This window comes from Kocuria sp. KH4 (genome assembly GCF_053711175.1).
The window spans coordinates 54,653-105,384 of the sequence record NZ_JBSJYX010000013.1; the positions used below are offsets into that span (position 1 = coordinate 54,653).

The 50,732-nt window shown below is 74.1% G+C and carries 49 protein-coding genes (1 of these 49 cut by a window edge); 38 read left to right on the forward strand and 11 right to left on the reverse strand.

Annotated features, from left to right (window positions below):
• From ureC to ACWCOM_RS10965, 6 genes are all read left to right on the forward strand, one after another.
• Nucleotides 1–117, forward strand: the final stretch of a protein-coding gene (gene ureC, locus ACWCOM_RS10940) for an urease subunit alpha (protein WP_454548775.1). The gene continues 1,596 nt to the left of window position 1, outside the view; the window shows 117 of its 1,713 coding nt (coding positions 1,597–1,713); its start codon lies beyond the left edge, outside the window; the stop codon is at nucleotides 115–117.
• Nucleotides 118–215: 98 nt separating this feature from the next.
• The gene (locus tag ACWCOM_RS10945; RefSeq protein WP_454548776.1) at nucleotides 216–704 is read left to right on the forward strand and encodes an urease accessory protein UreE; all 489 of its coding nucleotides are present in this window, start codon (nucleotides 216–218) and stop codon (nucleotides 702–704) included.
• Nucleotides 685–1,401: an urease accessory protein UreF gene (locus ACWCOM_RS10950; protein WP_454548777.1), complete on the forward strand. Its 717-nt coding sequence runs from the start codon at nucleotides 685–687 to the stop codon at nucleotides 1,399–1,401. Before ACWCOM_RS10945 ends, ACWCOM_RS10950 begins: the two co-directional genes overlap by 20 nt.
• A 64-nt stretch (nucleotides 1,402–1,465) precedes the next feature.
• Nucleotides 1,466–2,119, forward strand: a complete 654-nt coding sequence (ureG, locus tag ACWCOM_RS10955) for an urease accessory protein UreG (protein ID WP_454548778.1) — start codon at nucleotides 1,466–1,468, stop codon at nucleotides 2,117–2,119.
• Complete coding sequence (locus ACWCOM_RS10960; protein WP_454548779.1) at nucleotides 2,116–3,006, forward strand: urease accessory protein UreD; 891 nt, start codon at nucleotides 2,116–2,118, stop codon at nucleotides 3,004–3,006. Before ureG ends, ACWCOM_RS10960 begins: the two co-directional genes overlap by 4 nt.
• A 114-nt stretch (nucleotides 3,007–3,120) precedes the next feature.
• Entirely contained in the window at nucleotides 3,121–3,354 is a 234-nt protein-coding gene (locus tag ACWCOM_RS10965; protein ID WP_454548780.1) for a hypothetical protein, read from the forward strand.
• Between the two features lie 47 nt (nucleotides 3,355–3,401).
• Here the strand turns inward: ACWCOM_RS10965 and ACWCOM_RS10970 are convergent, their stop codons facing one another.
• Entirely contained in the window at nucleotides 3,402–3,989 is a 588-nt protein-coding gene (locus tag ACWCOM_RS10970) for a DUF1990 family protein (protein ID WP_454548781.1), read from the reverse strand.
• Nucleotides 3,990–4,126: 137 nt separating this feature from the next.
• Between ACWCOM_RS10970 and ACWCOM_RS10975 the strand changes: the two genes are divergently transcribed.
• The 4 genes from ACWCOM_RS10975 (at nucleotide 4,127) to ACWCOM_RS10990 (ending at nucleotide 8,678) form a co-directional block, all read left to right on the forward strand.
• Nucleotides 4,127–5,530 (forward strand): histidine kinase, encoded by a 1,404-nt coding sequence (locus tag ACWCOM_RS10975; protein ID WP_454548782.1) that lies wholly within the window; start codon nucleotides 4,127–4,129, stop codon nucleotides 5,528–5,530.
• On the forward strand, nucleotides 5,530–6,234 hold the full coding sequence (locus ACWCOM_RS10980) for a response regulator transcription factor (RefSeq protein WP_454548783.1): 705 nt from the start codon (nucleotides 5,530–5,532) through the stop codon (nucleotides 6,232–6,234). The genes ACWCOM_RS10975 and ACWCOM_RS10980 overlap by 1 nt, the downstream gene beginning before the upstream one ends.
• The gene (locus ACWCOM_RS10985; RefSeq protein ID WP_454548784.1) at nucleotides 6,231–7,169 is read left to right on the forward strand and encodes a hypothetical protein; all 939 of its coding nucleotides are present in this window, start codon (nucleotides 6,231–6,233) and stop codon (nucleotides 7,167–7,169) included. Before ACWCOM_RS10980 ends, ACWCOM_RS10985 begins: the two co-directional genes overlap by 4 nt.
• A 69-nt stretch (nucleotides 7,170–7,238) precedes the next feature.
• Nucleotides 7,239–8,678 carry an MFS transporter gene (locus ACWCOM_RS10990; protein WP_454548785.1) on the forward strand — a complete coding sequence of 480 codons (1,440 nt, stop codon included), beginning with the start codon at nucleotides 7,239–7,241 and terminating at the stop codon, nucleotides 8,676–8,678.
• A gap of 109 nt (nucleotides 8,679–8,787) precedes the next feature.
• On the opposite strand, the gene ACWCOM_RS10995 is transcribed toward ACWCOM_RS10990, so the two are convergent.
• Together ACWCOM_RS10995 and ACWCOM_RS11000 are read right to left on the reverse strand one after the other, a co-directional pair.
• Nucleotides 8,788–9,819 carry an NAD-dependent epimerase/dehydratase family protein gene (locus tag ACWCOM_RS10995; protein WP_454548786.1) on the reverse strand — a complete coding sequence of 344 codons (1,032 nt, stop codon included), beginning with the start codon at nucleotides 9,817–9,819 and terminating at the stop codon, nucleotides 8,788–8,790.
• Between the two features lie 24 nt (nucleotides 9,820–9,843).
• On the reverse strand, nucleotides 9,844–10,107 hold the full coding sequence (locus ACWCOM_RS11000; protein WP_454548787.1) for a DUF3072 domain-containing protein: 264 nt from the start codon (nucleotides 10,105–10,107) through the stop codon (nucleotides 9,844–9,846).
• A gap of 252 nt (nucleotides 10,108–10,359) precedes the next feature.
• On the opposite strand from ACWCOM_RS11000, the gene ACWCOM_RS11005 reads away from it, so the two are divergent.
• From ACWCOM_RS11005 to ACWCOM_RS11020, 4 genes are all read left to right on the forward strand, one after another.
• Nucleotides 10,360–10,893 carry a hypothetical protein gene (locus tag ACWCOM_RS11005; RefSeq protein WP_454548788.1) on the forward strand — a complete coding sequence of 178 codons (534 nt, stop codon included), beginning with the start codon at nucleotides 10,360–10,362 and terminating at the stop codon, nucleotides 10,891–10,893.
• Nucleotides 10,894–10,897: 4 nt separating this feature from the next.
• Nucleotides 10,898–11,659, forward strand: a complete 762-nt coding sequence (locus ACWCOM_RS11010; RefSeq protein WP_454548789.1) for a RibD family protein — start codon at nucleotides 10,898–10,900, stop codon at nucleotides 11,657–11,659.
• 153 nt (nucleotides 11,660–11,812) lie between these two features.
• On the forward strand, nucleotides 11,813–11,995 hold the full coding sequence (locus ACWCOM_RS11015; RefSeq protein WP_454548790.1) for a hypothetical protein: 183 nt from the start codon (nucleotides 11,813–11,815) through the stop codon (nucleotides 11,993–11,995).
• Nucleotides 11,996–12,047: 52 nt separating this feature from the next.
• Nucleotides 12,048–12,515: a peroxiredoxin gene (locus ACWCOM_RS11020; RefSeq protein ID WP_454548791.1), complete on the forward strand. Its 468-nt coding sequence runs from the start codon at nucleotides 12,048–12,050 to the stop codon at nucleotides 12,513–12,515.
• A gap of 31 nt (nucleotides 12,516–12,546) precedes the next feature.
• On the opposite strand, the gene ACWCOM_RS11025 is transcribed toward ACWCOM_RS11020, so the two are convergent.
• Nucleotides 12,547–13,335 carry an SDR family oxidoreductase gene (locus ACWCOM_RS11025; RefSeq protein WP_454548792.1) on the reverse strand — a complete coding sequence of 263 codons (789 nt, stop codon included), beginning with the start codon at nucleotides 13,333–13,335 and terminating at the stop codon, nucleotides 12,547–12,549.
• A gap of 195 nt (nucleotides 13,336–13,530) precedes the next feature.
• Between ACWCOM_RS11025 and uraD the strand changes: the two genes are divergently transcribed.
• From uraD to aceE, 5 genes are all read left to right on the forward strand, one after another.
• Nucleotides 13,531–14,028, forward strand: coding sequence for a 2-oxo-4-hydroxy-4-carboxy-5-ureidoimidazoline decarboxylase (uraD, locus tag ACWCOM_RS11030; protein WP_454548821.1), 498 nt, complete (start codon nucleotides 13,531–13,533; stop codon nucleotides 14,026–14,028).
• On the forward strand, nucleotides 14,025–14,351 hold the full coding sequence (gene uraH, locus ACWCOM_RS11035) for a hydroxyisourate hydrolase (protein WP_454548793.1): 327 nt from the start codon (nucleotides 14,025–14,027) through the stop codon (nucleotides 14,349–14,351). Before uraD ends, uraH begins: the two co-directional genes overlap by 4 nt.
• A 72-nt stretch (nucleotides 14,352–14,423) precedes the next feature.
• On the forward strand, nucleotides 14,424–15,335 hold the full coding sequence (gene pucL / locus ACWCOM_RS11040) for a factor-independent urate hydroxylase (RefSeq protein WP_454548794.1): 912 nt from the start codon (nucleotides 14,424–14,426) through the stop codon (nucleotides 15,333–15,335).
• A gap of 229 nt (nucleotides 15,336–15,564) precedes the next feature.
• Complete coding sequence (locus ACWCOM_RS11045; RefSeq protein ID WP_454548795.1) at nucleotides 15,565–17,124, forward strand: nucleobase:cation symporter-2 family protein; 1,560 nt, start codon at nucleotides 15,565–15,567, stop codon at nucleotides 17,122–17,124.
• Nucleotides 17,125–17,283: 159 nt separating this feature from the next.
• The gene (gene aceE, locus ACWCOM_RS11050) at nucleotides 17,284–20,004 is read left to right on the forward strand and encodes a pyruvate dehydrogenase (acetyl-transferring), homodimeric type (protein ID WP_454548822.1); all 2,721 of its coding nucleotides are present in this window, start codon (nucleotides 17,284–17,286) and stop codon (nucleotides 20,002–20,004) included.
• A gap of 30 nt (nucleotides 20,005–20,034) precedes the next feature.
• Here the strand turns inward: aceE and ACWCOM_RS11055 are convergent, their stop codons facing one another.
• Entirely contained in the window at nucleotides 20,035–20,799 is a 765-nt protein-coding gene (locus ACWCOM_RS11055; RefSeq protein WP_454548796.1) for an IclR family transcriptional regulator, read from the reverse strand.
• A 187-nt stretch (nucleotides 20,800–20,986) separates the two neighbouring features.
• Here ACWCOM_RS11055 and ACWCOM_RS11060 point away from each other — a divergent pair, with 187 nt between their 5' ends.
• The 15 genes from ACWCOM_RS11060 (at nucleotide 20,987) to ACWCOM_RS11130 (ending at nucleotide 37,162) form a co-directional block, all read left to right on the forward strand.
• The gene (locus ACWCOM_RS11060; protein ID WP_454548797.1) at nucleotides 20,987–22,411 is read left to right on the forward strand and encodes a malic enzyme-like NAD(P)-binding protein; all 1,425 of its coding nucleotides are present in this window, start codon (nucleotides 20,987–20,989) and stop codon (nucleotides 22,409–22,411) included.
• 48 nt (nucleotides 22,412–22,459) lie between these two features.
• Nucleotides 22,460–24,076 (forward strand): malate synthase A, encoded by a 1,617-nt coding sequence (gene aceB, locus ACWCOM_RS11065; protein ID WP_454548798.1) that lies wholly within the window; start codon nucleotides 22,460–22,462, stop codon nucleotides 24,074–24,076.
• On the forward strand, nucleotides 24,073–25,425 hold the full coding sequence (locus ACWCOM_RS11070; RefSeq protein WP_454548799.1) for a DUF6986 family protein: 1,353 nt from the start codon (nucleotides 24,073–24,075) through the stop codon (nucleotides 25,423–25,425). Before aceB ends, ACWCOM_RS11070 begins: the two co-directional genes overlap by 4 nt.
• Nucleotide 25,426: 1 nt before the next feature.
• Nucleotides 25,427–26,248, forward strand: a complete 822-nt coding sequence (locus ACWCOM_RS11075; RefSeq protein ID WP_454548800.1) for a bifunctional allantoicase/(S)-ureidoglycine aminohydrolase — start codon at nucleotides 25,427–25,429, stop codon at nucleotides 26,246–26,248.
• Between the two features lie 241 nt (nucleotides 26,249–26,489).
• Entirely contained in the window at nucleotides 26,490–27,296 is an 807-nt protein-coding gene (locus ACWCOM_RS11080; RefSeq protein WP_454548801.1) for a hydroxypyruvate isomerase family protein, read from the forward strand.
• Between the two features lie 43 nt (nucleotides 27,297–27,339).
• A complete protein-coding gene (locus ACWCOM_RS11085; protein ID WP_454548802.1) occupies nucleotides 27,340–28,275 on the forward strand; it encodes a 2-hydroxy-3-oxopropionate reductase in 936 nt (311 codons plus the stop codon).
• 58 nt (nucleotides 28,276–28,333) lie between these two features.
• Nucleotides 28,334–30,109, forward strand: coding sequence for a glyoxylate carboligase (gene gcl / locus ACWCOM_RS11090; protein WP_454548803.1), 1,776 nt, complete (start codon nucleotides 28,334–28,336; stop codon nucleotides 30,107–30,109).
• Nucleotides 30,110–30,152: 43 nt separating this feature from the next.
• Nucleotides 30,153–31,319 (forward strand): glycerate kinase, encoded by a 1,167-nt coding sequence (locus ACWCOM_RS11095; protein ID WP_454548804.1) that lies wholly within the window; start codon nucleotides 30,153–30,155, stop codon nucleotides 31,317–31,319.
• A gap of 454 nt (nucleotides 31,320–31,773) precedes the next feature.
• Nucleotides 31,774–33,093, forward strand: a complete 1,320-nt coding sequence (gene allB, locus ACWCOM_RS11100) for an allantoinase AllB (RefSeq protein ID WP_454548823.1) — start codon at nucleotides 31,774–31,776, stop codon at nucleotides 33,091–33,093.
• A 257-nt stretch (nucleotides 33,094–33,350) separates the two neighbouring features.
• Nucleotides 33,351–34,931 (forward strand): NCS1 family nucleobase:cation symporter-1, encoded by a 1,581-nt coding sequence (locus tag ACWCOM_RS11105; RefSeq protein ID WP_454548805.1) that lies wholly within the window; start codon nucleotides 33,351–33,353, stop codon nucleotides 34,929–34,931.
• A gap of 54 nt (nucleotides 34,932–34,985) precedes the next feature.
• The gene (locus ACWCOM_RS11110) at nucleotides 34,986–35,717 is read left to right on the forward strand and encodes an aspartate/glutamate racemase family protein (RefSeq protein ID WP_454548806.1); all 732 of its coding nucleotides are present in this window, start codon (nucleotides 34,986–34,988) and stop codon (nucleotides 35,715–35,717) included.
• Between the two features lie 105 nt (nucleotides 35,718–35,822).
• A complete protein-coding gene (locus ACWCOM_RS11115) occupies nucleotides 35,823–36,302 on the forward strand; it encodes a DUF2975 domain-containing protein (RefSeq protein WP_454548807.1) in 480 nt (159 codons plus the stop codon).
• Complete coding sequence (locus ACWCOM_RS11120; RefSeq protein WP_454548808.1) at nucleotides 36,302–36,547, forward strand: helix-turn-helix domain-containing protein; 246 nt, start codon at nucleotides 36,302–36,304, stop codon at nucleotides 36,545–36,547. The genes ACWCOM_RS11115 and ACWCOM_RS11120 overlap by 1 nt, the downstream gene beginning before the upstream one ends.
• Nucleotides 36,544–36,711 carry a hypothetical protein gene (locus tag ACWCOM_RS11125; protein WP_454548809.1) on the forward strand — a complete coding sequence of 56 codons (168 nt, stop codon included), beginning with the start codon at nucleotides 36,544–36,546 and terminating at the stop codon, nucleotides 36,709–36,711. Before ACWCOM_RS11120 ends, ACWCOM_RS11125 begins: the two co-directional genes overlap by 4 nt.
• A 214-nt stretch (nucleotides 36,712–36,925) precedes the next feature.
• Nucleotides 36,926–37,162: a hypothetical protein gene (locus ACWCOM_RS11130; protein WP_454548810.1), complete on the forward strand. Its 237-nt coding sequence runs from the start codon at nucleotides 36,926–36,928 to the stop codon at nucleotides 37,160–37,162.
• A 15-nt stretch (nucleotides 37,163–37,177) separates the two neighbouring features.
• On the opposite strand, the gene ACWCOM_RS11135 is transcribed toward ACWCOM_RS11130, so the two are convergent.
• The 4 genes from ACWCOM_RS11135 to ACWCOM_RS11150 all read right to left on the reverse strand — a co-directional run bounded on the left by ACWCOM_RS11135 (nucleotide 37,178) and on the right by ACWCOM_RS11150 (nucleotide 40,960).
• Nucleotides 37,178–37,645: a MarR family winged helix-turn-helix transcriptional regulator gene (locus tag ACWCOM_RS11135; RefSeq protein WP_454548811.1), complete on the reverse strand. Its 468-nt coding sequence runs from the start codon at nucleotides 37,643–37,645 to the stop codon at nucleotides 37,178–37,180.
• Complete coding sequence (locus ACWCOM_RS11140; protein ID WP_454548812.1) at nucleotides 37,642–38,328, reverse strand: CE1759 family FMN reductase; 687 nt, start codon at nucleotides 38,326–38,328, stop codon at nucleotides 37,642–37,644. Before ACWCOM_RS11140 ends, ACWCOM_RS11135 begins: the two co-directional genes overlap by 4 nt.
• The gene (locus ACWCOM_RS11145; protein ID WP_454548813.1) at nucleotides 38,325–39,515 is read right to left on the reverse strand and encodes an LLM class flavin-dependent oxidoreductase; all 1,191 of its coding nucleotides are present in this window, start codon (nucleotides 39,513–39,515) and stop codon (nucleotides 38,325–38,327) included. The genes ACWCOM_RS11140 and ACWCOM_RS11145 overlap by 4 nt, the downstream gene beginning before the upstream one ends.
• Before the next feature lie 233 nt (nucleotides 39,516–39,748).
• Entirely contained in the window at nucleotides 39,749–40,960 is a 1,212-nt protein-coding gene (locus ACWCOM_RS11150; protein ID WP_454548814.1) for a hypothetical protein, read from the reverse strand.
• A 358-nt stretch (nucleotides 40,961–41,318) separates the two neighbouring features.
• On the opposite strand from ACWCOM_RS11150, the gene ACWCOM_RS11155 reads away from it, so the two are divergent.
• On the forward strand, nucleotides 41,319–42,704 hold the full coding sequence (locus ACWCOM_RS11155; RefSeq protein WP_454548815.1) for an 8-oxoguanine deaminase: 1,386 nt from the start codon (nucleotides 41,319–41,321) through the stop codon (nucleotides 42,702–42,704).
• 183 nt (nucleotides 42,705–42,887) lie between these two features.
• Here the strand turns inward: ACWCOM_RS11155 and ACWCOM_RS11160 are convergent, their stop codons facing one another.
• On the reverse strand, nucleotides 42,888–44,489 hold the full coding sequence (locus ACWCOM_RS11160; protein ID WP_454548816.1) for a nucleobase:cation symporter-2 family protein: 1,602 nt from the start codon (nucleotides 44,487–44,489) through the stop codon (nucleotides 42,888–42,890).
• Nucleotides 44,490–44,647: 158 nt separating this feature from the next.
• A complete protein-coding gene (locus ACWCOM_RS11165) occupies nucleotides 44,648–45,145 on the reverse strand; it encodes a nucleoside deaminase (protein WP_454548817.1) in 498 nt (165 codons plus the stop codon).
• A gap of 750 nt (nucleotides 45,146–45,895) precedes the next feature.
• On the opposite strand from ACWCOM_RS11165, the gene ACWCOM_RS11170 reads away from it, so the two are divergent.
• The 3 genes from ACWCOM_RS11170 to xdhC are packed head-to-tail and all read left to right on the forward strand — an operon-like array spanning nucleotide 45,896 to nucleotide 50,638.
• Complete coding sequence (locus ACWCOM_RS11170; protein WP_454548818.1) at nucleotides 45,896–47,407, forward strand: xanthine dehydrogenase small subunit; 1,512 nt, start codon at nucleotides 45,896–45,898, stop codon at nucleotides 47,405–47,407.
• On the forward strand, nucleotides 47,404–49,785 hold the full coding sequence (gene xdhB, locus ACWCOM_RS11175) for a xanthine dehydrogenase molybdopterin binding subunit (protein ID WP_454548819.1): 2,382 nt from the start codon (nucleotides 47,404–47,406) through the stop codon (nucleotides 49,783–49,785). The genes ACWCOM_RS11170 and xdhB overlap by 4 nt, the downstream gene beginning before the upstream one ends.
• A gap of 1 nt (nucleotide 49,786) precedes the next feature.
• Entirely contained in the window at nucleotides 49,787–50,638 is an 852-nt protein-coding gene (gene xdhC, locus ACWCOM_RS11180; protein ID WP_454548820.1) for a xanthine dehydrogenase accessory protein XdhC, read from the forward strand.
• The last annotated feature ends 94 nt before the right edge of the window (nucleotides 50,639–50,732 follow it).

The following is a 50,732-nucleotide window of genomic DNA, read 5'->3' on the forward strand; positions in this document are numbered from 1 at the left end:
GCCACCCCGCGGATCGAGGTGGACCCGCAGACCTACGAGGTCCGAGTCGACGGGGAGCTCGTCACCTGCGAGCCCGCCGAGGAGCTGGCCATGGCCCAGCGCTACTTCCTGTTCTGACCGGCCCGCCGGCCGCCCCCGCGCACCCCGACCGTCCCGGCCTCCCCGACCGTCCCGCCCTCCCCGACCGCCCGCACTCCCCGAGAGGACCCGCACCCGTGATCGTCGAAGCCGTCCTCGGCAACCTGGCCGAGCTCACCGAGCAGGAGCGCGCCGGCCTGCACCTGGAGCGGGTGGCCCTCTCCGGGCCCGAGCTGCGCAAGCGCGTCCAGCGGGTCGTGACCGACCACGGCACCGAGCTCGGCCTGCGCCTGGCCGAGCGCCGCGAGCTCAAGGACGGGGACATCCTGCACCGGGAGGGCTCCAACGCGGTGGTGGTCTCGACCCTGCCCACCGACGTCCTCGTCGTGGCGCCGGCGACGATCGAGCAGATGGGCCGCGTGGCGCACGCGCTGGGCAACCGGCACCTGCCCGCCCAGTTCCTCGGCCCCGGCGCCGAGGTCCCGGAGCTGCCGGGGCACGACGGCCTCATGCTGCTGCAGTACGACCACACGGCCGAGGCCTACCTGCAGGAGGCCGGGGTGCGCTTCGCGCGCGTCGAACGGCAGATGGAGGTCCCGTTCCGCCATGCCGAGCACACCCACTGACCCCGCGCCCGCCCTCCCCGCCCCGGCCGGGATGCTGGCCGTGCTGCAGCTGTGCGACTCCGCGCTGCCCACCGGCGCCTTCGCCCACTCCCTGGGCCTGGAGACCTACCTCGACGACGGCACCGTGGGCGACGAGCCCGGCTTCCTCGCCTGGGCGCGGCACTGCCTGCACCACCAGGTGGTGCCCGCCGAGGGCTGGGCCGTGCGGGCCGTCGCCACGGCGGCCGACGACGACGCCGTGTGGCGCGCCGACGAGCTGCTGACCGCCCAGGCCCTGCCCGTCCAGGTGCGGGACGCCGCGGCCGCGATGGGCCGGCGGATGACCGAGATCGGCGCGGAGAACTTCCCCTCCCCCCGGCTGCTGGCCTACGCGGACCGCCAGCGCGCCGGGACGAGCCGGGGCAGTCCCGCGGTGGCCTTCGCCCTCGTGGGCGCCGGGCTCGGCCTCGCCTGGGAGCAGCTGGCCGGCGCGTACCTCTTCTCGACCGCGACCTCCCTGACCCAGAACGCCGTGCGCGGGATCCCCCTCGGCCAGGCCGCGGGCCAGCGGGTCCTGCGCGCCCTGCACCAGGACGTGGTCCGCGGGGTCGAACGGATCCGGCACCTGCCCGAGGAGGAGGTCGGGGCGACCAGCCCCGGCCTGGAGATCGCCCAGATGCGCCACGCCTGGCAGCGGGCCCGCATGTTCATGTCCTGACCCGCCGGCCCGACCGGCACCCTCCGACACCGACCGCACCGACCGCACCGACCCAGGAGTTCTCATGACCACCGTTCCCTCCGCCCCCACCGCCCCGACCGGCCGCGGGCCCGTGCGCATCGGCGTGGGCGGGCCCGTGGGCGCCGGCAAGACGCAGCTCGTGGAGCGGGTCACCCGGGCGCTGATCGACGAGGTCTCGATGGCCGCGATCACCAACGACATCTACACGATCGAGGACGCCAAGATCCTGGCCCGCAACGGCGTGCTGCCCCTGGAGCGGATCGTGGGCATCGAGACCGGCGGCTGCCCGCACACGGCCATCCGCGAGGACACCTCGATGAACGAGGCCGCGATCGAGAAGCTGTGCGCCGAGCACCCGGACCTGCAGCTCGTGTTCGTCGAGTCCGGCGGGGACAACCTCTCGGCCACGTTCAGCCCCGAGCTGGTCGACTTCTCGATCTACGTCATCGACGTGGCCCAGGGCGAGAAGATCCCGCGCAAGGCCGGGCAGGGCATGATCCGGTCGGACCTGTTCGTGATCAACAAGATCGACCTCGCTCCCCACGTCGGGGCCGACCTGGACGTCATGGCCGCGGACTCGGCGGTCTTCCGCGGGGACCGGCCGTTCTGCTTCACGAACCTGCGCACGGACGAGGGCCTCGAGCGGATCCTCGCGTGGATCCGGCACGACGTGCTGATGCTGGACATCGCCCGGTGACGGCGGCCGCGCCCGCGGCCGGCCCCGGACGCGCGCCGGGGCCCGGGCCGGAGGCTCCCGTCCCGACCGGGCGGCTCGAGCTGGTCCTCGCCCCCCGCGGGGAGCGCACCGTGGCCGTGCGGCAGTTCCACGCCGGGGCCCTGCGGGTGCTGCGGCCGCACCGTCTGGACGGGTCGGGGCAGCCGTGCTTCGTCGTCGTCAATCCCGGCGGCGGCTACCTCGGCGGGGACCGCTACGAGCTCGACGTCACGGTGGAGGCCGCCGGCACCGCCCTGGTCACCACCCAGTCGGCGACCAGGGTCTACCGCAGCCCCGCGGCCCCGGCCCGCCAGGACGTGCGGATCACGCTCGGCCCCGGCGCGGTGCTCGAGTACCTGCCGGACCAGCTGATCGCCTACGAGGACGCCGAGTACGTGCAGTCCACGACCGTGTCGATGGACCCCTCGGCGTGTCTCGTGGCGAGCGAGGTGGTCACCCCCGGGTGGGCGCCGGACGGGACGGTCTTCCGCTACCGCGGCGTGGCCCTGCGCACCGAGGTGGTGATGGGCGGGCGCACGGTGGTGCTCGACAACCTCCGCCTGCGCCCCGCCGAGGACGCCGTGGCCGGGCTCGGATTCCTGGAGGGACGCACGCACCTGGGCTCCCTGCTGGTGGTGGACCCGCGGGTGGACCGCGCCCTGGTCGACGAGGTCCACGAGCTGCTCGCCGCCGCCGAGCAGCGGATGCCGCGGCTGCGCTGCGGGGTCTCCGAGCTGCCGGTGCCGGGGCTCGTGGTCCGCGCCCTGGGACCGGGCTCCACGGAGCTGACGGAGCTGCTGCTGGACGTCTCCGCGCTGCTGCGGGCCCGGTGGACCGGGCAGGGGCGCGTGGCGCTGCGCAAGTACTGACCCCGGGCGCCGGCCGGGAAAGGACATCCGCTCTCAACCGCCCCGAAACGCCACGGCCACATCCGCGGGCGAGGATGGGAGCGTCCCGTCGCACGACCCGGAAGGGGGCCGCCCATGACCGCGCCCAGCACCGCGCCCGCCCGCTGGATCCTGGGCCTGTCCCGGGTCGCGCCCGGGGACCGGGTCGAGGTGTGGGAGCACCGGCGGCTGCACTGCACCGGCACCGTGAGCCAGGTGGCGCCCCACCTGGGGGTGCTCTGGCTGCTGGAGGACCGCACCGGGATCCCGCGCCTGGCCGCCCTCCGGGACCACCGCCTGCGCCGCGCCCCGCTGCGTCCCCCCGCCTGAGCCGGGCGTCCCGGGGCCCACGGCGCCCGGGGCGCGTCCGGCGCCCGTCAGGACAGCGCGCGCAGGTAGCGCCGGGTCACCCGTTCCTGCACGCGCCGGGCCGCCGGGGCCCCCGCCCGGACCCACCACGCGGCCGGACGGGAGAACGCGGTGATGCTCAGCACCACCGCGCCGTCCGGGCGCAGGTCCAGGCAGAACAGCTCCTCACCCCGCTCCGGGTGGCCCTCCAGCGTGCCGTAGGCGAAGCCCTGCCGCCGGGGCTCGTCGAGCACGCGCACGACCTCGCACGGCGCCTCCAGCCGCAGGGGCCCCCACCCCAGGCCCAGCACCACCCGGGTGCCGAGGGCGGCCCGCGCGGCCGTGGGCCGCACCTCCAGGCCCGCGGACCGGTGCAGGTCCCAGCCCATCAGCCGCTCGGCGGCCGCCCGGAACGCGGCCTCCCCGGCGCCGACGGTGCGGGAGCGCACCAGGTGGTCGTAGCCGGCCGGCAGCGCACCGGCGGTCGCCCCGACCTCGGGATAGCTGAGCCGGCGCCGCTCCAGCGGCACGTGCCGCCGGGGCCCGGGGCCGCGGCCGGGCGCGTTGTGGGCGCCGCCGTCGTGGGCGCCGTCGTGGGCGGGGCGTGCTGCGTCCATGCGCCCAGTCTCCCGGATGCCCCGGCGCCCCCGGTCCCGGCGCGGCGGCACGGTGCGGTGCGGTGCGGAAAACCCCACCCGTAACAGGTGGAGAACGTCGCAGTGCGGGAGCGCGGGCCGCCCGTAGCGTGAGAGCCATGAGCACATCGCACGAGACCCGGCCCCTGCCGCCCGCACCGTGGAGCGGCACCGGGCCCACCTCCGACCCCGGGACGGCCGCCGACGACGCCCCCCGCACCGCCTCCGGGTCCCGCCCCGCCGGCGGCACCGGCGCCCGCGAGTGGGGACCGTGGTCCGCCCGGACCCTCTTCTTCGGCGGCACCGACCTGGTGGTCGACGCCGCCCTGGGCACGCTGTGGCTCACCGCCCTCGTGTCCCTGGTCACCGCGGGCCTCGCCTCGCTCGCCGCCCTCGTGGGCGTGGTGCTGCTGGTGGCCACGGTCTACGCCGTCCGCGGCATCGAGTGGGTCGAGCGCCGCCGGACGCAGGCGGCGTTCGGGCTGCACCTGCCCGCCCCGCACCGGCGCCGCTCCCCACGCACCGACGGGTGGCGGATCCCGCACCAGTGGTGGCTGGACGTCCGGGACCCCGCGTTCTGGACCGGGCTGCTGCACCTGCTCCTGACCACGGTCCTGGGCTGGGTGGCGGTCGGCGCCCTCGCCGGCACCGGCGCCGCCGTGGCGCTGGCCCTGGCCCCGCTCTACGCCGCGGAGTCCAACCCGATCTGGCCCTCGGAGCTCGTCGGCACGTGGCCGGACTGGGCCGTGGTGCTGACCGGAACCACGCTCGCGCTGCTCGGGGTGCTCCTGCTCGTGCTGTGCGTGGCCGCCCACCGGGGCCTGTCACGGCTGCTGCTGCGCGTGGACGAGGCGGCGGAGCTGCGCCGCCGGGCCGCCGAGGCCGCGGCGGCCCGGGAGACCGCCGTCCGCGGGGCGCGGACCGAGCGCTCCCGGATCGAGCGGGACCTGCACGACGGCGTGCAGCCGCAGCTGGTGTCCGTGGCCATGAACCTGTCGATGGCCCAGCGGCGGATCGACCACGACCCCGCCGGGGCGAAGGACCTCATCGGCGAGGCGCACGCCACCACGAAGGCCGCGATCACCGAGCTGCGCCGCCTGGCCCGGGGCTTCCACCCGGCCGTGCTGGAGGACCGGGGGCTGGACGCGGCCCTGTCCGCCGTGGCCGCCCAGTCGCCCGTGCCGGTCGCCGTGGACGTGCGCGTGCCCCGCCTGGCCCCCGAGACCGAGGCCGCCGTGTACTTCGCGGTCTCCGAGGGCCTGGCCAACGTCGTCAAGCACTCCGGGGCGGGCGCCGCCTCGGTGCGCGTCGGGCTCGAGCCCGATCCGGCCGGGGGCACCCGGGTGCTCGCCCGGGTCGCCGACGACGGCCGCGGCGGCGCCGTGCTGGTCCCCGGCGGCGGGCTGTCCGGGATCGCGGACCGGATCCGCTCGGCGGGCGGGCACTTCTTCCTCGACTCGCCCGCGGGCGGGCCGACCGAGCTGACCGTCGAGCTGCCGGTCGCCCGGGGGGAGGGCTCCTGATGCGCATCGTCATCGCCGAGGACGCCGTCCTCCTGCGCGCGGGCCTGGTCCGGCTGCTCACCGAGGCCGGGCACGAGGTGGTCGCCGACGTGGACACCGCGGAGGGCCTGCTCAAGGCCGTCGAGCAGCACGAGCCGGACTTCGCCCTGGTGGACGTGCGGCTGCCCCCGACCTTCACGGACGAGGGGATCCGCGCGGCCGTCCTCGTCCGCTCGCAGCACCCGCGGATCGCGGTGCTCGTGCTCTCCCAGTACGTCGAGGAGCGCTACGCCTCCGAGCTGATCGCCTCCCGCCGGGACGGGCTGGGCTACCTGCTCAAGGACCGGGTGGCCGACGTCGACCAGTTCCTCGAGTCCGTGGGAACGGTCGGCGCCGGCGGCACCGTCCTGGACCCGGAGGTGGTCTCCCAGCTGCTGGTGCGCTCGCGGCACCGGCAGGACCTGGAGCTGCTCTCCCCGCGCGAGCACGAGGTGCTCGGGCTCATGGCCCAGGGCCTGTCCAACGCCTCGATCGCCGCGAACCTGTTCCTCACCGAGTCCTCGGTGGAGAAGCACATCCGGTCCGTGTTCACCAAGCTCGGCCTCGCCCACGAGGACGGCGGCAACCGCCGCGTCCGCGCGGTCCTGCGCTACCTCGGCTACCCCGACCCCGGGCCCGCCCACCCCACGTCCGCCCACCCGTCCCACCAGGAGTTCCGGCCATGAGCACCCACCCCGAGCACCCCGCCGCCCACGACGCCGGCCCCCGCCCCCGCACCGGCCCCCTCTCCGACCCCCTGTCCCGTCCCGCCCCGGACGCGGTCGGGCGGAACGAGCGCACCGCCTGGCTCGTCCCCACCGCGGTGCTCGGCGGCCTGGGCGCCCTGCTGCTGCTCGCCGGCGGCGGGGCGGCCATGGCCGCGTCCCTGTCCGTCGAGGAGCGGCGGGTGGACACGACCGTGACCGCGCCCGTGGACACCGTCGCCGTCGACGGCCACTCCGCCGCGGTCGAGGTCGTCACGGCCGACGTGCCCGATCTGCGGGTCGAGGCCGTGTACGCCGGCATCGGCCTGGACCGCGCGCCCGAGCCGCTGGTGCAGGACGGGCGGCTGACCGTGACGGCCCCCCGCACCGGCTCCTGGATCGGCGCCGGCGGCGGGATGCAGGTGCGGATCACGGTCCCGGCCGACGACGACCCCGTGGACCTGCGGCTCTCCGGCGACGCCGCCACCCTCTCCGCCCGCGGCGACTTCGGCGACGTCCGGCTCGACGCCGAGGCCGGCGAGGTGCAGATGGGCGGCAGCGCCCGGAGCCTGTGGGCCGCCTCGGAGGTGGGCACCGTCCTGGTCGACGGCGCCCGGGTGCGCGAGGACGTGGACGTGCACACGGAGGTGGGGACCGCCGAGGTGCGGATCCTCGGCGACGCCCCGCGGCGGGTCGCGATCACCACCGGCGCGGGCGCGATCGAGGCCTCCGTCCCGGACGCCCGGTGGTGGACCCCCGCGGTGGCCGGCGCCGACGAGCGCGAGCCCGACGAGCTGACGGCGGCGACGGTCTGCGCCACGGTCCCCGAGGACCGCCCGTGCCTGTACGTCTCCTCCGCGGTGGGCGCGGCGGAGGTCACCTCCGGCGGCCGTTCCCTGCGCCCCGCCGCCGGGTAGACTAGGCACGTTCGTCCGGGTCGGGCGCACCGGGAGGGGGGACGGTGCGCAGCGTCTTCGAGGACCCCCGTGAACCCCCTGAACCCCTCTCCCGCCCGCGCGGGCACGACCGCCGAGGCCCCCGCGAGCCACCCCGCCGCCCGCTACGCGACGGAATCCCGCACCGCGCGGCCCGCCCCCGCGCCGACCGCGGCGCCGCCGTCCGCCGCGGAACAGACCGCCGCGGAACAGGCTGCTTCGACAGAGGCCGCCGCGGAACAGACCACTCCGGCGCGCCGCGGCACCGGCCGCCGGGCGGGCCGGCGCCCCGGCGGCCGCTACGGGCGGCTCCTCGAGCTGGGCGGCCGCGGCTTCCTGCCGATCGCCTTCGTGGCCCGCCTGCCCCTGGCCATGATCACCGTCGGGGCGCTGACCCTCGCCACCGCCGTCACCGGCTCCTACGCCGTGGGCGGGGCGGCCGCCGGCGCCGTCGGGATCGGCTCCGCCCTGGGCGGGCCCCTGATGGGCCACCTCGCCGACCGGGTGGGCCAGCGGGCGGTGCTGCTGGTCTCGGCCCTCGCCCACACGGCGGCCATCGGCCTGCTGCTGCTCACCGCCCACGCCGGAGCGGTCCCGGGCGGGCCGGCCGTGCCGCTGCTCGTCGCGGCGGCGCTGCTGGTGGGCGCCACGTGCCCCCAGGTGGGCCCGCTCGCCCGGGTCCGCTGGCGCGGTCTGACCGGGGGCGACCGGCAGGAGCTGGACACCGCGCTGTCCTACGAGTCCACCGCCGACGAGCTGACCTTCGTGCTGGGCCCCGCCCTGGTGGGCCTGCTCGCGTCCCTGGTCGCCCCGTGGACCCCCTTCGTCCTGGCCGCCGCGCTGACCCTCACCATGGTCTCGTGCTTCGCCGTGCACCCCACGCACCGCGCGGCGCCGGCCGCTGCCCGGTCCCGGGAGGCGGCGCCGCCCGGTCCCGGCCGGGACCGGCTCTCCGTCCTGCTCCCCGTGCTCGGGATGGTGGCCATGGGGGCGTTCTTCGGGGCCGTGCAGAACGCCCTGAGCGCCTTCGGCGGCGCGTTCGGGGCCCAGAGCGCGGCCGGGCTGCTCTACGCCGTGCTGGGCATCAGCTCCGCGGCCGCGGCCCTGTCCGTGGCCTGGTGGCCGCAGCGCTTCCGGCCTGCCGCGCGCTGGGTGGCCGGCGCGGGCGCCATGGCCGTGCTGAGCCTGCTGTTCCTCCTGCCCGGCGGCATCGTGCCGATGCTCGTGGTGCTGCTGCTCGTCGGCCTGCCCGTGGGTCCCACCATGGTCACGATCTACACGATCGGCGGGGACGTCGCCCGGCCGGAGCGGCTGGGCACGGTCATGACGGTGCTGGCGAGCGGGGTGGTCCTCGGCACGGCCGTGGGCGCGGCGCTGGCCGGGCTGCTGGCCGAGAGCGCCGGGCACCGGGGCGCCTTCGCCGCCGCGATCGGCGCGGCCTGCGCCATGGTGCTGGTCAGCGCTGCGGCGACCCTGCTCCGGCGCCGCTGACGGGCCGGGCCGCCTCCCGGCGGCACGGGAACGCCGGGGCGTCCGGTGGACCGGGCGGAGCAGGGCCCACCCGGCCGACACCGCACGGCGCCCGTGCGGACGGCGGGAGCTACACCAGCGGTGAGGTGGGGCGGTGCTCCCGGTTGCCGAGGCCCTCGCGGCCGTCGAGGTGGTCCACGAGCTGCCGGAGCGCCTCGAGCGAGCTCACGGTCTCGGACCATCCCGTCACCTCGCGGATCCGCGTGGTGTCCATGACGGGCACGGCGTCGGCGAGGTCGATCCAGCCGGGGTCGGTGGGCTGCAGCCGCAGCCGGTAGGTGATCGCCACCAGCGCCCGGACGAGGGCCGGCGGGACGGGCAACACGCGCCGGGCGCCGAGCACCTGGGCCACGCCGTCGGCGCCGAGCACGGGTTCGGCCGCGACGTTGAACGCCCCGCCGGCACGGTGCTGGATGACCCGCCAGAACGCGTCCGCGACGTCGTCGGTGTGCAGGGTCTGGAAGCGGAACTTCTCCGGGAACGGCAGCACCGGCAGGCGCAGCCGGGCGATCAGCCGCTTGGGCACGAGGGCGCCGAAGAAGTAGTCCCCGATCTCGGGGGCGGCGCCGGCCTGGAAGAGGAAGCCGGGCCGCAGCCGGGTCACCACGACGTCGGGGTGGGCCTCCTCGAACCGGTTGAGCAGCGCCTCCGTCTCGGCCTTCTGGACGTTGTAGTGGGAGGTGTCCACCCCGCCCACGGGCCAGGACTCGTCCACGCGGCGGTCCTTGGGGCCGCGGCTGTAGGCGCCGAGGGAGGACGGGTAGACGACCTGGGGCACGCCGGCGAGGACGACGGCGTCGAGCACGTGCACCAGCCCGTCGACGTTGGTGCGGTGCATGAGCGCGAAGTCCCGGTTGGGGCGGATCAGCCACACGAGGTGGACCACCGCGTCCGCCCCGCGCAGGATCTCCGCGAGCCGGCCGGTGGAGTCCTTCTCGGCGACGTCGACGGTGTGCCACTCGACGCCGTCGTACGGCTCCCCGCTCCGCTCCGGGCCCTCCCGGGAGACCCCCACGATCTGCGTGACCTCGGGGGCGGCGTGCAGCCGCCGCAGCAGGGCGGTGCCCACGTTGCCGGTGGCGCCCAGGACGACGATCTTCACGACGCTCTCCCTTCCCGCCCGGACCTACTGGTCCTGGACGCGCTTGCTCCGGTCCTGCAGGCGGTCGATGTGCTTGGAGGCCTCCGCCTTCGTGAGGTCCGCGGGCAGCTCCTCCCCGGCCTCGCGGGCCAGCGTGTCCAGGTAGCTGCGCTGGGCGCTGGTCATGGGCTCCTCGCCGGTGGCCCACTCGTCCGGGTCGCGGTCGATCCCGCTGCCCGGCTCGGGGCTGGGCGCGCCGAGGGTCTCCTGCTCGTCGGGGTCCGGGGTGCCGTTCGGGTTCTCAGTCATGCGCCCATGATAGTCATACCGCTTATGATCTCGCGCGGCCGGGCCGGCCCGGCGCTCCCGGCCCACGCCTCCTCCCGGCACGGCGGCACAGTCAGTACGCTGGAGGACCGGGCCCGGCCGACGGGGCCGGGCCGCGGAGGACGCCCCGGGCCGCCCGGGCGGACCCGCGCGGCACGGCCGTGCCGCCGCCGCACCGGGGGACGCGCCCACGGACACGTGCGAAGGACGCACCGACGACCAGAGGAGAAGCAGATGAGCGAGCAGGTCGGGACCGGCGACGGCGCCGCGGGGGCACGGCTGCAGGGGGACAAGCTCGACGCCTACATGCTCGGGCACTACATGGGCGCGCTGTCCGGCGTGCGGCTCTTCGACGAGGCGGCCCGCACCTGGGCCGGCACCGCCTACGAGGACCGGTTCGCCCGGTTCGTGCGGGAGATCCAGGACGACATCGGGCACCTCGAGGCGATGCTCGACCGCCTGGGTGCCACCCGGCGCCGGGTGGCCAAGGGGCTCGGGACGGCCACCGGCATCGCGTCCCGGCTGAATCCGCTGAGCCGGATCCGCGAGCGGACGGGGATCGCCGCCCACGGGGAGCTGGAGATGCTGCAGTCCCTGGTGGTGGCCAAGCGCAGCATGTGGGTCACCCTGCTCGCGCTCGCCCCGTCGGATCCGCGCCTGGACGCGGAGGAGCTGCGGACCCTCGAGGCCGGTGCCGCCGACCAGTACGACCGGCTGCGGGCGATCGCCGGCGAGACGGCCCGGGACCGGTTCCTCGCCCGGGGCTGAGCCCGTGGCCGAGAGCCCTCGTCCGGCGCCCGGTGCCGCCGGGGTGTGGGAGCAGCTGCTGGCCGGCCGGGTGGACCCCTCGGCGGGGTCGGAGCTGGCCGGGCGCTACGGGCCCCTCGTGGCGCACCGGGGGCCGTTGGTGATCGCCCAGCTCGGGCAGAGCCTGGACGGGTTCATCGCCTCGCGCACCGGGCACGCCGAGTACGTGACGGGCCCCGAGGACCGGGAGCACCTGCACCGACTGCGCGCGCTCGTGGACGCCGTGGTCGTGGGGGTCGGGACGGTCGCCGCCGACGACTGCCGGCTGACCGTCCGGGCGGTGCCCGGCCCCCAGCCCACCCGGGTGGTCCTCGACCCCTCCGCGCGCGCCCCGGCCGGCTCGGCCGTGCTCACCGACGGCGCCGCCCCCACCGTCTGGGTCGTGGGCCGGGACGCCGTCGTGCCGACGCGGCTCGCCACGCACGTCGCCGTGCTGCGCGTGCCGGCCGCGCCCCGCCGGCCGGACCCGCGGGACGTGCTGGCGGCGCTGGCGGACCGCGGCCTGCACCGGGTGCTCGTGGAGGGCGGCGGGCGGACGGTCTCGGGCTTCCTCGAGGCTGGGGCGCTGCACCGGCTCTACCTCACCACCGCACCCCTGCTGATCGGCGACGGCGTGCCCGGCATCCGGTTCCGCGGCGCGGAGCACCTCTCCGGGGCGCTGCGGGCCCCGGTGCGCCGCTTCCGGCTCGGCGACGACCTCTGCACCGAGCTCGTCCTGCGCACCTGAGCGGCCCGCCCCGGCACGCCGCGCCCTGCGGGCGGCGACCAGCACGGCCACGCGATGTCTCCGGGCAACTTTTTCCTTGACTCCCCCCGGACCCGGCGCTAGATTTCACTATACGGAATTGCTATTCCGCTATACGAACTCGAGGGAGACATCATGAACGCCAGCCCGGCCTTCGCCGCCCACGCGTCCTTCTTCAGCTACACCGGCACCGACTGCGATCCCGATCTGACCCTGCCCTCGCACCCGGCGGCCCGCACCACGCCGCTGTGGGTGCTCGCGGTGTCCTCGGCCTGCGTCGGGGCCGCCGTGGCCCGCCTCTCGGCCCGGCGCCCGTAGCCGGCCGCACCGCATCGACCACCGGAACACCCAGGAGCACCCAGGAGCACCCATGGCACCGCAGATCCAGACCGGCCGGCAGGCCCCCGACTTCGCGCTCACCGACCACGAGGGCCAGGAGGTGCGGCTGTCCGGGCTGCGGGGCCGGAAGGTGATCGCCTACTTCTACCCGAAGGCCTTCACCCCCGGCTGCACGTCCGAGGCGTGCGACTTCCGCGACAACCTCGCCTCCCTCGAGGCCCTGGGGTACACCGTGCTGGGCATCTCCGGGGACGACCCCGGGACCCTGCGGCGCTTCGCGGAGGAGCACCGCCTCCCCTACCGGCTCCTCTCGGACCCGGACGCGGCCACGGCCCGCGCGTGGGGCGCCTGGGGGGAGAAGACGGTCAACGGTCAGACCCGGATCGGCCCGCTGCGCTCGACCTTCGTCATCGGCGAGGACGGCACCGTCGAGTCCGCCGAGGTCGACGTGCAGGCCGAGGGCCACGTGGCCGAGCTCCGGCGCCGGCTGGCCGGCTGAGTCCGGGGCCCCGGCGCCCCGGACCCCCCGCTCACCCGCGGCCGGCGAACGGCATCCCGGAGGCGGTGAGCACGAGCGAGTTCACCGTGGCGGCGGCGGGGAGCTCGGCCATCATGAGCACCGCACGCCCCACCTCCCCCACGGGGAAGCTGGGCTCCGGGCGCAGCGAGCCGTCGGCCTGCAGGGCGCCGCCGTCCGTGCCCAGGCCCGCGAGCAGCTCCGTGGCCGCGTTGCCGATGTCGATCTGCCCGCAGGTGATCCCGTACGGACGCCCGTCCAGGTCCAGGGACCGGGTGAGACCGGTGACGGCGTGCTTGCTCGCGGTGTAGGCCGCCGACAGCGGCCGGGGGGCGTGGGCCGAGACGGAGCCGTTGTTGATGATCCGTCCGCCGCCGGGACGCTGCCGCTTCATGATGCGGAAGGCCTCGGCCGCGCACAGATAGGTCCCGGTGAGGTTCACCTGCAGGGTGCGCTGCCACTCGAGGGGATCGATCTCGTCCACCTCCCCGCGCGGCCCGAAGGTCCCCGCGTTGTTGAACAGCACGTCGATCCGTCCCGCGAGGCGGGAGATCTCCCGGAAGGCCCCGGACACGCTCTGCGCGTCGGTCACGTCCATCGGCACGACCCAGGCCCCGGGCGCGCCGTCGGCGGTCTCCTCCAAGGGCTCCCGGCGCCGCCCGGTGAGCGCGACCGCCCATCCGGCGGCCAGGAAGCTGCGCGCCACCGCCCGGCCGATCCCCGAGCCGGCCCCGGTCACCACCAGCACCCTGGCGGCCGCGCCCGGTCCCGCCCCGTCACCCACTGCGTCCTGCACGTCCACTGCGCGCTCCTTCCCGTCCCAATCCGGCGTCGCCGCGCCGCGATGAAACGAAGGTTTCACCTCGGTCATGTTCTTGCAAGAACTTGGTAACACGGGAGTGGAAGCATTGACTTACACCGTGTGATCCAGTTCACTGGAACTAATGAAATAGTTATTCCACATTACGGAATCAAGGAAGGGCTGACGGCGCAGCAGATGCATCTCACCGAGTTCAACTCCCTCCCCCGGCCGGAAGCGCTCGAGGCGATCCGCCCGGCGCTCGACATCCCGCGCTGGCTGGAGGCCGTGGCGGACGCCCGCCCCTACTGGCACCACGACGCCCTGCTCGGCAGGGCGCGTGACGCGGCGAGCCCGTTCCGCGAGGAGGAGCTCGACCGGGCGCTGTCCCACCACCCCCGGATCGGCGAGCGCCCCCAGGGCGAGACCGCGGAGGCCGGCCTGTCCCGGGCGGAGCAGTCCGCGGTGGACCCCTCCGACACCGGGCTCCAGCAGCGGCTGCGGGAGGGCAACCGCGCCTACGAGGAGAAGTTCGGCCAGGTCTTCCTCATCCGCGCCGCCGGCCGCAGCCCCGAGGAGATCCTCCAGCAGCTCTCCGAGCGCCTGCAGCACGACGCCGCGACCGAGCGCACCGTGGTCGCCGACCAGCTGCGCGAGATCGCCCTCCTCCGACTCGAAGGACTCGTCACCCCATGAGCTACGTCACCGCCCACGTCCTCGACTCCGTCACCGGCACCCCCGCCCGGGGTGTGGCCGTGGCCCTCGAGGCCGCCGACGGCACCTCCGTCGCGACCGCCGTCACCGACGACGACGGCCGCGTGCCCGAACTGGGCCCAGAGACCCTGGAATCCGGCGACTACCGGATCACCTTCGCCACCGGGCAGTACTTCGCCGGCAGGAACCAGCCGACGTTCTACCCGTTCGTGACGGTGAACTTCACGGTGCAGGCGCACGAGCGGCACTACCACGTGCCGCTGCTGCTGAGCCCGTTCGCCTTTTCCACCTACCGGGGCAGTTGACCCAGGAGTTGGCGGGCCCGCCCGTCTTCGACCGCCCCGATCAGCTGACACCAGACCGCTAGGAGAAACGTCATGACCGACGTCGTCACCGAGAAGGCCACGGACACCGTCGTCCTGGGCAGGAACCAGTACGGCAAGGCCGAGAACCACGTGGTGCGCATCAACCGCGACACCGACCGCCACGAGATCCGCGACCTCGTGGTCACCTCGCAGCTGCGCGGCGACCTCGAGGAGGTGCACACCGTCGGGGACAACGCCCACTGCGTGCCCACGGACACCCAGAAGCAGACCGTGTTCGCCTTCGCCCAGCAGTACGGCATCGACTCCCCCGAGCAGTTCCTGCTCCGGCTCGCCGACCACTTCACCGGCGAGTTCGAGTGGATCACCGGCGGGCGCTGGGCCGCCCAGGAGCACGCGTGGAACCGGATCGACGACCACGACCACTGCTTCGTGCAGCGCAAGGACGAGGTGCGCACCGCGGTGGTCGTCGCCGAGGGCGAGGAGCGGACGGTGATCTCCGGGTTCAAGGACCTGACCGTCCTGAAGTCCACCCAGTCCGGCTTCACCGGCTACCCGAAGGACAAGTACACGGTCCTGCCCGAGACCGAGGACCGGATCATGTCCACCGACATCGCGACCCGGTGGCGCTACAACACCGCGGAGGTGGACTTCGACGCCGTCTACGAGGACGTCAAGCGGATCATCCTCACCAAGTTCACCGACCACTACTCGAAGGCCCTCCAGGAAACCCTCTACCTGATGGGCAAGGCCGTCATCGAGGCCCACCCGGAGATCGACGAGATCAAGTTCTCCTGCCCGAACAAGCACCACTTCGTGTACGACCTCGGCTTCTGCGGCCTCGAGAACGACAAGGAGACCCACTGGGCGGCCGATCGCCCCTACGGGCTCATCGAGGCCACGATCCAGCGCAAGGGCGCCGCGGAGCACGAGGCCGCCTGGATGGGCATCGCCGGCTTCTGCTGAGCCCGCCCGTGCCCGGCGCCGCCGTCGGCGGCGCCGGGCACGGGGCCCGTCGTCGTCCGCGCACGACGACGGGCCCCGCACCCCCTCGTGCGGGCGGCGCACCCGCTGCCCGCACGCCCGGCGCCCCTGCGGCGCCCACCGCGCACCGCGGTCCTCCTCGCTCCGCCCCGGTCCCGCGCCGACGCCGGCACCGGGTCTCTTCCGCCACCAGGATCCCTAGGAGAACACCATGGCCAGGTCACGCACCGCTGAGCCACCCACCACCACCCGCACCCGCCCGGAGGACGAGCACCTCGGCGTGGGCCGGAGCCTCGGGTACGGGCTGCAGCACGTGCTCACCATGTACGGCGGCATCATCGCGCCGCCCCTCATCATCGGCGGCGTCGCCGGCCTGACGCCCCAGGAGCAGGGTCTGCTCATCGCGGCCTCGCTGTTCGTGGGCGGCCTCGCCACGGTCCTGCAGTCCTGGGGCATCCGCTTCTTCGGCTCGCAGCTGCCGCTCGTGCAGGGCACGTCCTTCGCCGGCGTGGCCACCATGACGGCGATCGTCCAGGGCGGGGGCGGGATCCAGGCGGTCTTCGGCGCCGTCATCGCCGCCTCCGTCGTCGGCTTCCTGATCACGCCGTTCTTCGTGAGCATCATCCGCTTCTTCCCGCCGGTCGTCACCGGCGTGGTGATCACCTCCATCGGCCTCACCCTGTTCCCGGTGGCCGCCCGCTGGGCCATGGGCGGCAACGCGCAGGCCCCCGAGTACGGCTCGGTCGGCAACCTCGCGCTGGCCGGCCTGACCCTGCTGATCATCATGCTGCTCTCCAAGGTGGGCAGCGCCGCCGTCTCCCGGCTGTCCATCCTCATCGGCCTGGTGCTCGGCACGGCCGCGGCCGCGGCGCTGGGCATGGCGGACTTCGGCCAGGTGCTCAGCGGCGACATCTTCGCGGTGCCGCAGCCGCTGGCCTTCGGTCCCCCGGTGTTCGAGGTGGCCGCCATCCTCTCGATGTTCATCGTCATCCTCGTGACCCTCACCGAGACCACCGCCGACATCATCGCGGTCGGCGAGATCGTGGACACGAAGGTCGGCAAGAAGCGCATCGCCGACGGCCTGCGCGCGGACATGGCGTCCTCGGCCCTGGCGCCGCTGTTCAACGGCTTCACCCAGAGCGCCTTCGCCCAGAACGTGGGGCTCGTGGCCATCACCGGCGTGAAGAGCCGCTTCGTGGTCACGGCCGGCGGCTTCATCCTCGTGACCCTCGGCCTGCTGCCCGTCCTCGGCCGGGTCGTCGCGGCGGTCCCGCCGCCCGTGCTCGGCGGGGCCGGCATCGTGCTCTTCGGCAGCGTGGCCGCCTCCGGCATCCGCACCCTGGCGAAGGTGGACTTCGGCAACGGCGCCAACCTGATCATCGTGGCCACCTCCATCGGGTTCGGCATGCTGCCCATCGCGGTGCCCGAGATCTACGCGAACTTCCCCGCCTGGTTCGAGACGATCTTCCACTCCGGGATCAGCTCGGCGGCCGTGATGGCGATCCTGCTGAACATCCTCTTCAACGAGATCCGCACCGGCAATCCGCCGCGGGGCACCGGCTCGGTCTTCGCCAAGGCCCCGGTGCGCGCCGTCCGCTACGAGAGCCTCGAGCACCTGCAGGACCACCTCCAGGAGGGCGACACCGTCCGGGACGGCAAGCTCGTGGACTGCGACGGCAACGAGGTCCCCGTGATCACCGCCGCCGGCGAGATCGTCGACACCCGGATCTGCCGTTCCACGGCCGACCCGGGCCGACCGTCCGCGCACTGACGCCGCGGCTCCGACCCACCACCTCCTGCGGCGCCGGGACCCCCGGCGCCGCAGGTCGTCCGGCGGCCGGCCCTCCGCCCCACCCGTGGCGACACCCCGGACGGCACGCCGGACCAGACCCGAGACGCCCGAGAAAGAGCTGACGTGAACCCTGATCCCATGGTCGATCCCCACGCGCGACCCATTCCCGATGCCCGGCACGGCGCCCCGGGGCGCACCGTGCAGTGGGCGAGGTCGTTCGAGGACCTCATCGAGAAGCAGGTGCGGGAGCGGACGCAGTACCTCCTGCAGTCCCCGGCGCCCCCGCCCGGGCCCCACGGCGGGGCCGCCCCCGCGGTCACCACCGACTACGTCAACTCGATCCCCGTGGACCAGGAGCCGGACTTCCCCGGCGACGAGGAGATCGAGCGGACCTACCGCCGCTGGCTGCGCTGGAACGCCGCCGTCATGGTGCACCGCGCCCAGCGCCCCGAGATCGGGGTGGGCGGGCACATCTCCACCTACGCCGGTGCGGCGACCCTCTACGAGGTCGGCTTCAACCACTTCTTCCGCGGCCCCGGGCACCCCGGCGGCGGCGACCAGGTCTTCTTCCAGGGCCACGCCTCCCCGGGGATGTACGCCCGGGCGTTCCTGGAGGGCCGGCTCACCGCGGAGCAGCTGGACGGGTTCCGGCAGGAGAAGTCCCGCGGCGGCAACGGCATCCCGTCCTATCCGCACCCGCGGTCGATGCCGGACTTCTGGCAGTTCCCCACCGTGTCCATGGGCATCGGTCCCATGAACGCGATCTACCAGGCCCAGTTCAACCGCTACCTGCACCACCGGGGCATCAGGGACACCTCCGACCAGCGCGTCTGGGCGTTCCTGGGGGACGGCGAGATGGACGAGCCGGAATCGCGCGGCCTGCTGCAGCTGGCCGCCAACGAGAAGCTGGACAACCTCACCTTCGTGGTCAACTGCAACCTGCAGCGCCTGGACGGGCCGGTGCGCGGCAACGGCAAGATCGTCCAGGAGCTGGAGGCCTTCTTCCGCGGCGCCGGCTGGAACGTCGTCAAGGTCCTCTGGGGCCGGGAGTGGGACCCCCTCCTGGCCTCCGACACCGACGGCGAGCTGGTGCGGATCATGAACGAGACCCTCGATGGGGACTACCAGACCTTCAAGGCGGAGTCCGGCGGGTTCGTCCGGGAGCACTTCTTCGGCCGCTCCACCGCCACCAAGGAGCTCGTGGCGCACATGAGCGACGACGAGATCTGGGACCTGAAGCGCGGCGGCCACGACTACCGGAAGGTCTACGCCGCCTACCGGGCGGCCACCGAGTTCCGCGGCAGGCCGACGGTGGTCCTCGCGATGACCGTCAAGGGCTACGGGCTGGGAGCCTCCTTCGAGGCCCGCAACGCCACCCACCAGATGAAGAAGCTGACCCTGGAGGACCTCAGGGCCTTCCGCGACCACCTGCGCATCCCGGTCTCCGACGCGCAGATCGAGGACGACCTCTACAACGCCCCCTACTACCACCCGGGCCCCGACGCCCCGGAGATCGAGTACCTCCTGGAGCGGCGGGCGGCCCTCGGCGGAGGCCTGCCCGCGCGCCGGGCCCGGCACACCCCCGTGGCGCTGCCCGACGCCGCCGCCTACCGGTCGGCGGCGAAGGGCTCGGGCAAGCAGATGGCCGCCACCACCATGGCCTTCGTGCGGATCCTGCGGGACCTGCTGCGCAACAAGGAGTTCGGCCACCGGATCGTGCCGATCATCCCGGACGAGGCCCGCACCTTCGGGATGGACTCGTTCTTCCCCACGGCGAAGATCTACAACCCCAACGGGCAGAACTACCTCTCCGTGGACCGCGAGCTCATGCTCGCCTACAAGGAGTCCCCGCAGGGCGTCCTGCTCCACCCGGGCATCAACGAGGCCGGCGCCGTCGCCGCCTTCACGGCGGCCGGCACCTCCTACGCCACGCACGGCGAGCCCATGGTGCCGGTGTACGTCTTCTACTCGATGTTCGGCTTCCAGCGCACGGGGGACTCCTTCTGGGCCGCCGCCGACCAGATGGCCCGCGGGTTCGTCATCGGCGCGACCGCCGGGCGGACCACGCTCACCGGCGAGGGGCTCCAGCACGCCGACGGCCACTCCCCCGTGCTCGCCGGCACGAACCCGGCCGTGCGCAGCTACGACCCGGCCTACGGCTACGAGATCGCCCACATCGTCCGGCACGGGCTGGAGCAGATGTACGGGCCGGACTCGACGGACCGGGACGTCATGTACTACCTGACGGTCTACAACGAGCCCTACCCGCAGCCGGCCGAGCCGGAGGACGTGGACGTGGAGGGCATCCTCCGGGGCATCCACCGGGTCTCCCGCGCCGCGGCGGACGGCCCGCGGGTCCAGCTGCTGGGCTCGGGGGTCTCCGTGCCCTGGGCACGGGAGGCCCAGCGCCTCCTGGCGCAGGACTGGGGCGTGGCCGCGGACGTGTGGTCGGTGACGTCCTGGGTGGAGCTGCGCCGCGACGGCCTGGCCGCCGAGAAGGAGCGCCTGCTCCGTCCGGACGCGCCGCGCCGGGTCCCCTTCGTGGCCCGGCAGCTGGCCGGGGCGGAGGGGCCGGTGGTCGCCGCCACGGACTTCGTCTCCGACCTGCCGGACTCGATCCGCCAGTTCGTCCCGCACGACTTCGCCACCCTCGGCGCCGACGACTTCGGCTTCTCCGACACGCGTGCGGCGGCGCGGCGGCACTTCCGGATCGACGCCCACTCGATCGTGGTCCGGGCCCTGCAGATGCTGGCGGACCGGGGCGAGGTGGACGCCGGCGCCCCGCTCCGGGCGTTCGAGCGGTACCGGCTCGACGACGTCACCGCCGGCACCACCGGCAACGTCGGCGGGGAGGCCTGATCCGCACGGCACGACCGGGCCCGCCGGGGCTCAGGCCGTCACGGGCATGAGCTCCGCGGCGATCGCCTCGGCCGCCCGGCGCAGGACGGGCACGGCGCGGTGGCCGAAGTCCTCGTCCACCCGGCTCACGGGCCCGGAGACGGAGATCGCCGTGGGGGTCGGCGCGCCGGGGACCGCCATCGCGTAGCAGCGCACGCCGAGCTCCTGCTCCTCGTCGTCGATCGCGTAGCCGCGCTCCCGGATCCGCTCGAGGTCGGCGAAGAGCTCCTCGAGGGTGCCGAGGCTCTTGGGCGTGGGCGTCGCCATGCCGGTGGCGGTGACGATGGCCCGGACCCGGTCGTCGGGCAGCGTCGCCAGCATGGCCTTGCCCACCCCGGTGTCGTGGGTGTCCGCGCGACGGCCCACCTCGGTGAACATCCGCATCGAGCGCTGGGACTGCGCCTGGGCGATGTAGACGACCTCCTGGCCGTCGAGCACGGCCATGTTCGCCGACTCGCCGAGCTCGCGCACCAGCTCGTCGAGCCGGCCCCGGGCCGCGGAGCCGAACTGGCGCCCGGCGGCCTCCCCCAGCAGGATCAGCCGCGGCCCGAGCGCGTAGTTGCGGTTGGGCAGCTGGCGGACGTAGCCGGAGGGCACCAGGGTGCGCAGCAGCCGGTGGATCGTGGGCAGCGGCAGCTTCACGGCGGCGGAGAGCTCGCTCAGCGACATCTCGCCGCCCGCGGCGGTGATCACCTCGAGGAGCTCGAACACCCGCTCCACCGATTGGACGCCGCCCGCTGCTGGTCGTGTGGTCATGGTTCCGTGGCCCTCCGTCGGTCGTGGGACAGCTCGCCGCCGCGCCCGCTCGCGCCGGGCGGCGTACCGTGACACGAGTCACGGACGAGTCTTGCCATCAATGCCAGTGTCCCATAATATCCATAATACGGAATTTTCATTCCGCAATGCGGCTGAAATCTTCATCCCGAGCTTCCACGGAGGAACCATGGCAACGCCCAGTCCCGGATATTCGATGATCCTGCGCGTGCAGGCGCCCGCCGGCCTGACGGTCACCAGCGAGCTCGCCGCGGCGGCGGCCACCGCGGGCGCCGCGGTGACCGCCCTGGACATCGTCGAGTCCCACGCCGGCCACGTGGTGGTCGACGTGAGCTGCAACGTCTCCGACGCGTCCCACCGGGACGAGGTGCGGGACGCCCTCGAGGCGATCGAGGGCGTGCAGGTCCGCAAGATCAGCGACCGCACGTTCCTCATCCACCTCGGCGGCAAGATCGAGGTGACCCCCCGCGTCTCGCTGCGCAACCGCGACGACCTCTCCCGCGCCTACACCCCCGGGGTCGCCCGGGTGTGCACGGCGATCGCGGAGAACCCGGCCGACGCCCGGCGCCTGACGATCAAGCGCAACACCGTGGCCGTGGTCACGGACGGCACCGCGGTCCTCGGCCTGGGCGACATCGGCCCGGCCGCGGCCCTGCCCGTGATGGAGGGCAAGGCCGCCCTCTTCAAGGCCTTCGGCGACGTCGACGCGTGGCCGGTCTGCCTCGACACGAAGGACACCGACGGGATCGTGCGGATCGTCAAGGCGATGGCGCCCGTCTACGGCGGGGTCAACCTCGAGGACATCGCCGCCCCCCGCTGCTTCGAGATCGAGGCGCGGCTGCGCGAGGAGCTCGACATCCCCGTCTTCCACGACGACCAGCACGGCACCGCCATCGTCGCCCTCGCCGCGCTGTACAACGCCCTGAAGGTGGTCGACAAGCGCATCGAGGACGTCCGGATCGTCGTCTCCGGGGTGGGCGCGGCCGGCCACGCCATCATCCAACTGCTGACCGCCAACGGCGCCGGCGACATCGTCGCCTGCTCCCGCAACGGCGCCATCCACCGCGGCGAGGACTACCAGGACCAGCACCGGCAGTGGATCGCCCAGCACACCAACGAGCAGGGCTTCTCCGGCAGCCTCAAGGAGGCGATGGCCGGCGCGGACGTCTTCATCGGCGTCTCGGCGCCGAACCTCCTCGACGGGGCCGACATCGCCGCGATGAACGACCGCGCCGTCGTCTTCGCCATGGCGAACCCCGATCCCGAGGTCGATCCGGGGGCGGCCGCGGAGCACGCCGAGGTCGTGGCCACCGGCCGCTCGGACTTCCCGAACCAGATCAACAACGTGCTGGCCTTCCCGGGGCTGTTCCGCGGTCTGCTCGACGCCGGGGCCACGGACATCACCACCGAGATGCTGGTGGCCGCCGCCCGCGCCATCGCCGACTGCGTGGGCGACGACGAGCTCAACGCCAGCTATATCGTCCCCAGCGTCTTCGACCCCGCGGTCGCCCCGGCCGTGGCCGCGTCCGTGCGCGCGAGCGCCGAGACCGTCGGCGCCGTCGCCGAGCCGGTCACCGAGCCCGCGCACGCCTGACCCGCCCCCCGCCCGCACGCCGACCCACCCGCACCAGGAGGCACTCCCATGACCACCACGAACACCGTCGAGCACACCCTGCCGGAGGGCCTCGAGCGCGCCGGCGAGATCCTCACCGAGGACGCCCTCCAGTTCGTCGCCGAGCTGCACCGCCGCTTCGGCCCCCGCCGCGCCGAGCTGCTCGGGGCGCGCGAGCAGCACCGCCGCGCCGCGGCCGGGAGCGGCACCCTGGACTTCCTCCCGCAGACCCGGGAGATCCGCGAGAGCGAGTGGACGGTGGCCCCGGCGCCGCCGGCCCTGCAGGACCGGCGGGTGGAGATGACCGGACCGGCCTCGCCGGCCAAGATGGCGATCAACGCCCTGAACTCCGGGGCGAAGGTCTGGCTGGCCGACCTGGAGGACGCCTCCAGCCCCACCTGGTACAACCAGGTGGACGGCGTCCTCAACCTGCGCGACGCCGCCCGCGGCACCCTGTCCTTCACCTCCCCGGAGGGCAAGCAGTACGCGCTGCGCCAGGACGCCCCGCTGGCCGTGGTCGTCACCCGCCCCCGCGGGTGGCACCTGCCCGAGCACAACGTCACCGTGGACGGGCAGCCGGCCTCGGGCTCGCTCGTGGACTTCGGGCTGCACTTCTTCCACACCGCCGAGCTGCTGCTGGCCAACGGCCACGGCCCGTACTACTACCTGCCCAAGATGGAGTCCCACCTCGAGGCGCGGCTGTGGAACGACGTGTTCACCTTCGCCGAGGAGTACCTCGGCATCGACCACGGCACCGTCCGGGCGACCGTGCTCATCGAGACGATCCCGGCGGCGTTCCAGATGGAGGAGATCCTCTGGGAGCTGCGCGAGCACGCCTCCGGGCTCAACGCGGGGCGCTGGGACTACCTGTTCAGCATCATCAAGTACTTCCGGGACGCCGGCGAGCGCTTCGTGCTCGCCGACCGGTCCACGATCACCATGACCGCGCCGCTGATGCGCGCCTACACCGAGCTGCTCGTGAAGACCTGCCACCGCCGCGGAGCCTTCGCGATGGGCGGGATGGCCGCGGTCATCCCGAACCGGCGCGACCCGGAGGCCACGGAGGCCGCCTTCGCCAAGGTGCGCGCCGACAAGACCCGGGAGGCCCAGGACGGCTTCGACGGGTCGTGGGTGGCCCACCCCGACCTCGTGCCGACCTGCCAGGAGGTCTTCGACGACGTCCTGGGCGAGCGGCCCAACCAGGTCGACCGGCTCCGCGAGGAGGTGCAGGTCAGCCCCGAGCAGCTGCTCGACGTCCCCAGCGCCGGCCGCACCAGCACGCAGCAGGAGCTGGCCGCCAACCTCTACGTGGCGATCCGGTACACCGCCGTGTGGCTGTCCGGCAACGGGGCGGTGGCCATCCACAACCTCATGGAGGACGCCGCGACCGCCGAGATCTCCCGCTCCCAGGTCTGGCAGCAGATCCGCAACGGCGTGGTCTACGAGGACACCGGCAGCACCGCGACCCGCGAGCTGGTCGCCGAGGTGCTCGAGCAGCAGAAGGAGGTGCTGCGCGGGGAGGTCGCCCCGGAGCTCTTCGAGCGCCACTTCGAGCCCGCCGCCCGGCTCATCGCCGACCTCGTCCTGGGCGAGGAGTACGTCGACTTCCTGACCCTGCCGGCCTACGACCTCATCGAGGGCCGGTGAGCGGCACGCGCACGAGCCTGCCCGCCTCCTTCGCCCGCCGCGCCGACCAGCTGCTCGAGGGCACCGACGCGGCCCTCGAGCAGTGCTTCCCGGGCGACGACGGGTCGCGGCAGCCGCTGCACACCTGCTACGTCCCCGCGGACCTCGTCACCCCGGCCACGGCCCGCGAGTGGGGCGAGGCCGCGCTCGCCGCGGCCGCGGAGGCCGGCGGGCTCACCGCCCTGGCCGAGCTGGCCGGCGTGGAGGAGCACCTGCGCGAGGAGGTCGTGACCCGCACCGAGCGCAAGCTGCGGGAGGAGCCGGTCGAGGACCTGCGCCTGGACCTCGAGGACGGCTACGGCGAGCGGCCCGACGCCGAGGAGGACGGTGCGGTCGTCGGCGCCGCCCGCACCGTGGCGGCGATGGCGCTCGCCCGGCACCGCGGGGACTCGCCGCAGCCGGCGTTCGCCGGGATCCGCTTCAAGTGCCTGGAGGCCGGGACCCGCGCGCGCGGGCTGCGCTCCCTGGACCTGTTCGTGACCACCCTCGTGCGCGAGGGCGGGCTGGCGGAGGCCGGAGCGGCGGCGGACGGGCTGCCGGCCGGCCTGGTGCTGACCCTGCCGAAGGTCTCCACGGTGGAGCAGGTCGAGGTGATGACCGAGGCCTGCCGCGCCCTGGAGAGCGCCCTGGGCCTGGCCCACGGCCGGCTGCGCTTCGAGATCCAGATGGAGACGGCCCCGATGATCCTGGGGCTCGACGGCACGTGCCCCATCCCGGCGATGCTGCGCGTCGCCGAGGGCCGGGTCACGGCCCTGCACTACGGCACCTACGACTACTCCGCCTCCCTCGGCGTGGCCGCGGAGTTCCAGTCCATGGAGCACCCGGTGGCCGACCACGCGAAGCAGGTCATGCAGGTCGCCGTGGCCGGCACCGGGGTGCGACTCTCGGACGGGTCCACCAACCGGCTGCCCGTGGGCGATCCCGCCCAGCGGCGCGAGGCCTGGGCGCTGCACGCGCGCCTGGTCCGCCGCTCCCTGGAGCGGGCCCTCTACCAGGGCTGGGACCTGCACGCCCACCAGCTGCCGACCCGCTTCCTGACGAACTACGCGTTCTACCGGCGCTCGTTCGACGCGTCCGCGCACCGGCTGCAGGTGTACCGCAGCCGCTCGGTGCCCGGCATCGAGGCCGCGGACGTCGCCGACGAGCCCGCGACCGCCCGGGCCCTCGCCCGGTTCGTCCACCGCGGCCTGCTGTGCGGGGCGATCGGCGCGGAGGAGCTGGCCTCGGCCGCGGGGCTGGACCACCACGAACTGGCCGCCCTCGCCCACCCCCGGCCGGCTGCGGCCACCCCCACCCCAGGAGGCAACTGACATGACCGAGCGCACCTACCACGCCCCGCACGGCGGGCACCCGGACCAGACCCAGCTGCTCACCGACCGGGCGATGTTCACGGAGGCCTACGCGGTGATCCCGCGCGGGACCATGCGGGACATCGTGACCAGCCGGCTCCCCTTCTGGGACGACACCCGGGTCTGGGTCCTCGCCCGGCCCCTGTCCGGGTTCGCGGAGACCTTCTCGCAGTACATCGTGGAGGTCGCCCCCGGCGGCGGCAGCGACCGCCCCGAGACCGAGTCCGGCGTCGAGGGCGTCCTGTTCCTCATGGAGGGCACCCTCACCCTGACCGTGGAGGGCGAGGAGCACGAGCTGACCCCGGGCGGCTACGCGTTCCTCCCGCCGGAGTGCGAGTGGACCGTGCGCGGCACCGGCGCCGAGCCCGCCCGCTTCCACTGGATCCGCAAGGCCTACGAGTACGTCCAGGGCGTCGAGGTCCCCGAGCCGTTCGTCACCTCCGACCAGGCGGTCGAGCCCACCCCCATGCCGGGCACCGACGGCAAGTGGGCGACCACCCGCTTCGTGGACCCCGACGACGTCCGGTACGACATGCACGTGACGATCGTGACCTTCGAGCCCGGAGCGGTGATCCCGTTCGCCGAGACGCACGTGATGGAGCACGGCCTCTACGTCCTGGAGGGCAAGGCCGTCTACCGGCTCAACCAGGACTGGGTGGAGGTGGAGGCCGGCGACTTCATGTGGCTGCGGGCCTTCTGCCCGCAGGCGTGCTACGCCGGCGGCCCGGGCCGCTTCCGGTACCTGCTCTACAAGGACGTCAACCGGCAGATGAAACTGCGCTGAGCCCACGGGCCGGCGCCCTCCCGACCGGACCCCGCACCGCCTCCTCGCCGTGGTGGTGCGGGGTCCTTCCACGTGCGGCACCACGCGCGCCATGTCCCTATATTCCGCATCATGAAAAAGAGTTTTCACCAGCACGTTGACCTGGATCACATCCCGTCGTAGTCTTTTCGTACAAAGAAAACAAACTTCCGCAATACGAAAGACGCTTGCAGCGCGTCGCTCCCCGGCCCAGGAGGACCCGATGTCGTACACCGTGAACTGCTCCATCCTGCTCACCGACCTGCCCCTGCTCGAGCGCCCTGCGGCGGCCCGGGCGGCCGGCTTCGACGCCGTCGAGTTCTGGTGGCCCTTCGCGACCTCGGTCCCCGCGGACCGCGACGTGGACGCCTTCGTGGCGGCGGTCCAGGACGCGGGCGTGCAGCTGAGCGGGCTGAACTTCAACGCCGGTGACATGCCCGGCGGGGACCGCGGCCTCGTGTCCTGGATCGGCCGCGAGGCGGAGTTCGCGGAGAACGTGGCCGTGGTCGCCGCCATCGGCGAGCGCACCGGCTGCACGGCCTTCAACGCCCTCTACGGCAACCGGCAGCCCGAGCACACCCCCGAGGCCCAGGACGCGCTGGCCGTGCAGAACCTCGTGACCGCCGCGCAGGGCGTCGCGCGCATCGGCGGCACGGTGCTGCTGGAGCCGGTCTCCGGCGCGCCCGCCTATCCGCTGAAGACCGCCCAGGACGCCCTGGACACCATCGCGGAGGTCCGGCGGGCCGGTGCGGACAACATCGGGCTGCTCGCCGACTTCTACCACCTGGCCGTCAACGGCGACGACGTCGCCGCGGTCATCGAGCAGCACGCGGCGGACTTCGCGCACCTCCAGATCGCCGACGCGCCGGGCCGCCACGAGCCCGGCACCGGCGAGCTCCCGCTGCAGCGGTGGATCGACCGCAGCCGGGCGCTCGGCTACACCGGCCGCGTGGGCCTGGAGTACAAGGCCTCCCAGGAGGACCCCTTCGCGTGGCTCTCTCCCCGGCCCGCGACCCGCACCGGCGCCTGATCCCCTTCCTCTCCGACACCACCAGCACCTCGAGGAGCACACCATGACCAGCACCGCGAACACCCCCGCCGCCGGCGGCACCGCCCCCGCCGCCATCCGCAGCGTCACCGTCATCGGCCTCGGCATCATGGGCCTGCCCATGGCCCGCAACCTCGTCTCCGCGGGCTTCGACGTCGTCGGCTTCAACCGCTCCCCGGACAAGGTCGCCCAGCTCGTCGAGGCCGGCGGCCGGGGCGCCGCCGGCGTGGCCGAGGCCGTGCGGGAGGCCGACGTCGTGATCACCATGGTCCCGGACTCCCCCGACGTGGAGGAGGTCGTCACCGGCGAGGACGGCGTCCTCGCCCACGCGAAGCAGGGCGCGATCTGGATCGATGCGAGCTCCATCCGCCCGGACGTCGCCGCCCGGCTCTCGGAGGAGGCCGCCCGCGCGGGCCTGCGCCCGCTGGACGCCCCGGTCTCCGGCGGCGAGCAGGGCGCGATCGACGCCGCGCTGTCGATCATGGTCGGGGGCGAGGCCGCGGACTTCGAGGCCGCCCGGCCGGTCCTCGAGGCCGTCGGGAAGACCGTCGTCCACGTGGGTCCCGCCGGCTCCGGGCAGACCGTCAAGGCCGCCAACCAGCTCATCGTGGCCGGCAACATCCAGCTCCTCGCGGAGGCCGTCGTCTTCCTCGAGGCCTACGGGGTGGACACGGACGCCGCGCTGACGGTCCTCGGCGGCGGCCTGGCCGGCTCCAAGGTCCTGGACCAGAAGGGCCGGAAGATGCTGGAGCGCAACTTCGACCCCGGCTTCCGGCTCCAGCTGCACCACAAGGACATGGGCATCGTGACCGCCGCCGCCCGCGAGGCCGGGGTCACCGTCCCGCTGGGCGCGCTCGTCGCCCAGCTCGTGGCCGCCACGGTGGCCCGCGGCGACGGCGGCCTGGACCACTCCGGGCTGTTCAAGCTCACCGAGGAGCTCTCCGGCCGCTCCGGCCGCTGACCCACCCACCCCACCGCCTCCCGACCCGACCCCGGGTCCTGCTTCCAAGGAGTTCACCATGGCCAGAATGCGCACGGTCGACGCCGTCGTCGCCATCCTCGAGAAGGAGGGCGCCACCGAGGCCTTCGGCCTGCCCGGCGCCGCCATCAACCCGTTCTACTCGGCGATGCGCGCCCACGGGGGCATCCGCCACACCCTCGCCCGGCACGTCGAGGGCGCCTCGCACATGGCCGACGGCTACACCCGGGCGGCCCCGGGCAACATCGGGGTCTGCGTGGGCACCTCCGGCCCCGCCGGCACCGACATGATCACCGGCCTCTACGCCGCCTGGGCGGACTCCGTGCCGATCCTGTGCATCACCGGCCAGGCCCCCGTGGCGAAGCTGCACAAGGAGGACTTCCAGGCCGTGGACATCGCCGCCATCGCGGCGCCGGTGACCAAGATGGCGATGACCGTGCTGGAGCCCGGCCAGGTCCCCGGGGCGTTCCAGAAGGCCTTCCACCTCATGCGCTCCGGCCGCCCCGGACCGGTCCTGCTGGACCTGCCGCTGGACGTCCAGCTGGCCGAGATCGAGTTCGACATCGAGGCCTACGAGCCGATGCGCCCCGAGCGCCCGGCGGCCACCCGGATCCAGGCCGAGAAGGCCCTGGACCTGATGTTCGCCGCGCAGCGCCCGCTGATCGTGGCCGGCGGCGGGATCATCAACGCCGACGCCTCGGAGCGGCTGGTCCAGCTGGCCGAGCTGCTCGACGTCCCCGTGATCCCCACACTGATGGGCTGGGGCGCCATCCCCGACGACCATCCGCTGATGGCGGGCATGGTCGGCCTGCAGACCTCCCACCGCTACGGCAACGCGACGTTCCTGGAGTCGGACTTCGTGCTGGGCATCGGCAACCGGTGGGCCAACCGGCACACCGGCAGCCTGGACGTCTACACCGCCGGCCGCACGTTCGTGCACGTCGACATCGAGCCCACCCAGATCGGGCGCGTCTTCGCCCCGGACCTGGGCATCGTCTCCGACGCGGGCGCGGCCCTGGACGTCCTGCTCGAGGTCGCCCGCGAGCGCAAGGACCGCGGGCTGGTGCCGGACCGGGGCCCGTGGGTGCTGGACTGCGCCCGGCGCAAGGGCTCCCTGCACCGCAAGACGCACTTCACGCAGGTGCCGATCAAGCCGCAGCGTGTGTACGAGGAGATGAACTCGGCCTTCGGCAAGGACGTCACCTACGTCTCCACGATCGGGCTCTCCCAGATCGCCGGTGGGCAGCTGCTGCACGTGTACGGCCCGCGCCGGTGGATCAACGCCGGCCAGGCCGGGCCCCTGGGCTGGACCGCCCCCGCGGCCCTCGGCGTGGTGCGCGCCCAGCCGGAGCGGACCGTGGTGGCCCTCTCGGGGGACTACGACTTCCAGTTCATGATCGAGGAGCTGGCCGTCGGCGCCCAGTTCAACCTGCCCTATCTGCACGTGGTCGTGAACAACTCCTACCTGGGCCTGATCCGCCAGTCCCAGCGCGGGTTCAAGATGGAGCAGAACGTGTCGCTGGCGTTCGAGAACGTCAATTCCCCGGAGACGGAGGGTTACGGTGTGGATCACGTGAAGGTGGCCGAGGGCCTCGGCTGCAAGGCCGTGCGGGTGACCGACCCGGAGAAGCTGCAGGAGTCCTTCGCCGAGGCCCACGAGCTGATGCAGCAGTTCCGGGTCCCGGTGGTCGTGGAGGTCATCCTGGAGAAGGTCACCAACATCTCCATGGGCACGGAGATCGACAATGTGGTGGAGTTCGAGCAGCTGGCCGAGCGCGGCGAGGACGCCCCCACCGCGATCGCCCTGCTCGACTGACCCGCCGGCACCGCGCCGGCACCGACCAGACAGGAGGACGGACGTGCGCATCGTCGTCGCCCCGGACAAGTTCAAGGGCTCCCTGGAGGCCCCCGACGTGGCCGCGGCCCTCGAGACCGGGATCCGCTCGGTGGACCCCGGCGCCGAGGTGGTCCGCCTGCCCGTGGCCGACGGCGGGGAGGGCACCCTCGAGGCCGCCCTCGGCGCCGGGTTCGTCGCCTCGCCCGTCACCGTCACCGGCCCCGTCGGCGAGCCCGTCGAGGCGGAGTTCGCCCTGCGGGACCGCACCGCGGTGGTCGAGATGGCCCTCGCCTCCGGGCTCGCGGCCCTGCCCGTGGACGGGAGCGGGCAGCCCGCTCTCGACGCCGGCGGCGCGACGAGCCGCGGCACCGGGGAACTGGTCCGCGCCGCCCTCGACGCCGGGGCCGAGCGCGTGGTCCTCGGCGTCGGGGGCAGCGCCTGCACCGACGGCGGGGCCGGGCTGCTGCAGGCCCTGGGGGCCCGGCTGCTGGACGCCGCGGGCGAGGAGCTGGGCCGGGGCGGGGCCGCCCTGGCCGGTCTGGCCCGCGTGGACCTCACCGACCTCGACCCGCGCCTGGCGGGCACCGAGTTCGTCCTGGCCGCCGACGTCGACCACCCGCTGCTGGGCGAGCGCGGCGCCGCCGCGGTCTTCGGCCCGCAGAAGGGCGCGGACCCCGGGACGGTGCGCGCCCTCGACGCCGCCCTGACCGTCCTCCGGGACCGGCTCGCCGACGTCCTCGGCCCCGGCGCCGCGCGCGCCGCCGAGGCGCCCGGGGCCGGGGCCGCCGGCGGCGTGGGCTTCGCGGCCCTGGCCGTGCTCGGCGCCCGCCGCCGTCCCGGCGTCGCGGTGGTCCTGGAGTTCGTCGGCCTCGCGGACCGGCTCGCCGGCGCGGACCTCGTGGTCACCGGAGAGGGCAGCCTGGACGAGCAGTCCCTCGGCGGCAAGACGCCGCTGGGCGTGCTGGAGACCGCACGGTCCGCGGGCGTGCCCGCGGTCGCGGTCTGCGGGCGGACCACCCTGGAGCCGCACGTGCTGCGCGAGGCCGGGTTCCGGCGCGCCTACGCCCTCACCGAGCTCGAGCCGGACCCCCGCACGTGCATGCGGGAGGCCGGGCGGCTGCTCGAACAGGTGGGCGCCCGCCTCGCCCGCGACCTTCCCGAGCTGCTCGCCGGGACCCAGACCGACTGACCGACCCGGCGGCCGGTGCGGACGCCGACGACCCGAAGGAACCTCCATGACCGAGAAGAAGACGCCCCAGCAGCCGCAGGCTCCCGCTCGGGGCGGCAGGCGCGACGCCGACCAGGAGCCGCGGCGCAGCCCCGAGCAGCCGCCCGCGGAGGACGGGGGCGCCACCGCGGACGCCGCGGGGCGCCCGCAGCAGCTGCCCGAGGACCCCGCCGCGATCGCCCAGGAGGGCTCCGCGCGCGCGGCCACCGGCCCCGGCGCCGCGCAGCACGCCGTGGAGGCCGAACAGGCCCACCGGCTCGCGGTGAGCGAGAACGTCAACGACCCCGAGCGCGTCCGCCGCCTGATCGCCGAGTACCGGCGCGAGCACGACCTGCCCGAGGACGCCGCCGACGCCCCCCGCACGGGAGCGGACGAGCAGGGGACCTTCGCCGGCGACCACCGGGAGTTCGACCTCGTGGTGCGCGGGCAGAACGTCTCGTGCGGCGACCACTTCGCCCCCCGGGAGGTCGGGGTGCGCGGCGGGCGGATCGTGGCCGTCGAACCCCTCGGCGCCGGTCTGCGCGGCCGCGAGGTCGTGGAGCTGGCCGACGACGAGAGCCTGCTGCCGGGGCTGGTGGACACCCACGTGCACATCAACGAGCCCGGCCGCACCGAGTGGGAGGGCTTCGCCTCCGCGACCCGGGCCGCCGCGGCCGGCGGGGTGACCACGGTGCTGGACATGCCGCTCAACTCGATCCCGGCCACGGTCAACGCCCCCGCCCTGGAGTACAAGCGGCTCTTCGCGCAGGACAACGTCTTCGTGGACGTCGGCTTCTGGGGCGGGGCGATCCCGGGCAACAAGCCGGACCTGCGCGAGCTGCACGACGACGGCGTCTTCGGCTTCAAGTGCTTCCTGCTGCACTCGGGCGTGGACGAGTTCCCGCACCTCGAGGCCGACGAAATGGAGGAGGACCTCGCCGAGATCAAGACCTTCGACTCCCTGATGATCGTGCACGCCGAGGACTCCCGCGCCATCGACCGCGCCCCGCACCCCGAGGGCGACGTCTACGAGAACTTCCTGCGGTCCCGGCCCCGCGGCGCCGAGAACCTGGCGATCGCCGAGGTGATCGAGCGAACCCGGTGGACCGGGGCACGCTCGCACATCCTGCACCTGTCCTCGTCGGACGCGCTGTCGATGCTCGCCACCGCCAAGCGCGACGGCCTCGACATCACGGTGGAGACCTGCCCGCACTACCTCACCCTGCTCGCGGAGGAGGTGCCCAACGGCGCGACCGCCTTCAAGTGCTGCCCGCCGGTGCGGGAGGTCGGCAACCGCGAGCTGCTGTGGCAGGGGCTGATCGACGGGACCATCGACTTCATAGTCTCCGACCACTCCCCCTCGACCCTGGACCTGAAGGACCTGGACAACGGCGACTTCGGCGTGGCCTGGGGCGGGGTCTCCTCCCTGCAGCTGGGCCTGTCCCTGATCTGGACCGAGGCACGCCGCCGCGGGATCGACCTGGGGCGCGTGGTGGAGTGGATGTCCACGCGACCCGCCCAGCGGGCCGGCCTGCGGTCCAAGGGCAGGCTGGCCCTGGGCTACGACGCGGACCTGGTGGTCTTCGCCCCCGACGACGCGTTCGTGGTCGACGCCGGGCGGCTGCACCACAAGAACCCGATCACCCCGTACCAGGGGAAGGCCCTGTCCGGGAAGGTGCGCAGGACCTTCCTGCGCGGGGTGCCCGTGGACTTCACGACGCCCCGAGGACGACTGATCCGCCGGGGCGAGAGCTGACGGGAGCCTGACAGGTCCTCCCACAGGCCGGGAGCAGGCGGTACCGGACACGAAATCAGGGTTTCAGAAAGGGTTGACTGTGTCCCGGGCCACATCTACAGTCGTTTCATAGCACGGAATGGTAATTCCGTAATATGAAATTACGGTCTCGACAGGCGAGCATCCCACGACCGGCACCACGTCGGCGGCCCTCTGCCCCAGGCCGACTCCGCCCGCTTCAGGGCCCCACCCTTCATCACCGCAGGGAGATCCGCACCATGTCCCAGCAGCACGCTCCTGACTCGCCCGCCGAGCGCGGACACACGCACCTCATCGCCCCGGAGCCCTGGGGCACGGGTGACCCCGCCGTGGAGGCGGCCGTCCACGTCCCCGGCACCACCGGCCCCATCCCCACGGGCGTCAGCCCCCGGCTCTACAACCCGGACCTGGCCCCCACCACGCGCAGGGGCCGCACCTGGCACGCCTACAGCATCTTCACCCTGTGGGCCAACGACGTGCACTCCCTGGGTAACTACGCGTTCGCCATCGGGCTCTTCGCCCTGGGCCTGGGCGCGTGGCAGATCATGCTGGCCTTCCTCCTCGGCGCCGTGCTGCTGTTCCTGCTCCTGAACCTCTCCGGGTTCATGGGCGAGCGCACGGGGGTGCCGTTCCCCGTCATGAGCCGCATCGCCTTCGGCGTCAAGGGCGCCCAGGTCCCCGCCATCGTCCGCGGCGGCGTGGCCATCGCCTGGTTCGGCATCCAGACCTACCTGGCCTCGATGGTGCTCCGGGTGCTGATCCTGGCCCTGGCGCCGTCCCTGGCACCGCTGGACACGAACTCGTTCCTCGGCCTCTCGACACTGGGCTGGATCTCGTTCGTCGCCCTGTGGATCGTCCAGGTCGTCATCGTCAGCTTCGGCATGGAGATGATCCGCAAGTACGAGGCCTTCGCCGGACCCGTCATCCTGATCACCATGCTCGCCCTGGCCGTCTGGATGTTCCTGGAGGCCGGCGGGTCCATCGCCTGGTCCACGGCGGACTCCCTGACCGGTGCGGAGATGTGGGTGCGCATCCTCCAGTCCGCCGCCCTGTGGGTGGTCATCTACGGCACGTTCGTGCTGAACTTCTGCGACTTCACCCGCGGGGCCCCCTCGGAGCGCTCCGTGGTACGCGGCAACTTCTACGGCATCCCCATCAACATGCTCTTCTTCGCCGCCATCGTCGTGGTGCTCGCCGGCGCCCAGTACCGCATCGACGGAACGATCATCGAGTCCCCCACCGACGTCGTCAACGCCATCCCCAACACGTTCCTGCTGGTCCTGGCCTGCCTCGCCCTGATCATCCTGACCGTCGCCGTGAACCTCATGGCCAACTTCGTGGCCCCCATCTACACCCTGGCCAACCTCTTCCCCCGGGCCCTGAACTTCCGCCGGGCAGCCATCATCTCCGCGGTGATCGGCCTGGTCATCCTGCCCTGGAACCTCTACAACTCCCCCGTGGTGATCGTGTACTTCCTCGGCGGCCTCGGCGCCCTGCTCGGCCCGCTGTTCGGCGTCATCATGGCCGACTACTGGCTGGTGCGGAAGGGCCGGGTCAACATCCCGGACCTGTACATCGAGTCCCCCGACGGCGAGTACGCCTACACCCGGGGCGTCAACCGCAAGGCCATCATCGCGGGAACACCGGCCGCCGTCGTCGCCCTGGTCCTGGCGCTGGCCCCCGCCTTCACCTTCATCGCCGGCTTCTCCTGGTTCGTCGGCGCGATCCTCGCCGCCGCGATCTACCTGCTGATCTCCGACCGCCACGCCACCTTCCACGCCGTGGACGGCGAGGCGATCGCGGTGGCCCCCAAACACTGACCCGGTCCGACGCAACGGACGACGACCGGATCCCCGACTGAAAGGCACCCCACCATGCGCATCCTCGTGGTCAACGTCAACACGACCGCCTCCATGACCGCCTCCATCGGCCGCGAGGCCGCGGTGGCGGCCTCGCCCGGGACGGAGATCGTGCCCCTCACCCCGCTGTTCGGGGCGGAGTCCGTCGAGGGCAACTACGAGAGCTACCTGGCCGCGATCGCGGTGATGGAGACCGTCAAGGCCTATTCCGAGCCCTTCGACGCCGTCATCCAGGCCGGCTACGGCGAGCACGGCCGGGAGGGGCTGCAGGAGCTGCTGGACGTCCCGGTCGTCGACATCACCGAGGCCGCGGCCGGCACCGCCATGTACCTGGGCCACAAGTACTCGGTGGTGACCACCCTCGACCGCACGGTCCCGCTCATCGAGGACCGGCTCAAGCTGGCCGGGCTCACCGACCGCTGCGCCTCCGTGCGGGCCAGCGGGATGTCCGTCCTGGAGCTGGAGTCGGACCCCGACGCCGCCGTCCAGGCCATCCTCGACCAGTCGCTGCGCGCCGTGCGGGACGACCGCGCCGAGGTCATCTGCCTCGGCTGCGGCGGGATGGCGGGCCTGAAGGCGAAGGTCGCCGAGCGCACCGGCGTGCCCGTGGTCGACGGCGTCGCGGCGGCCGTGACGGTCGCCGAGTCCCTCGTGCGGCTGGGGCTGACCACCTCGAAGATCCGCACGTACGCGCCCGCCCGACCCAAGGCCTTCAGCAACTGGCCCCCGCGCGACCTGCGCTCCTGACACGGCCCCGGGCCGGGCGCTGTGCGCCCGGCCCGGTCGCCCTTCCGCCGGAGCAGCATCGGCTCCCTTATTGACAATCGATAGATACCGAGTGAAACTCGATGCATGATTGCTGAACACCGGGCGGTCGCCGCCCTGCGGGTCTTCCTCGCCCTGCTCTTCGGGATCCTGGTGCTGTTCCAGGTCATGTCCCTGCCCGGGCAGTTCGCGCACATGGCCCGGGAGAACCCCGAGATGGCGTACCTGAGATGGCCGGCCACCGCCGTGACGGTGTTCTGGGTGCTGTGCGCGCAGGTGGTGATCGTGTGCACCTGGAAGCTGCTCACCCTGGTCAAGAACGACCGCATCTTCAGCACGGCCTCCCTGGCATGGGTGGACGCGATCGTCTGGGCGGTCGCCGCCGCGTGGGCGGTGCTGCTGGGCGTGTTCCTCTTCGTCGGCTTCAACGCCGGCGACCCCGGCCTGCCGCTGCTGCTGTTCCTGATGCTGACCGGGGTCACCGTGCTCGGGCTGCTCATGGTGGTGATGCGGGCGCTGCTGCGCCGGGCCACCACCTTGCGCACCGACATGGAGGCGGTGATCTGATGCCGATCGTCGTGCGCCTCGACGTCGAGCTCGCCAAGCGCAAGATGAGCGTCGGCGAGTTCGCCGACCGGGTCGGGCTCACCCCCGCCAATGTCGCCGTGCTGAAGAACGGCCGTGCCAAGGCGGTGCGCTTCTCCACCCTGGACGCCATGTGCCGGGTGCTGGAGTGCCAGCCCGGAGACCTGCTCGAGTGGGTCGAGGACCCCACCGACCCCCCGCCCCACGCCCCGGAGGAGAGCCCGTGAGACTCGTCGTCCCCGCCCTGCTGGTCCTCCTCGGCCTGGCGATCGGCGCCGCCGGCATCGTCTACGGCGAGGCCGACGACTCCCCGGGCCTCCAGCTGCTGGGCGCCCTCGTCGTCCTCGCCGCCGTGGTCCTCGGCGTGCGCACCGCCCGGCGCCGCCGGTGAGCCCCGGCGCCGCAGCGCGGCGCCGGGTCCGGCCGGCCCTCGGGACGGGGCGGCGCGAACGGTGCAGAACGGCGGCCGAGATCGCGAATCCGCCCGCCTGACTGACCACCGTGACCACCCGGCTGCGCCTGGACCGGCCGAAGGCGCGGACCCCGGTTCCCGCGCCCGGGATCGAGCCGCCGGGGACCGCCGGGCCGGAGGAAGGGAACCGACGATGAAGACCATGACCTGCCGCCAGCTGGGAGGGCCCTGCGAGCTCGGGCACCGCGGCGAGACGGCCGACGACGTCATCGCCGCCCAGGACCGCCGTCTCCGGGAGGCGGTGCGGGCCGGGAGCACCGACCACCAGGAGGCCCGCGACGCCATGCGGGGTCGCTGGCGGCACCCGAAGCAGTCGCTGGGCTGGTACCGCGACATGCAGCAGGCCTTCGCCGACCTCCCCGAGGACTGACGCGGGGGCACGGGCTCAGGAGGGGCGCACCCTCCGCGCGACGCGCTCCATGACGGCCCGCAGCCGTTGCGCGTCGTCGCCCTCCAGGACGTCGAGGAACAGTTCCTCGACGTCGCGGGCGTGGGCGGGCCGGAGGCGGCGGAAGGCGGCCAGCCCCTCGGCGGTGAGCTCCGCCTCCAGCCCGCGCCGGTCCTCCGGGCACGGCCGGCGCCGGACCCACCCGCGCTTCTCGAGCACGCCGATCTGGTAGCTCAGCCGGCTCGGGGAGAAGACCAGCCGCTGGGCGAGCTCCCCCATCCGGAGGCGGTGGTGGTCCGCGTCGCGCAGCAGCAGGAGCACCTGGTAGTCCATCAGCGAGCAGCCGTGCTCCTTGAGGCGGGTCTCCAGCTCGGTGGTGAGCAGGGCGGAGGTCTCGAAGAACAGCTGCCACACGTCCCACGGGCGCCCGGCCGCGCCCCGGTCGCCTGCTCCGGGCTCGCTCACCGCCCGGCCCGGGCGAGCAGGTCCGCGAAGTCCGGGACGTCGGCGAACACGTCGCCCCGCGGCGGGGCCGCCGCTGCGGCCGCCGGGGCCTCCTCGGCGGCCGCAGCGAACCGGGCGCGGCCGGGGGCGAGCTGCGCCGCGAGCTGCGCGCCGGCGCGCCGGACGCGCCCCTGGAGCTCCTCCCCGGCCCAGTCCTCGGTGGCCGCGTAGACCCCCAGGGGCAGCACGAGCGCCTTGAGGTGGGCGAAGAGCGGGCGCAGGGCGGTGTCGAGCATCAGCGAGTGCCGCGCGGAGCCCCCGGTGGCGGCCACCAGCACCGGCAGGCCCTCCAGCGCGCCGTCCTCGACGAGGTCGAAGAAGGACTTGAACAGCCCCGCGTAGGAGGCCTTGTACGTCGGGGTCGCCGCGATGAGCGCGTCCGCGCCGACGACCGCCTCCAGCGCCTCCCGCAGGTCCGGGGCGGGGAAGCCGGTCAGCAGGTGGTCGGTGATGGCGTGGGCGAGCGGGCGCAGGTCCACGCGGGTGATCCGCACCGGTGCCGGGCCCAGGGCGTCGCGGGTCGCCCCGGTGAGCCGGTCGGCCAGCAGCCGGGTCGAGGAGGCGTCGGACATCCCGGCCGAGACCACCACCAGGTGGGCCGCGCCGGCGGCCGCGGGCGCCCGGGGCGGCGTCGTCGTGCTCATCGGCGGGCCCCCTGGGCGGTGCGGGCGTCGCGTGCGGCGCCCTCGCCCTGCTCGGCGCGGGCCCGCCCGGCGGGCGAGTCCGCGGCGCCGCCGGGCACCGGGTCCTGGCCGGCGCGGTGGCGGGCCACCAGCGAGGCGTGGGTCGGCGCCTCCGGCACGTGGGCCGGCTTGAGCGCGGCGAACTCCCGGCGCAGCACCGGCACGACCTCCTCGCCCAGCAGGTCGATCTGCTCCAGGACGGTCTTCAGGGGCAGGCCCGCGTGGTCGATGAGGAACAGCTGGCGCTGGTAGTCGCCGGCGTAGTCGCGGAACGAGAGGGTCTTCTCGATCACCTGCTCCGGGGTGCCGACGGTCAGCGGGGTCTGGGCCGTGAAGTCCTCCAGGGAGGGCCCGTGGCCGTAGACCGGGGCGTTGTCGAAGTAGGGCCGGAACTCCCGCACCGCGTCCTGGGAGTTCCGCCGCATGAACACCTGCCCGCCCAGCCCCACGATCGCCTGGTCGTAGGAGCCGTGGCCGTAGTGCTCGTAGCGCTGCCGGTAGAAGTCGACCATCCGCCGGGTGTGCTCGGCGGGCCAGAAGATGTTGTTGTGGAAGAACCCGTCGCCGTAGTAGGCGGCCTGCTCGGGGATCTCGGGCGAGCGGATCGAGCCGTGCCACACGAAGGGGGCCACGTCGTCGAGCGGGCGCGGGGTCGAGGTGAAGCCCTGCAGGGCAGAGCGGAACCGCCCCTGCCAGTCGACCACGTCCTCCCGCCACAGCCGGTGGAGCAGGCTGTAGTTCTCGACCGCCAGGGGGATGCCCTGGCGGATGTCCTGGCCGAACCACGGGTAGACCGGGCCCGTGTTGCCGCGGCCCATCGTCAGGTCCACCCGGCCGCCGGACAGGTGCTGCAGGTATGCGTAGTCCTCGGCGATGCGCACCGGGTCGGTCGTGGTGACGAGCGTCGTGGCCGTGGACAGCAGCAGCCGCTCGGTCTGCGCCGCGACGGCGGCCAGCAGGATGGGCGGGTTCGCCGGGGCCACGAACGGCGGGTTGTGGTGCTGGCCCGTGGCGAAGACGTCCAGCCCCACCTCCTCGGCCTTCTTCGCGATCTCGACCGTGGCCCTGATCCGCTCGTGCTCGGTCGGGGTGCGCCCTGTGGTGGGGTCCTCGGTGACGTCCCCGATGGTGAAGATGCCGAACTGCATGTCGCCCTCCTGGTCTCCCGCGGCCCCCGTCCCGACGGGCACCGCAGGTTCTACAAATTTGAAGCATCCTGTACAAGCCGGGACCGCGCGAGGTTATTCCCGAGCCCTGGATCCGGGATCCCGGCCCCGGATCCCGGCGGAGGCCGGCCGGGGAACCGGCCCGGCGAGGCCGGCCCCGCCGTGGCGTGCCCGGCCCGCGGCGGACCGTCCCGTCCGGCGATCAGGTCCGGCGATCACGTCCGGCGGGAGCGGTGGAGCACGGCCCGGCGGGTCGCCTGCACGCTCGCGTCGACCGCCTGCTCCAGCGGGCCCCGGCCCAGCGCCCGATGCCAGTGCAGGGCGACCAGCGCCACGGCCACCAGGGGCACGGCGTACCAGAGGAAGGAGCGGTCGTCACGGAGCCCGACGGACAGCGCCAGCAGGTGGGCGGTGTACAGGGTCAGGGCCGTGGCGCCCAGCGCCGACAGCGCCGGCAGCCAGGCCCCGGACCTCCGGGAGACCAGCAGGCAGCCCCCGAGCACCAGCAGGCCCGCCCCGAGCCCGGGCACGACCGCCCACAGCGGGCCGGTGTGCACCGCCGCGATGGCCGGCCACTCCACGAGGTCGGTGGGCCACGCGCCCGCACCCCACACCGGCATCGTGGCCGGCAGGTCCCCGCCCGTCCCACGGGCCCCCGGACCCCGGTCGCCCCCGCCGACGGCGTGGCGCAGCGCCGAGGCGGTCAGCTCGAGGAGGACCAGCCCCGCCCCCAGCACCAGCAGACGGACCTGGACCGCCCGGTCGCGCAGGCGCACCCGCCCCAGGCCCAGTCCCACCAGGAGACACGCCAGGTACGGCAGGGCCGGGTGCGTGCTCATCAGCAGGAGCCGCGGGACCGACCCCGCCGGCCCGCCCCCCGCACCGGCGGAGGTGGGGGCGGAGGAGGGGTCCACCGGCAGGAGCACCCCCAGGGTGTGCACCGGCAGCGGGGCCAGGACCCAGCAGACCGCCGCACCGACGAACAGGGCCGTGGCGGACAGGTGCAGGAACGGGATCGCCAGCAGGCAGAGCACCGCGTAGTAGACCAGCACACCGCCTGCCGGGACGCCCTCGGGCAGCAGCGCCCAGACTCCCAGGCCCAGCACGGCGACCAGCACCGCCCGCACGGCCGTTCCCACCCGGTCGGCGGCCAGCCAGCGGCCCTCGTGCGGGAACCGGCCCCCGGAGCCGAGCGCCAGCCCCACGCCGGCCAGCAGGGCGACCGCTGCCGCCGCGTGCCCCGGCAGGACAAGGGGAGACCAGCCCGGCCCCGCCGCCGCGGCGCCGGGCAGGACCGGCGCCGTCACCAGTCCGATCAGCACCAGCCCCCGGGCGGCGTCGAGACCCGCCGCCCACCCCGAGGACCGGCGGGCGCCGCCCGCGGCGCCCGCCGGGGCGGGCCCTTCCCTCCTGGTCGTCCAGCTCATGGGTCCCCCGATCTCCCCGGCCCGCCCCGGAGGTCCCGGGGGTCCGGATCCGGGCCGCGCCCGGGCCCCGCCCGCGGGACCATGGTGAGCCCAGGATTCCCGCTGCACTTTGCGCCCGGGTTGCGCCCGTCTCAAGATTCCGTGAAGAACTCGCGGGCCGCCCCGGGCACGGCACCGCCGGCACCGTCACCGGCTTGTGGCGCAGCGCACACCGGTGTTAAGGTCGCCGGGACCGCACGAGCGGTCTCCTGGATCAGCAGACAGGACCTCACTGAGCTGGCGGCGCCGCGTGCCGCCCTCGGAAGGACCCGGGGCCACGGCGCCGGGAACGAGATCCTGCGACCGATCGGAGCACCCCGTGCACACCCACACCACCGACCCCGGCTCCCACCTGCTGTGGCTGCGCGACCCCCTGGCCCTGTACACCGGGGAGGACGCCTCGGAGCGGACCGCCGGTGGCGTCGTGGTGGACACCGCCTCCGGCACCGTGGTGGAGCTGGTCCCCGCGGGCGGCGTCCCGGCCGCCCCGTGCGCCGTCCTCGACGCCCGGGAGCACGTGGTGGTGCCCGGGCTGATCAACACGCACCACCACTTCTACCAGACGCTCACCCGGGCCTGGGCACCCGTGGTCAGCGTCCCCCTGTTCCCGTGGCTGCGGGACCTCTACCCGGTCTGGGCGCGCCTGCGCCCCCGGGACCTGCAGCTGGCGACCACGGTGGCGATGGCGGAGCTGCTGCTGTCGGGCTGCACCACGGCCGCCGACCACCACTACCTGTTCCCGGGCGGCATGGAGGACTCGATCGACGTGCAGGTCGAGGCCGCGCGCAGCCTGGGCATGCGGGCCGTGCTCTCCCGCGGGTCCATGAGCCTGGGCGAGCGGGACGGCGGACTGCCCCCGCAGCACACGGTGCAGGAGGCGGAGGTCATCCTCGCCGACAGCGCCCGGCTGGTGGAGACCCACCACGAGCGCGGCGACGGCGCCCGGACCCAGATCGCCCTGGCCCCGTGCTCCCCCTTCTCGGTCACGCGGGAGATCATGCGGGACACCGCCGTGCTGGCCGGCGAGCTGGACGTGCGGCTGCACACCCACCTGGCCGAGACCGTCGACGAGGAGGACTTCTGCCGGGAGCGCTTCGGGCTGCGCACCGTCGACTACCTCGAGTCCACGGGCTGGCTCACCGACCGGACCTGGCTGGCCCACGGCATCCACTTCGACGACGCCGAGCTGGCCCGCCTCGGGGCGGCCGGGGTGGGCGTGGCCCACTGCCCCACGTCCAACATGCGCCTGGCCTCCGGGATCTGCCGGGCCGTGGAGCTGGAGGAGGCCGGCTGCCCCGTGGGCCTCGGAGTGGACGGCTCGGCCTCCAACGACGCCTCGAACCTGGTGCTGGAGGCCCGTCAGGCCCTGTACGTGCAGCGGCTGCGCTACGGGGCCGAGGCCGTGACCCCGCAGCGCGCGCTGGGCTGGGCCACGGCCGGCTCCGCGCGCCTGCTGGGCCGCCCGGACCTGGGCGTGCTGCGGCCCGGCGCCCAGGCGGACCTCGCGATGTTCCGGCTCGACGGACTGCGCTTCTCCGGCTCCCACGACCCGCTCTCGGCGCTGCTGCTGTGCGGCGCGGACCGGGCGGACCGCGTCATGGTGGGCGGGCGCTGGCTCGTGGAGGGCGGCGCGATCACCGGCCTGGACGTGGAGGCGCTCACGGCCGAGCACACCGCCGCGGCCCACCGCCTGGTGCACGCCTGAGGTCCCGCCCGTTCCCCGGCCCTCGGCCGGGGAACGGGCGCTGATCGGGCGCCGCCCCGCCCGCCGGGCCCGGCACGCCGTCCGGCACGGGGATGCGGCCCGCCCCCGCCCGGCGGCGTGCCGGGCGGGGGCGGAGAGCACCGCGGGCCCGGCGCTCCGGGAGGCCGCGGCCGAGGAGTGCGCTCAGGACGTCGCGTCCTTCGCCGCAAGGATCGCCCGGATCTGTCCGGTGTGGGTGATCTCCCCGTCGGCGATCATCCTCCGGACGTCGTCGAAGTGGTGCTCCGCCACGACCGCCACCTCGGACCCGTCGCTGTCCACCACGGTGCCGTTCCCGATCCGGTCGCCCTCCCGCAGGTGCGCCAGGGTGTCCGCCCGGACGACCCGGACCGGCGCCGCCGCCACGGCGGACGGGTGCTCCGAGTTGCCGGCGGCCAGCTCGTTGAACAGGAGGTTGAGCGCGATGGCCACGATCGCCGCGGCGCTGATCCCCGAGCCGAGGATGGTCTGGGCCCAGGCGGGGAAGCCGGCGTAGAACTGGGGCGCGGCCACCGGGACGAGGCCGAAGGCGAAGGCGACCGCCACGATGACGAGGTTCATGGAGTGGTTGAAGTCCACCTTGCCCAGCGTGCGGACCCCGGAGGAGGCCACCGTGCCGAAGAGCACGATCGACGCCCCGCCCAGCACCGGCGTGGGGATGGCCGCGACGACCTCCCCGACGACGGGGAACATGCCCAGCCCGACCATGATGATCCCCGCCGCCGTGACCACGAAGCGGCTGCGGATGCCCGTCACCGCGACGAGGCCGACGTTGGCCGCGAAGGCCGTCTGGGTGAAGGAGTTGAGCAGCGGCGCCCCCGCGGAGGAGAGCATGTCCGCCCGCAGCCCGTTGGCCACCCGCCGGGAGTCGACCTTGGCCCCGGTGATCTCCCCCACGGCCAGGATGTCCGCCGTGGTCTCGGTCATCGTGACCAGCACCACGATGAGCATCGAGATGATCGAGGCGACCTCGAAGCTCGGGGGGCCGAAGGCCAGCGGCGTCGGGAAGGTGACGATCCCACCCTCCCCCACCCCGGAGAAGTCGACCATGCCCATCGTGGTCGCGACCGCCGTGCCCAGGACGAAGGACAGCAGGATGGACAGGCGCGAGATCATCCCGACGCCCACCTTGGAGAGCACCAGCACGATGAGCAGGGTGATGCCGGCCAGCGCCAGGCTGCGGGGGTCGGCGGCCCCGCCCTCCCCGCCGCCGGCGGCCCAGGAGATCGCCACCGGCAGCAGGGAGATGCCGATCACCGTGATCACCGTGCCCGTGACCACCGGCGGGAACAGCCGCAGGACGCGGGAGAAGGCCCCGGCGAGCAGGAAGCCCACCACCGAGGAGACGAGGACGGCCCCGAAGATGGTGGTCAGGTCGCTGCCCCCGGCGAGGATCGCAAGCATGGGGGCCACCCCGGCGAAGGAGACCCCCTGGACCAGCGGCAGCCGGGACCCGAGGTAGGGGGCCCCGAAGCTCTGCAGGATCGTGGCGATCCCGCCCATGAGCAGGCAGGAGCTGATGAGCAGGGCGATCTCCTCGCCCGAGATGCCGGCGGCCTGTCCGATGATCAGGGGCACGGCGACGATGGCCCCGTACATGGTGAGGACGTGCTGGAAGCCGTAGGCGGTGGTGCGTCCCAGCGGGAGCCTCTCGTCCTCGGGGCCGGGTGCGGGCGCCGGTCCCGCCGGGCGGTCGCGGCGGGTCCGGCGGTCGTTGTCCTGGTGGCCAGATGCGGTCGATGACATGGCAGGAGCCTCCTTCGGCGCGCAGGCGTCGGCGCTGCGGCGCAAGGTCCGGCGATCCTCTGTTTTTCCCGGGCCGTCCGGTGCGGGCGGGTTCGTCCGTGAAGTGTCCAGATCTGATGGTCCCGGTGGGAGCCGACCGGGGCGGCGGGGTGCTCGGCTCAGTACGCGGTGCGCCGGTCGTTGCCGGCCCAGGCCTCGAACGGTTCCGTGCGCGTGGCGAGGGCGACGTGCCGGACGGGAAGGGCTCGGTCCCGCTCCTGCGCGCCCTGGGCGAAGAACTCGTGGAACTGCGCGTCGTCGAAGCCGCCGGCCGCGGCGTCGTGACGGTCGGCGGCGAAGTACACCGCGTCCAGCCGGGCCCACAGGGCCGCGGACAGGCACAGCGGGCACGGCTCACAGCTGCTGTAGAGCACGGCGCCGCCGAGGTCGAAGGTGGCCAGCTCGCGGCAGGCGCTGCGGATGGCCATGACCTCCGCGTGCGCCGTGGGGTCGTGCTCCGCGGTGACGCGGTTGACGGCGGGGAACTCCCGCCCGTCGGCGGTCACGACGACGGCGCCGAACGGCCCGCCGTCGCCGGCGGCGTTCTCCGCCGCGAGATCGACGGCGCGCTCCAGGTGGGTCCGGGTGCGCGACGTGGCTTCGTGGGTGGTCGACATGATGCTCAGGTCCTCACGGATCGTGGGGGGACCCGGGGAACGGCTTGTCGTCGGCGGGTCCGCCCGGCTGTCAGATCATGCCCGGTAGATAGCCCCGTTCGACCGGGGCCCGCCATTGGCTGAGGCCAACGTAGAGCAGCCCGACGTGATCCACAACACATCGTGGAAGAATTCTTCCGCGCTCGTGCATGACGGCGCGCGGCGGGAAGACTGTTGCGGGCGCACGGCGGCGTGGTTAGGGTGTGAGACAGCCCACGGCGGGTCCTCGACGGACTATCTACCGGGCGAGCAACCACGAATCGCACTGGCCCGCCGCCAGAGAGCTCCCGGTACCCCAGGGGAACCACCTGACTCCACGTCGCGGCCAGTGGCCCGCATCGAGGAGTTCATCGCCATGACCCACACCGCGCCGCCGACAGGCCACCACCGCTCCGCCCGGAGGTGGCCGCCGCACCCGTGCCCGGGAGAGGCCCGCACCGGCCGGGGCGGCGTCGACGCCCCTCGCCGGCACCCCGCCCCGGAGTCCGCGGCCCCGCGCGCCGCGCGGAGCGGCACGCCCGCACCGGAGGTGCCCCGGCGGGCCGCGTCGTCGAGCAGGCCGCCCGCCCTCGCCGTGCCTAAGGCCCCCGCGCGCGCCGCGGCGTCCGGCGTCCTGTCGAGGCAGGACCCGCAGCACCCGAGCACCGGGGGGCGGTCGTCCCGCGCCCGCCGGCAGAACCCTTTCCGCGCAGGCATGGAGGAGCACAAGGCATGAGCGAGATCCGAGTGACGGTCAACGGTCGGGCCCGGGACGGTGCCGGGGTCGGCCCGCACACCCGGCTGCTGGACTGGCTGCGCGGCGAGGGCCTGACCGGCGCCAAGGAGGGCTGCGCCGAGGGCGAGTGCGGTGCCTGCGCGGTGCTGGTCGCCCGGCCGGACGGCGAGGGGCGCAGCCGGTGGACCTCTGTCAACGCGTGTTTGCCCCCCGCCGCCGCCTTCGACGGCCAGGAGGTCGTCACCGCCGAGGGCCTCGGCACCGCGGGCGGCACCGGCACACCGGCGGCGCTGCACCCCGTCCAGCAGGAGATGGCGGTCCGGGGAGGCTCCCAGTGCGGCTACTGCACCCCCGGCTTCGTCTGCTCCATGGCCGCCGAGTACTACCGCCCCGAGCGCCAGGCCACCGGCGCCGCCGCCGGGACGCGCACCGGCACCGAGGTCGTCGGCGAGGAGCACGCGGCCGGCCACGAGTGCGGGCCCAACGGCTTCGACCTGCACGCCCTCAGCGGCAACCTCTGCCGCTGCACGGGCTACCGGCCCATCCGCGACGCCGCCTACGCACTAGGCGAGCCCGCCGGGACCGACCCGCTGCTGCGACGCCAGGACCGGCCCGCGCAGCCGGCCCCGCCCACCCGGGTGGAGGCCGGCGGCGCGCGCTTCGTGCGCCCCGGCTCCCTGGAGGAGCTCTTCGAGCACCTGGAGGGCGACCCGGAGGCCCAGCTGGTCGCCGGGTCCACGGACGCCGGCGTGGGCGTCAACATCCAGCACGCCCGCCCGCGGCTGACCCTGGCGGTGGACCGGCTCGAGCAGCTGCGCACGCTCGACGTGGGAGCGGAGCGGGTCGAGGTCGGGGCGGCCCTGAGCCTGACCGAGGTCGAGCGCGGCCTCGCCGGGCGGGTGCCGCTGCTGGACCAGCTCTTCCCGCAGTTCGCCTCCCGCCTGATCCGCAACGCCGCGACGTTCGGCGGCAACCTCGGGACCGGCTCGCCCATCGGGGACTCGGCCCCGGCGCTGCTGGCCCTGGGGGCGTCCGTGGTGCTGGCCTCCGCCGGGGGCGAGCGCGAGGTCCCCCTGGACGAGTACTACACCGGGTACCGGCGCAGCGTCCGCCGCCCCGGGGAGATCATCCGCGCCGTGCGGATCCCCCTGCCGGCGGCCCGGCACAGCGCGTTCCACAAGATCGCCAAGCGGCGCTTCGACGACATCTCCAGCGTGGCCGTCGGCATCGCCGTGCACGTGGAGGACGGCACGGTCACCTCCGCGCGGATCGGCCTGGGCGGCGTGGCCGCCACCCCGATCCGTGCCCGCGGCCCGGAGCGGCTGCTCAGCGGCGCGCCGTGGAACCGCGACACGGTCCTGGCCGCGGCGGCCGCGCTGGCCGGCGAGGGCACCCCGATCGACGACCACCGGGCCAGCGCCCGCTACCGCACGGCCATGCTCGAGCAGGCCCTGCTCAAGTTCTGGGCGCAGAACGCGTCCGCTCCCGACCCGGAGGTGTCCCGATGACGTCCCTCGCCGACCGCCCCGTCAACCCCGTGGTGGGCGTGCCCGTCGCCCACGAGAGCGCCGCCCTGCACGTCACGGGCACGGCCCTGTACACCGACGACCTGGTCGTGCGCCACCAGGACGTGCTGCACGCCTGGCCGGTGCAGGCCCCGCACGCCCACGCCCTGGTGCGGGAGCTGCGCACGGGCCCGGCCCTGGCCGTCCCGGGCGTGGTCCGGGTGCTCACCGCCGCGGACGTGCCCGGCGTCAACGACGCCGGGACCAAGCACGACGAGCCACTGTTTCCCTCCGAGGTCATGTTCCACGGGCACGCGGTGTGCTGGGTGCTGGGCGAGACGCTGGAGGCGGCCCGGCTGGGCGCCGAGGCCGTCGAGGCCGACTACGAGCCGCTGCCGTCGCTGGTCACCGTGGCGGAGGCCGTCGAGGCCGGGAGCTTCCAGGGCGGTCGGCCCACCGTCAGCCGCGGGGACACCGCCACGGCCCTGGCCACCGCCGCCCACCGCTTCAGCGGGGAGCTGGAGTTCGGCGGCCAGGAGCACTTCTACCTCGAGACCCACGCGTCCTTCGCCTACGTCGACGAGGGCGGGCAGGTCCTGGTGCACTGCAGCACCCAGCACCCCACCGAGACCCAGGAGATCGTCGCCCACGTCCTGGGCCTGCACAGCCACGAGGTCACCGTGCAGTGCCTGCGCATGGGCGGCGGGTTCGGCGGCAAGGAGATGCAGCCGCACGGCTACGCCGCCGTCGCCGCCCTCGGATCGGTGCTCACGGGCCGGCCGGTCCGGCTGCGGCTCAACCGGACCCAGGACATCACCCTCTCCGGCAAGCGCCACCCGTACCACGCCCGGTGGGAGGCCGGTTTCGACGAGAGCGGCCGCCTGCAGGCCCTCGAGGCGACCGTCACCAGCGACGGCGGGTGGAGCCTGGACCTCTCCGAGCCCGTGCTGCAGCGGACGCTGTGCCACATCGACAACGCCTACTGGATCCCCCACGTGCAGGTCCACGGGCGGATCGCGAAGACCCACAAGACCTCGCAGACCGCGTTCCGCGGCTTCGGCGGGCCCCAGGGCATGCTGGTGATCGAGGAGGTGATGGGCCGCTGCGCCCCCCTGCTCGGGGTCGACCCCACGGAGCTGCGCCACCGCAACCTCTACGTCCCCGGCCAGACCACCCCCTACGGCCAGCCCGTCCGGCACGCCGAGCGGCTGCGCACCATCTGGACGCAGCTGCTCGACCGGGCCGAGGTGGAGCGCCGCCGCGAGGAGATCGCGGCGTTCAACGCCGCCCACCCCGACACCAAGCGGGCGCTCGCGGTCACCCCCGTGAAGTTCGGCATCTCGTTCAACCTCACGGCCTTCAACCAGGCCGGCGCCCTGGTGCACGTCTACAAGGACGGGTCCGTGCTCATCAACCACGGCGGCACCGAGATGGGACAGGGGCTGCACACCAAGATGCGGCAGGTCGCGGCCACGGCCCTCGGCGTGCCCCTGGAGACCGTCCGGCTCGCACCCACCCGCACCGACAAGGTGCCCAACACCTCCGCGACGGCCGCCAGCTCCGGGGCGGACCTCAACGGCGGGGCCGTGAAGAACGCCTGCGAGCAGATCCGCGGCCGGCTGGCCGAGGTCGCGGCCCGCAAGTTCGACATCCACCCCGACGACGTCCGGTTCGTCGACGGCACGGTGACCGGGATCGGCTTCCACGACCGGCAGATCTCCTTCGCCCAGCTCGCCCACGACGCCTACTTCCAGCGGATCTCGCTGTGGGCGGCCGGGTACTACCGCACCGAGGGCCTGCACTGGGACGGCGCCCGGATGCAGGGCGAGCCGTTCAAGTACTTCTCCTACGGCGCCTCCGTCTCCGAGGTGGAGGTCGACGGGTTCACCGGCGCCTACCGGCTGCTGCGCACCGACATCGTGCACGACGTCGGCGACAGCCTCTCCCCGCTGATCGACGTCGGGCAGATCGAGGGCGGCTTCGTGCAGGGGGCGGGCTGGCTCACGCTCGAGGAGCTGCGCTGGGACGTCTCCGACGGCCCGCACCGGGGCCGGCTGGCCACGCAGGCGGCGAGCACCTACAAGCTGCCGAGCTTCTCGGAGATGCCCGAGGAGTTCAACGTGCACCTCTTCGAGCAGGCCACCGAGAGCGGGGTCGTCTACGGGTCCAAGGCCGTGGGGGAACCGCCCCTCATGCTGGCCTTCAGCGTGCGCGAGGCGTTGCGGGAGGCCGCGGCCGCCTTCGGCCCCGGCGCCCGCAGCGTCGGGCTCGCCAGCCCGGCCACCCCGGAGGCGGTGTTCTGGGCGGTCCAGGAGGCGCGCCGGGCCCTGACCGCCGGCGCGGAGGCGGCTCCCGCGCCGGCCACCACGGCGGCGCACTGACGTGGACTGGCTGGACGCCCTGCAGCACCTGCGCGCGGCGGGCGCGCCGGGGGTGCTCGCCACCGTCACGGAGGTGCGCGGGCACGCCCCCCGGGAGGCCGGGGCCAAGATGGTCGTGGCCGGGACCGCCACGTGGGACACCGTGGGCGGGGGCAACCTCGAGGCCACCGTGGTGGACCGGGCGCGGGCGCTGCTCGCCTCGGGGTCCACGGTCCCGGAGACGCTGACGTTCTCGCTCAACGAGCACGCCGCCGTGGAGCACGGCCGGCAGTGCTGCGGGGGCGTGGTCAGCGTCCTGCTCGAGCCCCAGGGCGCCCGGCCGGCGGTGGCGGTGTTCGGCATGGGCCACGTGGGCCACGAGCTCGCCCGGGTGCTGTCCCGGCTGCCCCTGCACCTGCACCTGGTGGACAGCCGCGACGGCCAGCTGGACGCCGCGCGGCTCGCCGACGTCACCGACGGGACCGCGCACGTCCACCTGCACCACAGCCCCGCCCCGGAGAACGTCCTGGCCGGGCTGCCGGCCGGAGCGCACGTGCTGATCATGAGCCACGACCACGCCGAGGACCTCGTGCTGTGCGACGCGGCGCTGCGCCGGGGCGACCTGGGCACCGTGGGGCTGATCGGCTCCCGGGCCAAGTGGGCCCGCTTCCGGCAGCGCCTGTGCGCGGAGGGGCACCCGGAGGGCGCCGTGGACCGCATCACGTGCCCCATCGGGCTCCCCGGCATCCCCGGCAAGGCCCCCGCGGTGATCGCGATCAGCGTCGCCGCGGCCCTGCTCCGTGACCTCGCCGGCTCAGCGGCGGCGCCCCCGGGCCTCGGGGGGCCGGACGCGACCATCGAGGCGGTGTCATGAGCGTTTCCCTGGGCATCCCGCAGCTGCGCAGCACCGGGCCCGCCCCCAGCCCCGCCCCACCCGCAGCCGGACTGCTGGACCGGCACGGGCGGCG

What these genes read in the sequence shown, in the direction of transcription:
- pucL (WP_454548794.1), top strand. Translation starts at nt 14,424, where the DNA reads ATGACCGACGTCGTCACCGAGAAGGCCACGGACACCGTCGTCCTGGGC.
- ACWCOM_RS11130 (WP_454548810.1), top strand. Translation starts at nt 36,926, where the DNA reads ATGAAGACCATGACCTGCCGCCAGCTGGGAGGGCCCTGCGAGCTCGGG.
- ACWCOM_RS10985 (WP_454548784.1), top strand. Translation starts at nt 6,231, where the DNA reads ATGAGCACCCACCCCGAGCACCCCGCCGCCCACGACGCCGGCCCCCGC.
- ACWCOM_RS11150 (WP_454548814.1), bottom strand. Translation starts at nt 40,960, where the DNA reads ATGAGCTGGACGACCAGGAGGGAAGGGCCCGCCCCGGCGGGCGCCGCG.
- uraH (WP_454548793.1), top strand. Translation starts at nt 14,025, where the DNA reads ATGAGCTACGTCACCGCCCACGTCCTCGACTCCGTCACCGGCACCCCC.
- gcl (WP_454548803.1), top strand. Translation starts at nt 28,334, where the DNA reads ATGGCCAGAATGCGCACGGTCGACGCCGTCGTCGCCATCCTCGAGAAG.
- ACWCOM_RS10965 (WP_454548780.1), top strand. Translation starts at nt 3,121, where the DNA reads ATGACCGCGCCCAGCACCGCGCCCGCCCGCTGGATCCTGGGCCTGTCC.
- ureG (WP_454548778.1), top strand. Translation starts at nt 1,466, where the DNA reads ATGACCACCGTTCCCTCCGCCCCCACCGCCCCGACCGGCCGCGGGCCC.
- uraD (WP_454548821.1), top strand. Translation starts at nt 13,531, where the DNA reads ATGCATCTCACCGAGTTCAACTCCCTCCCCCGGCCGGAAGCGCTCGAG.
- aceE (WP_454548822.1), top strand. Translation starts at nt 17,284, where the DNA reads ATGGTCGATCCCCACGCGCGACCCATTCCCGATGCCCGGCACGGCGCC.
- ACWCOM_RS10980 (WP_454548783.1), top strand. Translation starts at nt 5,530, where the DNA reads ATGCGCATCGTCATCGCCGAGGACGCCGTCCTCCTGCGCGCGGGCCTG.
- ACWCOM_RS11015 (WP_454548790.1), top strand. Translation starts at nt 11,813, where the DNA reads ATGAACGCCAGCCCGGCCTTCGCCGCCCACGCGTCCTTCTTCAGCTAC.
- ACWCOM_RS11045 (WP_454548795.1), top strand. Translation starts at nt 15,565, where the DNA reads ATGGCCAGGTCACGCACCGCTGAGCCACCCACCACCACCCGCACCCGC.
- ACWCOM_RS11115 (WP_454548807.1), top strand. Translation starts at nt 35,823, where the DNA reads ATGATTGCTGAACACCGGGCGGTCGCCGCCCTGCGGGTCTTCCTCGCC.
- ACWCOM_RS11160 (WP_454548816.1), bottom strand. Translation starts at nt 44,489, where the DNA reads ATGTCATCGACCGCATCTGGCCACCAGGACAACGACCGCCGGACCCGC.
- ACWCOM_RS10950 (WP_454548777.1), top strand. Translation starts at nt 685, where the DNA reads ATGCCGAGCACACCCACTGACCCCGCGCCCGCCCTCCCCGCCCCGGCC.
- ACWCOM_RS11020 (WP_454548791.1), top strand. Translation starts at nt 12,048, where the DNA reads ATGGCACCGCAGATCCAGACCGGCCGGCAGGCCCCCGACTTCGCGCTC.
- ACWCOM_RS11145 (WP_454548813.1), bottom strand. Translation starts at nt 39,515, where the DNA reads ATGCAGTTCGGCATCTTCACCATCGGGGACGTCACCGAGGACCCCACC.
- ACWCOM_RS11080 (WP_454548801.1), top strand. Translation starts at nt 26,490, where the DNA reads ATGTCGTACACCGTGAACTGCTCCATCCTGCTCACCGACCTGCCCCTG.
- xdhB (WP_454548819.1), top strand. Translation starts at nt 47,404, where the DNA reads ATGACGTCCCTCGCCGACCGCCCCGTCAACCCCGTGGTGGGCGTGCCC.
- ACWCOM_RS11005 (WP_454548788.1), top strand. Translation starts at nt 10,360, where the DNA reads ATGAGCGAGCAGGTCGGGACCGGCGACGGCGCCGCGGGGGCACGGCTG.
- ACWCOM_RS11110 (WP_454548806.1), top strand. Translation starts at nt 34,986, where the DNA reads ATGCGCATCCTCGTGGTCAACGTCAACACGACCGCCTCCATGACCGCC.
- ACWCOM_RS11000 (WP_454548787.1), bottom strand. Translation starts at nt 10,107, where the DNA reads ATGACTGAGAACCCGAACGGCACCCCGGACCCCGACGAGCAGGAGACC.
- ACWCOM_RS10975 (WP_454548782.1), top strand. Translation starts at nt 4,127, where the DNA reads ATGAGCACATCGCACGAGACCCGGCCCCTGCCGCCCGCACCGTGGAGC.
- ACWCOM_RS11140 (WP_454548812.1), bottom strand. Translation starts at nt 38,328, where the DNA reads ATGAGCACGACGACGCCGCCCCGGGCGCCCGCGGCCGCCGGCGCGGCC.
- ACWCOM_RS11170 (WP_454548818.1), top strand. Translation starts at nt 45,896, where the DNA reads ATGAGCGAGATCCGAGTGACGGTCAACGGTCGGGCCCGGGACGGTGCC.
- ACWCOM_RS11165 (WP_454548817.1), bottom strand. Translation starts at nt 45,145, where the DNA reads ATGTCGACCACCCACGAAGCCACGTCGCGCACCCGGACCCACCTGGAG.
- ACWCOM_RS11075 (WP_454548800.1), top strand. Translation starts at nt 25,427, where the DNA reads ATGACCGAGCGCACCTACCACGCCCCGCACGGCGGGCACCCGGACCAG.
- ACWCOM_RS11120 (WP_454548808.1), top strand. Translation starts at nt 36,302, where the DNA reads ATGCCGATCGTCGTGCGCCTCGACGTCGAGCTCGCCAAGCGCAAGATG.
- ACWCOM_RS11055 (WP_454548796.1), bottom strand. Translation starts at nt 20,799, where the DNA reads ATGACCACACGACCAGCAGCGGGCGGCGTCCAATCGGTGGAGCGGGTG.
- aceB (WP_454548798.1), top strand. Translation starts at nt 22,460, where the DNA reads ATGACCACCACGAACACCGTCGAGCACACCCTGCCGGAGGGCCTCGAG.
- ACWCOM_RS10970 (WP_454548781.1), bottom strand. Translation starts at nt 3,989, where the DNA reads ATGGACGCAGCACGCCCCGCCCACGACGGCGCCCACGACGGCGGCGCC.
- ACWCOM_RS11060 (WP_454548797.1), top strand. Translation starts at nt 20,987, where the DNA reads ATGGCAACGCCCAGTCCCGGATATTCGATGATCCTGCGCGTGCAGGCG.
- ACWCOM_RS11105 (WP_454548805.1), top strand. Translation starts at nt 33,351, where the DNA reads ATGTCCCAGCAGCACGCTCCTGACTCGCCCGCCGAGCGCGGACACACG.
- ACWCOM_RS11085 (WP_454548802.1), top strand. Translation starts at nt 27,340, where the DNA reads ATGACCAGCACCGCGAACACCCCCGCCGCCGGCGGCACCGCCCCCGCC.